This is a genomic window from Actinotalea endophytica, from assembly GCF_025717005.1.
Lineage (GTDB): Bacteria > Actinomycetota > Actinomycetes > Actinomycetales > Cellulomonadaceae > Actinotalea.
On the sequence record NZ_JAOVZU010000002.1, the window covers coordinates 115,344 to 159,469 of the forward strand.

Below are 44,126 nucleotides of genomic sequence, written 5' to 3' on the forward strand. Positions count from 1 at the left end.
GGTGATGCGCCGGGAGTCGAACTCGTGGCGGTGGCCACTGCTCGCGTTCGTCGGGATGGGCGCCGCGGCGTGGATCATGGCGTGGCTCGCCCGCACGGTCGTGGCGGCGGTGGCCGGATGACCGCCGGTCCGATCGCCGTCCACCCGGAGCGCACCACGGACGAGGCGACGCTGCTCTGGCGCTTCGGCGCCGGCGGGCCACCCCAGGGCGCCGCCTGGACCGCCGCGATCGAGCACGCCCTGGCCCCGCTGCAGGCGAGCGGCGTCGTCAGCACCACGGTGTGCCGGGCCGACGCCGTCGCCGTGACGCTCACCCCGGGGCTCCCCTGGATCGCCCACGCGGCCGCGGTTCGTGGCGCGCTGCAGGCCGCCGCCGAAGCCCTCGCCGGTGCGCCCGACGACCCCGGGCTCCGGCGAGAGCTCCTCGCCGACGCGGCACGTGACGCCGTCGACCGCGTGGTCGGCCCCTATGCGGCGGGCCACGGCGGCGCGGTCGAGATCGTGGAGGTGACGACGGAGGTCGTCCGGCTGACCCTGTCGGGCGCGTGCCACGGCTGCCCGGCCGCGGCCCTGACGGTGCACGCGCGACTCGAGCACCTGATCCGCTCACGTGCCCCGTGGCTCGACCACGTCGAGGTGGCCGGCCTTCAGCCGAGCCTCGCGCTGGCCCGCACCGCGTAGCGAGGTCCGCCACCGCGGCCCTGACCCGGCCAGGACTCCTCGACGAGCAGCTCGCCCACCCGCCACGACGGCCCCTCGTACAACGCCAACGCGTGGACCAGGTGGTCGACCGGACCGGGGAGCCGGGACCGGTCGCGCGCGCACGCCCGGCGCGCGGCCGAGCCGTCGTCGACCACCCGTCCCACGGTGAGGTGCGGACGCATCCGCTCGCGCGTGTCGCGGAACGAGCTGACCAGCTCCCCGGCCTGCCGCAGTGCGGCGGCGAGCGTCGCCATGGCCTCGGTCTGCCCCGAGGTGCCGATCCACATCGTCCGCCCGGAGAACACGCCCGCGCCGCGCAGTCGCAGCTCGAAGGGCGTCGTGCGTGCGGCGACCTCCGCGACGGCCCCGAGCAGGTCCGGTACGGCGCCCTCCGGCACCTCGCCGAAGAAGGCCACCGTGAGGTGCCAGTTCTCCTCGGCGGTCCACCGCACCGGGGCGTCGACGCCCGCCGTGGTCAGGGCGAGGGCGTCGCGCAGGTGATCGAGCACGGGCACGGGCGGGCGGACCGAGGCGAACAGGCGCACGACGCTCAGGATGCCAGGCGTCCTCGCCCCCGGTCCCCCGACGCCGATCCCCGCTCCGGAGTGCGCGGGGTCAGGCAGGGGTCAGCCAGGGGTCAGCCAGGGATCAGGCACGGATCAGGGACGGATCAGGGACGGATCAGGGGCTGCCCCCGATGCCGACGGGGTCCCGCGGGCGGGATCGTGGAGCAGCGCCGGACAGCCCGGCGCGTCGAGAGGAGCCCCACCGATCATGATCCACGACCAGATGGCCCACCAGGGCCTCGTCCGCCCCGAGCGGGACCGCGTCCTGGCCGGCGTGTGTGCCGGCCTCGGTCGGCGGTTCGGCCTGGACCCGTGGCCCGCACGCCTGCTCTTCGTGCTGGTGCTGATGCTGATCCCGGGCAGCCAGATCCTCGTGTACCCGATCCTGTGGATCCTGATGCCCTCGGAGCGGTCGCTCTACCAGCCGCAGCCCTACCCCGCTCCGCCCGCACCGGCCAACCAGGTCTGACCGACCGGCAGCGCCCGCGTCACAGCGCTCAGCGCTGGGCGCGGGCGCTCGCGTACAGGCAGACCGCTGCAGCAGTCGCGAGGTTCAGCGACTCGGCCGCGCCACGCAGCGGGATCCGCACGACCGCATCGGCCTTCGCGAGATCCTCGGCCGGCAACCCCCAGGCCTCGTTGCCGAACAGCCATGCGGTGGGCGCGCGCAGGTCGGGACGATCCTCGGCGTCGTCGGCAGCGGCGGCGTCCAGGAGGTCGTCGAGGTCGTGCTCGCCGGCACCGTCCGCGGCCAGCACCTGCAGACCGGTCCCGCGCAGCCGCATCAGCGCCTCGTCGAGGTGGCCGGCCCGTAGCACCGGCAGGTGGAAGAGCGACCCGGCGGTCGCACGCACGACCTTCGGGTTGAAGACGTCGACCGCGTGCCCGGCGAGCACCACGGCCGAGGCGCCCGCGGCGTCGGCGGCCCGGATCACCGTCCCGGCGTTGCCCGGGTCGCGCACCTCGGCGAGCACGGCGACCAGTCGCGACTGACCCAGCTGGTCCAGGGTGAGCGCCCACGTGCGCGCCACCGCGAGCACACCCTGCGCGTCACGTGACATCGCGTCGAGCACCTCGGCGGTGCCCACCTCCACCGTCAGGTCGCCGAGCCGCGCCGCGGCGACGATCTCCGGGTAGCGGTCGATCGCGGCGGCGGTCATCACCAGGTCGAGGACACGGTCCGGCATGTGCCGGACCAGCTCTCGTACCGGTTGCGGCCCCTCGACGAGGAACCGGCCCCGCCGCTCACGCACCGGACGCCCGGCCAGTGCCCGCACCGCCTTGACCCGCTCGGCGCGGGGGTTGGTCAGCTCGGGCACGACCGGGCGTCCAGGTGAGATGCGGTGCTCAGGCCGCCGACGGCGCGTTGACGTCGGCCGGCAGCGCCTGCTTGGCGACCTCGACCAGTGCGGCGAACGCCTGGTCGTCGCTCACGGCGAGCTCGGCGAGAACGCGACGGTCGACCTCCACACCCGCGAGCTTCAGGCCCTGGATGAGGCGGTTGTAGGTCAGGCCGTGCGCGCGCGAGGCCGCGTTGATGCGCTGGATCCACAGCCGGCGGAAGTCACCCTTGCGCGCCTTGCGGTCGCGGTAGGAGTAGACCAGCGAGTGGGTGACCTGCTCCTTCGCCTTGCGGTAGAGGCGCGAGCGCTGGCCGCGGTAGCCGCTGGCGCGCTCGAGGGTCGTACGACGCTTCTTCTGGGCGTTGACCGCCCGCTTCACGCGTGCCACGTGATGCTCCTTTCAGGGCTCACAGGTGAGTCCGGGGCGCACGGCCCGCGGCGGTCACTTGCCGAGCAGCTTCTTGATCTTGGGGACGTCGGCAGAGGCAACCGGCTGGTCAGAGGCCAGGCGGCGGGTCAGGCGGCTGGACTTGCGCTCGAACAGGTGGCGGGCACCGGCCTGCTCGCGCATGAGCTTGCCGCTCCCGGTCACCCGGAAACGCTTCTTCGCACCGCTGTGCGTCTTGTTCTTCGGCACGGGTGTGCCCTTTCTGGTCAGGCCGCCCGGCTGGGCGGCACGTGTGCGGGGATCAGCTCTTGGGTGCTCGCGGACGTGGCGCCGGCTTGGGGGCCGGCTTCGGCGTGGCCGGGGCCGCGGGCTTCGGTGCGGCGGAGGCCGCCGGCTTCGGGGCCGCGGAGGAAGCGGGCTTCGGCGCCGCAGGACGCGGCGACGGGGCCGGCTTCGGGGCCGCGGACGACGACGGCTTCGCGGCAGACGCAGGCTTCGCGGCAGACGCAGGCTTCGGCTCGCTCGCGGGCTTCGGCTCGCTCGCGGGCTTCGGCTCGCTCGCGGGCTTCGGCTCGCTCGCGGGCTCGGGCGCGCTCGCGACCTCCGCAGTGGCCTCGGGTGCCGGTGCGGCCGGCGCCACGGGTGCTTCGGTCTGCTCGACCACGGGCTCCACGGAAGCGGACACCTCGACCGGCGCGGCAGGCTCCTCGACGCGGGACGAGTCCTTGGCCGCCTCGGCCTCGCGGGCCTTGCGTCGCTGCTCGTTCTTGACGTCGGCCTTCTTCTTGGTCGGGCCGAGCACCATGATCATGTTGCGCCCGTCCTGGCGGGGCATGCTCTCGATGGTGCCGAGCTCGGCCACGTCGTCGGCGAGGCGCTGGAGCAGCCGGACGCCCATCTCCGGGCGGGACTGCTCACGACCGCGGAACATGATCATGACCTTGACCTTGTCGCCCGCCTTGAGGAAGCGCTCGACGTGGCCCTTCTTCGTGCCGTAGTCGTGCGGGTCGATCTTGAGCCGGAAGCGGATCTCCTTCAGGACCGTGTTGGCCTGGTTCCGCCGGGCCTCGCGGGCCTTCATGTCCGCCTCGTACTTGTACTTGCCGTAGTCCATGAGCTTGCAGACCGGCGGACGGGCGTCCGGAGCAACCTCGACCAGGTCGAGGTCGGCCTCCTGGGCCAGGCGCAGGGCGTCCTCCACGCGGACGATGCCGACCTGCTCGCCGTTGGGGCCGACCAGGCGGACCTCGGCGACGCGGATCCGATCGTTGATGCGGGGCTCGCTGATGTCTGGACTCCTCATGCTTCGTCGGGAGACCACCGACGACGAAGAAGGCCTCCGACGCCGAGCGCGAGCGGAGGCCTGAGTCCGTGCCGCGAGTACGGCACACACGACCGCGCAGGGCGCGGCCGCCGGACCATGAACCCGGTACCTGTCGATCCGAGGATCAGTCGGCGCCTGGGTGGGAAGGACTCCACTTGTGCACCGGCCCCGACGTGCAGGCACGCTGGATGGGACCGGTTGGTCGTCGACCATGGTAGCACCTGCGAGGATCGGACCATGAGCGAGCCCGAGCAGCCCGAGTCCACCGCAGCACGCGACATCGCCGAGGTCCCCGCGGTCGAGGTGATCACCACCGCGGCCGTGCACCTGATGAGCGCGGCCGCCGTCAAGTGCGGCCTCGCGCCCGACACGGCCGGGCAGAGCGGCGCCGAGCTCACCGACCTCGACGAGGCGCGCAAGCTCATCGTCGCACTCGCCGGGCTCATCACCGCGGCGGCCCCCGACCTCGGCAGCCAGCACGCACGGTCGCTGCGCGACGGGCTGCGTTCGCTCCAGCTCGCCTTCCGGGAGGCGTCGCCCTACCCCGACCCCGTCGGCGAGGGTCCCGGCGAGGACCTCACCGGCCCGGTGAGCTGAAGGGCCCCGATCCGACCGGCCCCCGACGTGACCGAGACCACCCCGGGGTCCGCGGCCTCGCCACCTATCCTGAGACCGTGACCGAGCCGAGCGACGCCACCGTCCGCGCCGCCGGCCCCACGGGGCCGGATGCGCCCACGCAGGTGCCCGCGCCGCGGCACATCTCCACCTCGCCCTTCCCCGCGGCGCCCAGGATCCCGCCGCCCGAGCCGAACCGTCAGAGCCCCGCCGCGCACGCCGCCCTGCCCCCGGCCGCGGTGGTGCCCGCTCGGCGGCGCACGCCCCGCCGCTGGCAGGTCGCGACCGGACTCCTGCTGCTGTGCACGGCGGTGCTCGCCGCGAGCACCACCTACCTGTGGCGCACGTCGGACGCGTGGGAGGAGCGCGCCGGCGACTACGAGGCCGTCTCGCGCGACCTCGGTGCGCAGCTCGCGGACACCAAGCAGGAGCTCGACAGCACCATGGGCGAGCTCGACGCGGTCAGCGCACAGCTGCAGACCGCCCAGACCCGGATCATCGAGCTCGCCGACGAGAAGGCCCAGATCGGCGACGACCGCGAGGCGCAGCGACTGCTCGCCGACTACCAGGAGCGCGTCACGGAGGCCGCCGGGCGGGTCGCGCTGGCGCTCGACCAGTGCGTCCAGGGGCAGAACCAGCTGATCGGCTACCTGGAGAACGCCGACCTCTACGACCCGGCCGACCTGGACGCCTACGCCACCGACGTCCAGGACCTGTGCCAGGCGGCCACCGACGCCAACACGGCCCTGCAGAGCGAGCTGGCCCGGTGAGTCGATGAGCCGGCCCGCGACGTCGCGACCGGCCCGGGCTCTCCTCGCCGTGCTCGCGGTGTCGGCGCTGACAGCCTGCGCCGCGATCCAGGACGTGGCCGACCAGGTGCCGACCCCGCCCGGCCCGGCGATCACCGACTGGGTGCCGTCCGTCACCGCCGACCCCACCGACTCGGGGCTCGGCAACCTCTCCCCCGACGGGTTCGCCGTCGCGCAGCGCATGGCCGTACGGATCCGGAACGTCGGCTGCGGCACGCTGTCGACCGGCTCGGGCTTCGCGATCGACGCACGCACCCTGATCACCAACCGCCACGTGGTCGCCGACTCGGCCGAGCTCCAGGTCTCCACCTACGACGGCCGGGACATCCAGGTCAGCGGCGCGGCGACCGCCTCGCTCGCCGACCTCGCGGTCGTCCGCACCGAGCAGGACCTGCCGGACCACCCCGAGCTCGCCGAGTCGGACCCGATCCTCGGCGACCCGGTCACCGTGGTCGGCTACCCCCTCGGCGGCGCGCTCACCGTCACCAGCGGACGCGTGATCGGCACCACGACCGACCCGCTCAACGAGAGCCTCGGTGAGGTGCTCGTGACGGACGCCGAGGTCGAGCCCGGCAGCTCCGGGTCGGCAGCCCTCAACTCCGACGGCCAGGTCATCGGCGTCGTGTACGCGAAGAACGCCGCCGACCAGAGCTTCATCGTCCCGGTGAGCACGCTGCGGGACCTGCTCGCCGACGACGGGGCCTTCAGCCCGATCGCGAGCTGCGACTGACCTCAGGCCACGCTGACCGGCCTGAGCTCGAGCGAGTCCACCTGGGCGACCATCGGATCGCTCGCGAGCCGCGCGTTCACCCTGCCGAGGACCACCTCCAGGCCGGCCCGGTCCAGCCCGGCCGACAGCCCGACCAGGACGGCGACCTCGGCACGCCGACCCGGCTCGACCTCGACCGACCGCACCTCCGGCAGGTCCGCGAGGACGCGCTCGACCGCCGCCCGAACGTCCGCACGGACCCGGCCGTCGCGCACCGCGGGCTGCCACGGCAGCCCCGCGGCCAAGGCCTGCACGGCAGGCCGCGGGATCACCACGGTCACGGGCCCGCCCGGGTCGAGGACCACGAGCGGCCAACCCTCGGCCAGGGCCGACGCGGCGGCACGTGCGGCCGATGCGGGCATCGGACGTGCCCGCGGGCGCCACGCGGCAAGCGCAACGACACTGCTGAAGACCGGAAGGGCGGTACGTCCGTCGGGCGCCTGGAGCGCGACCACCGCGGTCTCGACCTCACGCTCCGCACCGAAACCCGCCGGCCCGTGGGCGCCGGGGCCGGCGCCGTCGGGCACCTCGTGCGCCAGCACGGGCACGAGCACCCTGGTCGGGGCGAGCGCCGCGACCACGTCGGCGAGGTCGGCGCGCCCGGCGGCGTGGTCGGCGAGCACCGCGGCGAGCACCGCGTCCGCCGAACCGTCGTCCGCCGCGAACGCCGAGACCGGAGGCAGCTCCCGGGGTCGGGTGCCGTCCTCACCGGGAAGCCCGCACCCCACTACGGCCGCCCCGCGACGTCCAGCGCCTCGGGAAGAGTGAACGCTCCGGCGTACAACGCCTTGCCGACGATCGCTCCCTCGACCCCGAGCGGGACGAGCTCACGCAGCGCAGCGAGATCCGCCAGCGTCGACACGCCACCCGAGGCGACGACCGGCGCACCGGTCCGGGCGCAGACCTCGCGCAGCAGGTCGAGGTTCGGCCCGCGCAGGGTGCCGTCCTTGGTCACGTCGGTGACCACGTAGCGCGAGCAGCCGGCTTCGTCCAGGCGTGCGAGGACCTCCCACAGGTCGCCGCCCTCCCTGGTCCAGCCGCGGGCCGCGAGCGTGGTGCCGCGCACGTCGAGCCCCACCGCGATCCGGTCACCGTGCTCGGCGATCGCACGCGCGGTCCAGTCCGGGTTCTCGAGCGCGGCGGTGCCGAGGTTCACCCGGGTGCACCCGGTACCCAGGGCCCTGGCCAGCGACGCGTCGTCCCGGATGCCCCCCGACAGCTCGACCTTGACGTCGAGGGCACCGACCACCGCGGCGAGCAGGTCGGCGTTCGACCCGCGGCCGAACGCGGCGTCGAGGTCCACGAGGTGGATCCACTCCGCACCGTCGGTCTGCCACTGCTGCGCGGCGGCGCGCGGGTCGCCGTAGGACGTCTCCGAGCCCGCCTCACCCTGCACCAGGCGAACCGCCTGGCCGTCGGCCACGTCGACCGCCGGCAGCAGCTCCAGTCGCGACATCGTCATCCCTTCAGACCACGGACCCAGGCGGACAGCAGCTCCGCGCCGACGTCACCGGACTTCTCCGGGTGGAACTGGGTCGCGGCGAGCGGCCCGTTCTCGACCGCGGCGACGAACCGCTCGCCGTGCTCGGACCAGGTCACCTTCGGCTCGGCGAACCGGCCGCCACCCAGCGGCGAGAACGAGCGGGCCGCGTACGAGTGCACGAAGTAGAAGCGTTCGCCGGCCAGGCCGTCGAAGAGCACCGAGTCGGCCGGCGGGTCGACCGGGGACCAACCCATGTGCGGCACGACCGGTGCGTCCAGACGGTCGACGACACCGGGCCACTCCCCCAGGCCCTCGGTCCGCTCGCCGTGCTCGACGCCCGCGTCGAACATGATCTGCATCCCGACGCAGATGCCGAGCACCGGACGCCCACCGGCCAGTCGCCGGTCGACGATCTGGTCGCCCCGCACCGCACGCAGACCGGACATCACCGCGGCGAACGCGCCGACGCCGGGGACCACCAGGCCGTCGGCCGCCATGGCCGCGTCATGGTCGGCGGTGAGCTCCACGTCGGCCCCCACGCGCGCGAGCGCGCGCTGCGCGGAGCGGACGTTGCCGAAGCCGTAGTCCAGCACGACGACACGGGGAGCAGGCACCGCGCGAGTCTATCCGCGGGCCCATGGACGGGCCGGACCGTCCGCGCTCCGGGCGCCGACGGTGGTCTCAGCGCGCCTTGCGGGCCGCACGGGCCGCCGAGGCGAGCATGCGCGTCGCCTTCCAGCGCCCGAGCCCGGCCGAGCTGACCACGCCGCCCAGGTCGGCCACGGCGACCGTACCGAGCAACAGACCCTCGAGCTCGGGCGGTGCCCCGTCCAGAAGCAGGCCGGGGGCGACCTCCGTGGTCGCCGAACCGCCGGACCAGCGGGTCGCGACCAGCGCGCCGTCGCGGCGCACGACGAGCAGCACCGGCGTGTTCGACAGCAGTCTCGAGATCGCCTCGGCGGCCTGCTCGGGCTCGCCCGGCTCGGTCCGACGGCACACCGCGAGCGCCCCGACCGGCGTTGGCGCCGCGTCGACCTCGACGCCGGCGAGCGCGCACGCCGCCGCGAGCGGGGCCGGGTCGGCCACCTGCGTGACGACGACCGCGACCACCCCGGCCGTCGGGTCGGCGGGACCGTCGGTCACAGGCTGCCCTTCGTGGACGGCACGCCCTGGACGCGTGGGTCGAGCGCGACCGCCTGGCGCAGGGCTCGGGCGAGCGCCTTGAACTGCGCCTCGACGATGTGGTGCGGGTCGCGCCCGGACAGCACTCGCACGTGCAGGCAGATCGCCGCGTGGTGCGCGATCGACTCCAGCACGTGGCCGGTCAACGAGCCGGTGAAGTGCCCGCCGATGAGGTGGTACGCCTGGCCCTCCGGCTCACCGGTGTGCACGCAGTACGGCCGCCCGGACACGTCCACGACCGCCTGCGCGAGCGCCTCGTCGAGCGGCACGAGCGCGTCCCCGAACCGGGCGATGCCGGCCTTGTCGCCGAGCGCGACCCGCAGCGCCTCGCCGAGCGCGATCGCGACGTCCTCGACCGTGTGGTGGGCGTCGATGTGGGTGTCGCCGGTGGCCCGCACCACCAGGTCGATCAGCGAGTGCTTGCCCAGCGCCGTGAGCATGTGGTCGTAGAACGGCACGCTCGTGGAGATGTCGGTGCGGCCCGTGCCGTCGAGGTCCATCTCGACGTGCACGCTCGACTCCGAGGTCGAACGGTCGATCACCGCGGTGCGAGTCCCGCTCACAGTCCAGCCACCTCCACCAGCGCGGCCTTGAAGGCCGCGGTCTCCTCGGGCGTGCCCACGCTCACCCGCAACCAGCCGTGCGGGCCGGTCTCCCGGATCAGCACACCCCGGTCCAGCAGACCCTGCCAGATCGAGTGCCGGTCGTCGAACACCCCGAACAGCACGAAGTTCGCGTCCGAGTCCGCCACCTGCAGGCCACGGCCCTGGAGCCAGGTCACGAGCGCGTCGCGCTCGCGACGCAACCCCTCGACCTGGGCCATCAGCTCGGTCGCGTGGCCGAGCGCCGCCCGAGCCACGGCCTGCGTCACCGCGGACAGGTGGTACGGCAGCCGCACCACGCGCAGGGCATCGACCAGCGGCGTCCCCGCAGCGAGGTAGCCGAGCCGGGCGCCCGCCATGCCGAACGCCTTGGACATCGTCCGGCTGACCGCGAGGTGCGGGTGGTCCGCGAGCAGCGTCAGGGCCGACGGCGTGCCGACCCGGCGGAACTCGGCGTAGGCCTCGTCGACGACCACGACGCAGCCGCCCGGGACCTGGGCGGCTGCGGCCAGCACCCCGGTCACGACCTCGAGCGGCAGGGCGGTCCCGGTCGGATTGTTGGGGCTCGCCAGCAGCACGACGCTCGGCCGGACCTGGGCGATCATCGCCGTCGCGTGGTCGACGTCGAGCGAGAAGTCCGTCTCGCGCCGTCCGGTGACCCACTCGGTCGAGGTGTCCCGCGCGTACTCCGGGTACATCGAGTAGGTGGGTGCGAACGACAGTGCGGTCCGGCCCGGTCCGCCGAACGCCTGCAGCAGGTGCAGCATGACCTCGTTCGAGCCGTTCGCAGCCCAGAGCTGCGCGGGGTCGAGCCGCACCGCCGACTCGCGGTGCAGGTAGTCCGCGAGGTCCGCGCGGAGCTCGGCGAAGTCGCGGTCGGGGTACCGGTTCAGGCCGTGCGCGGCCGCCTCGACGGCGGACGCGATGTCGGCGACCACGGAGGCGGACGGCGGGTACGGGTTCTCGTTGACGTTGAGCCGCACCGGGACGTCGAGCTGCGGCGCGCCGTACGGCTCCAGACCGGCGAGCTCGGGACGCAGCGGCAGGCGGGGCTGGCTGTCGGGCACGGCCACGATCATAGGGAGGGTGCGAGGTCGAGCACGCGCCGCCCGTCGCGCTCGACGAAGCCGACCGCTCGCAGATAGCTCTCGGACGACGCCATGCCCGGCGACGCGACGACCGTGGTCGTGCCGAGTGCGGCGAACGGGCCGTCGGCCCGGAACACGAACTCGCCGGGGGTGAAGTCGCGGTACGCCGGGAGCACGTAGTCGAGGAGCACCTGCTGCTCGCCCGCGTCGTCCCCGACCGCGCTGAGCACCACCCCGACGACGTGGTCCGACGTGGAGACCACGAAGGCGTGGTCCGCACGCGCTGCGAGGTCGGCGGCCGGCACCTCGGCCAGGTCGGGGTTGAACCGTCGGATGTCGCCCTCGTGCCGCTCGAGCAGGTGGTGCAGGAAGGGCTCGTCGAGCTGCATCGTGACGGCGTCGTACACCCGGGCGTCGTGCCGTTCGCGCAGCAGCCGGGCGATCGCCCAGAGGTTGATGGCGACCAGCACGACGTTCATCGCGACCATCGGCCAGACACCGAGCACGGCGTTGTACCCGATCAGCACCACGCAGGCGACCGAGTTGAGCACGCGCAGACGCATCAGGCGGGTCTGCAGCAACGACAGCACGAGCAGGGCCGAACCGGCCCAGCCGATGATCTCCAGCCAGGGCATCGTGGCTCCTCAGAGAAGGACGGCCGCGTGTCCGCGACCGGGCAGGGTCAGCGGAAGCGGGCCTCGACGGCCTCGCCGTGCGCCGGCAGGTCCTCGGCCGCGGCGATCGCCACGATCCGCTCACGGAGTTCCGCGAGCCCGCCCTCGTCGTACTCGACCTGCTGCACGGCGCGCATGAAGCTGTGCACGCCGAGCCCGCTCGCGTAGTGCGCGCAGCCCCCGGTCGGCAGCACGTGGTTGGAGCCCGCCATGTAGTCGCCGAGCGACACCGGCGCGTACGGGCCGACGAAGATCGCGCCGGCGCTGGTGACCTGCTCGGCCACCTCCGAGGCGTCGGCGGTCTGGATCTCGAGGTGCTCGGCGCCGTAGGCGTTGACCACCGCGAGGCCGGCAGCGAGGTCGTCGACGAGCACGATCGCGGACTGCGGGCCGCCCAGGGCCGTGGTGACGCGGTCGGAGTGCTTGGTCGCGGCGACCACGTCCGGGAGCAGCGCCTCCACCCGGTCGGCCAGGCCGATGTCCGGCGTGACCAGGACGGATGCCGAGGTCGGGCCGTGCTCGGCCTGGGAGACCAGGTCGGCCGCGACGTGCTGCGGGTCCGCGGTGCCGTCCGCCAGGATCGCGATCTCGGTCGGCCCCGCCTCGGAGTCGATCCCGACCGCGCCGCGCACCAGGCGCTTGGCGGCCGTCACGTACTGGTTGCCCGGGCCGGTGATCACGTCGACCGGCTCGCAGAGCACCTCACCGTCCTGCGGCAGCTCACCGGCAGCGCCGTAGGCGAGCATCGCGATCGCCTGCGCGCCCCCGACCGCGTACACCTCCTCGACGCCGAGCAGCCGGCACGCCGCGAGGATCGTCGGGTGCGGCAGCCCGTCGGCCTGCGGCGGGCTGGTCACCACGAGCGAGGCGACCCCGGCCTCCTGCGCAGGAACGACGTTCATCACCACGGACGACGGGTACACCGCCAGCCCGCCCGGGACGTACAGGCCGACCCGCCGGACCGGCATCCAGCGCTGCCGCACGACCGCACCGGGTGCGAACTCGATCCGGAACCCGGCCGGCCGCTGCTGGGCGTGCACCGCGCGGCTGCGGCGGATCGACATCTCCAGGGCCGAGCGGACCCGCGGCGCGAGCGCCTCGAGCGCGTCGGCGAGCGCCTGCTCGGGGACCCGCAGGTTCTCCGGCCGGACGCCGTCGAAACGCTCGGACACGTCCCGCAGCGCCGCCGCACCACGCGCGCGCACGTCGGCGATCACCGGGGCGACCTGGTCGGCGACGTGGGCGACGTCCACCTCCGGACGCGGCAGCACGCCGGCGAGGGCACGGGCGGACAGGGGACGGCCACGGAGGTCGATGCGGGAGATCACCCGCCCGAGTCTAGGAGGGTCGGGGGTGCTCAGCGCACCATGTAGTCCGACCCGATCACCCGGTCCACGGTGACCGCGAGCACCACCCGACGGGGGTCGGCCTCCAGGGTGTGGTGCCGGCGCGCGTGGCGACGTTCCGCGTCGGCCACGTCGGCGGGGTCCCGCGAGACGGTGGCGACGCCCTCGAGCGTGAGCCAGCGCCCGCCCGAGACCTGGCACACCGCGGCGCGGGCCTCGATCCCCGACACGCCGGCCGACTCGACGTTGCGCACCTTGGCCGACCCGTCCCGTGTGGTGACCAGCACGCGGCCGGTCGACGGGTCCCAGGTCGGCGCGACGGGGACGACGTGCGGCGTGCCGTCCGGGCGGATCGTGGTGAGCGTCGCCAGGTGTCGTTCGGTGAGGAACACGAGCTGCTCGGGCGTGAGGCGGATCACCGTCCGAGCCTGCCATCCCGGCGCGCGCCGGGCAGCCGCACCGCGACCGTCACGCGAGGCAGTTCGGGCCGAGCAGCGCCTTGAGGTCGCCGTACAGCGCGGGGCTCCGCTCGATCCGCAGGCCGTGGTCGAGCCGCATGACGGTCGACCGACCCGGCTGGGTCAGGCGCAGGTGCACGTCGGTGACACCCGGGTGGTCGGCGAGGATCTCCCGGAGCTTCTCCACGATCGGCGGCGTGCACCGGGTGACCGGAATCGAGATGGTCACCGGGCGCTCGTCGACGGCGGTGACGTCCGGCAGCGACACCTCCATCGCCTGGAGCTGGATCGTGTCGTCCCGGCGACGCACCCGGCCGCGCACGGTGAGCACGGCGTCCTCGAGCAAGGTCGTGGTGTACGCGAGGTACGTCTCGCCGAAGAACAGCACCTCGACCGAGCCGTCCAGGTCCTCGAGGCTGAGCGACGCCCACGGGTTCCCGTTCTTGCTCATCCGTCGCTGCAGGTTGGTGACGAGCCCGCAGACGGTGACCGTGGAGTTCTCGGCGCGCGTCTCGTCCGCGTGCAGCGCGGCCAGCGAGCAGTCCGCCGCCTGCGCGAGCACGTGCTCGAGCCCGGAGAGCGGGTGGTCGGACACGTAGAGCCCGAGCATCTCCCGCTCGAACGCGAGGAGCTGCTTCTTGTCCCACTCGGGCACGTCGGGGACGCTGACCGAGAAGCCCTCGTCCGGCGTGGCGCCGAGGTCGGCGAACAGGTCGAACTGCCCCTCGGCCTCCTTGCGCTTGACCCCGATCACCGAGTCCACCGCCTGCTCGTGGACGAGCATGAGCGAGCGCCTGCGGTGGCCGAGCGAGTCGAACGCACCGGCCTTGACCAGCGACTCGATGGTGCGCTTGTTGCAGACCACGGCGGGGACCTTGTCCAGGAAGTCCTGGAACGAGGTGAACCGGCCCTTGGTCTCGCGGGCCCGGACGATCTCCTCCACGACGTTGGCGCCGACGTTGCGGACCGCGGTGAGGCCGAAGCGGATGTCCGCCCGGACGGCGGTGAAGTTCGCCGACGAGGAGTTCACGTCCGGCGGCAGCACCGTGATGCCCATCCGGCGGCACTCGGCGAGGTACAGCGCGGACTTGTCCTTGTCGTCCCGGACCGAGGTGAGCAGACCTGCCATGTACTCGGTCGGGTAGTTCGCCTTGAGGAAGGCCGTCCAGTAGGAGATCACCCCGTACGCGGCCGAGTGGGCCTTGTTGAACGCGTAGCCCGCGAACGGCACGAGCACGTCCCAGACCGCCTGGATCGCGCCGTCGGTGTAGCCGCGCTCACGCATGCCGGCCTGGAACGGCACGAACTCCTTGTCGAGGATCTCCTTCTTCTTCTTGCCCATCGCGCGACGCAGCAGGTCGGCCTGGCCGAGCGAGTAGCCCGCGAGCACCTGGGCGGCCTTCTGCACCTGCTCCTGGTAGACCACCAGGCCGTAGGTCTCGTCGAGCACGTCGGCGAGCGGCTCGACCAGCTCGGGGTGGATCGGCTCGACCTGCTGCAGACCGTTCTTGCGCAGCGCGTAGTTGGTGTGCGAGTTCATCCCCATCGGGCCCGGCCGGTACAGCGCGATGACCGCGGAGATGTCGTCGAAGTTGTCCGGCCGCATCTGCCGCAGCAGGGCACGCATCGGCCCGCCGTCGAGCTGGAACACCCCGAGGGTGTCGCCGCGGCCGAGCAGGTCGTAGGTCGGCGGGTCGTCGAGCGGGACGTCCTCGATGACGAGCTCGGGCTTGCCGTTGGCGCGGATGTTGTCCAGCGCGTCGTCGAGGATCGTCAGGTTGCGCAGCCCGAGGAAGTCCATCTTGATCAGCCCGAGCGCCTCGGCACCGGGCTGGTCGAACTGCGTGATGATCGCGCCGTCCTGCGGGCGCTTCATGATCGGGATGATGTCGATCAGCGGCTCGCTGGACATGATGACGCCCGCCGCGTGCACGCCCCACTGACGCTTGAGGCCTTCGAGGCCACGCGCCGTCTCGAGGACCTTCTGCGCGTCCGGGTCCGCGGCGACGACCTGCCGGAACTCCTCCGCCTCGGCGTACCGCTCGTGCTTCTGGTCGTACATCCCGCTGAGCGGGATGTCCTTGCCCATCACCGGGGGCGGCATCGCCTTGGTGAGCTTCTCACCCATCGCGAACGGGTAGCCGAGCACGCGCGACGCGTCCTTGAGCGCCTGCTTGGCCTTGATCGTGCCGTAGGTGACGATCTGGGCCACCCGGTCGTCGCCGTACTTCTCGGTGACGTACCGGATCACCTCACCACGGCGGCGCTCGTCGAAGTCCACGTCGACGTCGGGCCACGACACGCGCTCCGGGTTCAGGAACCGCTCGAAGATCAGGCCGTGGGCCAGCGGGTCGAGCTCGGTGATGCCCATCGCGTAGGCGACCATCGAGCCCGCGGCCGACCCACGCCCCGGACCGACCCGGATGCCCTGCGCCTTCGCCCAGTTGATGAAGTCCGCGACGACGAGGAAGTACCCCGCGAAGCCGAGCTGCGTGATGACCCCGGTCTCGTAGTCCGCCTGGGCGCGCACCGCGTCGGACACGCCGGCCGGGTACCGCCGGCGCAGCCCGGTCTCGATCTCCTTGACGAACCAGGACTGCTCGTCCTCGCCGGCCGGGACCGGGAACTTCGGCATGTAGTTCGCCGAGGTGTTGAACGCGACGTCGCACCGCTCGGCGATCAGCAGGGTGTTGTCGCACGCCTCCGGGTACTCGCTCCAGAGGTCGCGCATCTCCCGCGCGGTCCACAGGTAGAACGAGTCGCTCGAGAACGCGAACCGCGTGCCGCCCTGGTCGTAGGTCGGCTCGAGCAGCGTCGAGCCGGACTGCACCGCGAGCAGCGCCTCGTGGGCGTGCGCGTCCTCCTTGCGCGTGTAGTGCGAGTCGTTGCTCGCGACCAGCGGGGCGCCGATGTGCTTGGCGAGCCTGAGCAGGTCCGGCATCGCCCGCCGCTCGATGTCGATCCCGTGGTCCATCAGCTCGACGTAGAAGTTGTCCCTGCCGAAGATGTCCTGGAGCTCGGTGGCCGTGCGCACCGCCTCGTCCCACTGACCGAGGCGGAGGCGGGTCTGGATCTCACCCGAGGCGCAGCCGCTGAACGCGATGAGGCCCTCGCTGTAGCGCGAGAGCAGCTCGCGGTCCATCCGCGGCCACTTGCCCATCTGGCCCTCGAGCGAGGCCATCGAGCCGAGCCGGAACAGGTTGTGCATCCCGGCCGTCGTCTCCGAGACGATCGTCAGGTGCGTGTAGGCACCGCGCGCCGAGACGTCGTCGCCGGACTGCGAGTCGTCGCCGAACCGGACCCGCGTCTGGTCGAACCGGCTCGTGCCCGGCGTGAGATAGGCCTCGACCCCGATGATCGGCTTGATGCCGTGGTTCCGAGCGCGCTGCCAGAAGTCGAAGGCGCCGAACAGGTACCCGTGGTCGGTGATCGCGATGGCCTTCTGGCCGAGCTCCTCGGCGTAGGTCAACAGCTCCTCGACGCGGGCCGCGCCGTCCAGCATCGAGTAGTCGGTGTGAACGTGCAGGTGGGCGAAGTCCTCTCCGGGTCGCCACCCGGGATCGCCCAACGCCATGCGGGCCATCCTAGGTCGGACCACCGACGGGCCCGTGCGACGTCCGGGGCGCGTCGGCTCGCATCGCAGATCGCGTCACAGATCGCGGCGAGCGCTGTGAGACAGGTCACCCCGGCCGTCTCACGACACGCGTCTCACGTCTCGCGCAGCAGCCCCCACGCGTGCGCCAGATCGGCCGGGTACGGGCTCTCCAGGACCGTGCGTTCACCGGTCACGGGGTGGTCGAAGCCGAGCCGGTGCGCGTGCAGCCACTGGCGGGTCAGTCCGAGCCGCGACGCCAGCTGCGGGTCCGCGCCGTAGGTCAGGTCGCCGACGCACGGATGGCGCACCGCGGCCATGTGGACCCGGATCTGATGGGTCCGGCCGGTCTCCAGGTGCACCTCGACCAGGGAGGCCGCGGGCACCATCTCGAGCACCTCGTAGTGCGTGATCGACGGCTTGCCGGCTGCGGTGACGGCGAACTTCCAGTCCTGCGTGGGGTGTCGCCCGATCGGTGCGTCGATCGTGCCGGACGTCGGTTCGGGGTGCCCCTGGACGACCGCGTGGTAGACCTTCTCGACCGTCCGCTCCTTGAAGGCGCGCTTGAGCACGGTGTAGGCGCGCTCGCTCTTCGCCACGACCATGAGCCCCGACGTGCCGACGTCCAGCCGGTGCACCACGCCCTGACGTTCGGCGGCCCCCGACGTGGACACGCGGTGCCCGGCGGCCGCGAGCGCCCCGACGACGGTCGGCCCGGTCCAGCCCGGCGACGGGTGGGCGGCCACCCCGACCGGCTTGTCCACGACGACGACGTCGTCGTCCTCCATCACGATCCGCATCCCGGGGACCGGCTCCGGCGGTGCCACGTCCACCGGACCGTCCAGCACACCGGTGTCGACCTCGAGCCACGCCCCGGCCGGCAGCCGGTCCGACTTGCCGACCGGCCGGCCGTCCACGAGCACGGCGCCCTGGGCCACCAGGTCCGCGACCCGGGTGCGCGAGACCCCGAGCAGACGGGCGAGGGCGGCGTCGACCCGCTCGCCGGCCAGGCCGTCGGGCACCGGGAGGCTGCGGCTGCTCACGCCGACGGCACGTCCCGTCCGTCGGCCGCACCGGTGTCGTGGGGCGCCGGCTGCGTCGGGGGCTCCGACCCGCCCGACTCGGCGTGAGCACCCCGGTGCCCCTCACGCGTGCCGTCCACCGCGATGCCGAGCATCGTGAGCAGGACGATCGCGACCGCCGCGACCACGATCGCGATGTCCGCGACGTTCCCGATGAACCAGTTGCCGTAGGCGAGGAAGTCGACCACGTGCCCGCGGGCGAAGCCCGGCGGGCGGAACAGCCGGTCGATGAGGTTGCCGACCGCACCACCGAGGAGCAGCCCGAGCGAGACGGCCCAGGCTCGTGAGCCGAGCCGGTCCGCGACCCGCACGATGACGACCGACACACCCACGGCGGCGACGGTGAAGATCCAGGTCATCCCGGTCGCGAGGCTCAGCGCCGCTCCGGGGTTGTGCATGAGCTGGAGCCCGAACAGGTCGCCGAGCAGCGGGATCCGCTCGCCCTCCACCAGCCGGGCGACCGCGAGCGCCTTCGTCGCCTGGTCGAGCACGAGGACGACGACCGCGACCACGGCCAGGACCGTGACGAGGTGTCTACGTCGGGGCACGTTCAGCGACGCTCCTGGCGCGCCTTGCAGGTCACGCAGAGGCTCGCTCGCGGGAAGGCCTGCACGCGGGCCTTGCCGATCGGGCCGCCGCACGACTCGCACGTGCCGAAGCCCGGCTGGCCCACCCGGGCCAGGGCGTGCCGGTTCTGGTCGAGCAGGTCCCTGGTGTTGTTCACCATGGTCAGCTCCTGCTCACGCTCGAGCGCGGAGGCGCCGGAGTCGGCCTGGTCGTCTCCCGCCCCATCACCCGAGTACCGGAGGAGGCTGGTGAGCTCGGCGTCCGCCTCGGAGAGCTCGACCTCGAGCCGGACGATCTCCGCAGCGAGCTCGTCGGCGACCTCCTCGACCTCCGCGACCGTCCACGGGTCCTCACCGTCGCGGACCGGGAAGGTCTCGACGAGGGACACGAGGTCGGACCTCGAAGGACGCGCGCCGCCCGACGCGCTGACCGGGTCCTGGATGGTCATGTCTCTCCTTGATGACGAATCGTGCCGAGAGGGTAGATCCCCCCGGGGTAAAGCACAACGCACCACACCGGGCCGTCCCGGTGCGGTGCGTCGTGACGAGGGTCAGCCGTTCAGCTGCTCTCCACCTACCCGGGGAGAGACGGACGCGCCCCGCGCGTCGAGGTCTCCGAGCAGGTTCTCGAGGTAGCTCTTCAGGCGCGTGCGGTAGTCGCGCTCGAAGACCCGCAGCTCGTCGATCTTGCGCTCCAGGAGGCTGCGCTCCTGCTCGAGCTGGGCCAGGGTGCGGTTCGAGGTGTCCTCCGCCTCGCGCACGATCCGCGCGCCCTGGGTCTTGGCCTCGGTGATGATCCGCTCGCCCTCCTCCTGACCGGAGCGCACGTAGTCGTCGTGCAGCTTCTGGGCCAGCTGGAGCATGCCGGTCGCGGACTCGGGCTCGCTCATCGAACCCATGGCGACCGACGCTGCGACCGGGGCCGCAGCCATGACCGGTGCGGGTGCGGGCTCGGGAGCCGGCTGGGGCTCGGGCGCGGCGACCGGCTCGGGTGCCGGCGGCTCCTCGGCGGCCATCGGCGCGCCGCCGCCGCGGCTCAGCTCGGCGATCCGGCGCTCGGCCGCCGCGAGCTTCGACTTGAGGTCCTCGCTCTCCGAGTACACCTCACGGAGGGTGTTCACGACCTCGTCCAGGAAGTCGTCGACTTCGTCCTGGTCGTACCCCTCACGGAACTTCGTCGCCTGGAACTTCTTGTTCAGGACGTCGTCTGCGGTGAGCAGAGCCATCGTGTCACCTCAATATGTCGTGCGGGCAGACCCCGGCAGCACAGCGACCGCCTGTCCTCACCGTAGCGGACAACACGCCGCATGGGCCTACCGGAACGGCAGCGGTCACCGGCGTGTCTCACGCCGCGAGGAACGAGAACACCCAGAGCAGGACGGAGCAGGCGAGCATCACGATCAGGAACGCCAGGTCGAGTCTGATCTGCCCGAGGTTCAGCGGCGGAACCACCCGCCGGACCGCCTTCAGCGGCGGGTCGGTGATCGTGTAGGTGATCTCCGCGACGACGAGGGCGGCCCCGCGGGGCCGCCAGTCGCGCGCGAAGACCTGGACCCAGTCCAGCACCAGCCGGACGAACATCAGCAGGAAGAACGCGAGGACGACGAAGTACGCGACAGTCGCCAGGAGTCGGATGGCGGGCCTCAGCTCTGGTTGTAGAAGCCGACGCGGTCGCTGCCCACACTCTGCTCCTCGCCGGCGATCTCGACGTGCTCGGGCGAGAGCAGGAACACCTTGGAGGTCACCCGCTCGATCGCACCGTGCAGACCGAAGATCAGTCCGGCCGAGAAGTCGACCAGGCGCTTCGCGTCGGCGTCAGTCATCTCGGACAGGTTCATGATGACAGGTGTTCCCGAGCGGAACGCCTCGCCGATCGAACGCGCGTCGTTGTAGGAGCGCGGGTGGATCGTCGTGATCCGGCGGAGGTCGCCCGGTGCCGGCGCGGGACGCGGGGCCGGGCGGTGCAGCGGGGTGACGTCGGCACGGTGCTCGCTGCGCGCGTCGGCGACCTGGTCGCCGTGGTGGTCGATCATGTCGACGTACTCCTCGACGTACTCGTCACCGACCTCGTGGTCGTCCTCGGCGAGGCCGAGATACAGCATGGTCTTGCGGAGTGCTCCGGCCATGTCGGCCTCCCCTTCGTCCACGGGCCGCCGTCGTGCGGTTCTGGGTCCGGCACCACGCTAAGACACCGCCTGCGGCCCACCGCGCAGACACGCCCGGATGCCGACGAGTTGCCCGTCCGCTCAGGTCAGACGCACGACACCGGCGATCCGGCCGGCCGGACCCGCGCCCTGGCCCGCGCCGCGGTGCGAGTAGAAGCGCGGGTCGGTCCTGGTGCACAGCCCGACGTCGTCGACCGCCACGCCTCGGGCCGCGAGCAAGGCGACGACCGCACCGGGCAGGTCGAGCGCCGGCGTGCCCCAGGAGGTGGTCGACGAGGTCCCCGGCACCGCCGCCTCGACCTCGTCCCGCAGCTCGGCCGGCACCTCGTAGCACGCGCCGCAGATCGCCGGGCCGACCACGGCCCGGATCCGGGTCGCGCCCGCCGCGTGCATCGCACGCACCGCGGCGTCCACCACTCCGGCGACCAGGCCACGCCGCCCCGCGTGTGCCGCACCGACCACCCCGGCGGCGGCGTCCGCGAGCAGCACCGGCACGCAGTCCGCGACCTGGACGGCCAGCCCCACCGGGCCGGTCCCGACCAGCGCATCGCAGGACGCGACGTCGTCACCCCCGGCGAGGGCCAGGTGCACGGCCGTGCCGTGCACCTGGTGCGCCCAGGCCACCGGTCCACCGGCCCACTGCGCCACCAGCCGTCGGCGGCGTGCGACCGCATCCGGGTCGTCACCGACGGCGAGCCCGAGGTTGCCGAGCTCGACGGTCGAGAACCCCGCCCGCACGCCGGGCCCGAGGTCGACCTCGAGCCACGGCGCGACGGTCACCGACGGCTCACTGCGGGTGCTTGAGGAAGTCGGGCAGGTCGAGGTCGTCGGTGCCGCGCCGGGGCCGGTCCTCGAAGACCCGCGGCACGTCGACGCCGCCGTCGGCGAGGAAGCCCGGGACGTCCGGCTCCGCGCGAGCCTGCTCCGGCACGGCGTCGATCACCTCGGGCTCCGGCTCCGGCTCGATCGGGGTGGGCGCTGCGGTCGGCGGCGCCACGGCGGGGGGCGCGACCTGCCCGAGCGCCCGGGAGTCGCGGCGCACGGTGGGGGTCCCGCTGTCGAACCCGGCCGCGATCACGGTCACCCGGACCTCGTCGCCCAGGGCGTCGTCGATCACCGCACCGAAGATGATGTTCGCCTCGGGGTGGGCCGCCTCCTGGACGAGGCGGGCGGCCTCGTTGATCTCGAACAGGCCGAGGTCGGAACCGCCCTGGATGGACAGCAGCACGCCGTGCGCGCCGTCGATGCTCGCCTCGAGGAGCGGCGAGGAGATGGCGAGCTCGGCGGCCTGGACGGCGCGGTCGTCGCCCCGCGCCGAGCCGATCCCCATCAGCGCGGAGCCGGCCCCCTGCATGACCGACTTCACGTCGGCGAAGTCGAGGTTGATCAGGCCCGGCGTGGTGATGAGGTCGGTGATGCCCTGGACACCGGAGAGCAGCACCTGGTCGGCGGAACGGAACGCGTCCAGCACCGAGACCGACCGGTCGGAGATCGACAGCAGGCGGTCGTTGGGGATGACGATGAGGGTGTCGACCTCGGACCGCAGACCGTCGATGCCGGTCTCCGCCTGGACCGAGCGCCGCCGGCCCTCGAAGGTGAACGGCCGGGTCACCACGCCGATGGTCAGCGCGCCGAGCGCCCGGGCGATCCGGGCGACCACGGGCGCGCCACCGGTGCCCGTGCCACCACCCTCGCCCGCGGTGACGAAGACCATGTCCGCGCCGCGGAGCACGTCCTCGATCTCCTCGGCGTGATCCTCGGCGGCCTTGCGTCCGACCTCCGGGTCGGCGCCGGCGCCCAGTCCCCTGGTGAGCTCGCGGCCGACGTCGAGCTTGACGTCCGCGTCGGACATCAGCAGGGCCTGCGCGTCGGTGTTGATCGCGATGAACTCGACGCCCTTGAGCCCGACCTCGATCATCCGGTTGACGGCGTTGACGCCGCCGCCACCGATGCCGACCACCTTGATGACGGCCAGGTAGTTCTGCGGAGCTGCCACGGCGTTTCCTCCGAGTCTCACGTTCAGGTTGAACGTTAGAGTTATGTCAGATGCTGTTGGCACGACGGTAGGTGCCGTGCGACCGGCCTTCAATCACCCTGCGCGTGTGTCGCGGCACGGGTTCAGGACCGCGTGATCGGCAAGGTCGGTGCCGACACGTCGTAGACCCGGACGCCCGCCGACTGCGGCGACGAGCGCAGCGTGGTCAGCACGGCGACCTTCAGCGCGGACTGGTCGGCGCTCCCCCACTCGACCTCCGCGCCGTCCGCCAGCGTGAGCTGCACCGCGTCCTGGTTCTGGGCCGACGCCCCCACCACCTGGGCCGCCAGCTCGTCCGGCAAGGATTGCAGCACCAGCAGCACCGCGGTCAGGCTGAGCGCGTCGCCGACCGGAACGTCGACCACCGGGAGGCCCTCCGGCGCCGCGTCCGAGCGGCCGACCTGCACGCCGTCGGCGTCCAGCAGGGCGAACCCACCGTTCTCGGGGACCGCTGCGACGGGATCCCGGGCGACCACCGTGACGAGCAGCCCGTGCGGCCACGCGCGGGTCACCGACGCGGCGCGGACCCCCGGCACGTCGAGCACCTCCCGGCGCAGGCCGACGGTGTCCAGCCGAGGCAGCGGCGTACCCGCCTGGTCGGTGAGCAGAGCCTCGACGGCAGCGGCGTCGACGACCGCCTGGTCACCCTCGACGCGCACGGTGACCTCACCCGCGTCGAGTGCGAAGACCGGCGACCACAGCAGGAGCCACCCGAGGACCACGACGGCGAGCGCGACGCCCGACCAGACCAGCGCGCGGTCCCGCCGGATCCGGCGTCGCATCGCGATCCGCTCGGCGAACCGGGCGGCCGAACCGGTCGAGACCACGGCCGGACGACGCGGCGTCCATCGGCGCGCGCGCTCGAGACCCCGCTCGCTCTCGGCCGGCCGCGGGTCCGCGGACGGGGGCCGGCCGGGGGCGCGATCGCGCGCGTCGGGCTTAGACGGCGTCACCCGACGCGGCGGAACCGTGGGGGGGCGGGGTGTGAGGAGGTCCGCGCCGTCGGGGACGCGCGGCCTGGCCGGCGGCCTCACCGCTCCCCCAGAGCCTTCAGCACGACGGGTGCCAGCGCCGTCACGTCGCCGGCCCCCACCGTCAGGACCAGGTCCCCGGGCTCGGCGAGCGCCGCGATCACGCCCGCGGCCTCGGTGCGGTCGGCGACGAAGCGCGCCTGCGGACCCATCCGATCGGTGATCAGCGCCCCCGTGACCGCAGGGTCCGGGTCCTCGCGCGCCGCGTACACGTCCGTCACGACGACGGCGTCGGCGAGCGCGAGGGCCTCGGCGAACTGCGCGGCGAACGTCGCGGTGCGCGAGAACAGGTGCGGTTGGAAGAGCACCAGGACCCGCCCGTCGCCGGCCACGGGGCGCGCGGCACGCAGCAGCGCGGCGATCTCGGTCGGGTGATGGGCGTAGTCGTCGACCACGCGCACCCCACCCGCGGTGCCGCGGTCCTCGAACCGTCGGCCCGTCCCGACGAACGCGGCCAGCCCGTCGGCCGCTGCACCTGCGCTCACGCCGAGCAGGCGAGCGACCGACCACGCGGCCGCCGCGTTGAGTGCGTTGTGCGCACCCGGGACGGCCAGCCGCACCACCACCGGTGCCTCACCGGGCCAGGTGAGCTCGACCACGCCACCGTCGCCGACCGCGTGCCACGACTCGACCCGTACGTCCGCCGTGCCCCGACCGTAGGTCAGCGCGGCCGTGCCGGACGCGCGCGCGGCACCCGCCAGCCGCGCCGCCCCGGGGTCGTCCGCACACACGACGAGCGTGCCGGAGACGCGCGCCGCGAAGTCCACGAACGCCTGCTCGAACGCCTCGCGGCTGCCGTAGTGGTCGAGGTGGTCGGGCTCGACGTTCGTCACCACCGCGATCTCGGGACGGTAGGCGAGGAACGAGCCGTCCGACTCGTCCGCCTCGACGACCATGACGTCGCCGGTCCCGGCGTGGGCGCCGCCGACCGGGTCGACGTGCTCGCCGACCGGGTGTCGCACGGTGCCGCCGATCGCCCAGGACGGGTCGAGGCCCGCGTGCGCGAGCACCACCGCGACCATCGCCGAGGTCGTGGTCTTGCCGTGCGCGCCGGCGACCGCGACGCCGCGGCGACCCGCCATCAGCGCCGCGAGCGCGACCGAGCGGTGCAGCACCGGCACGCCGAGCTGCCCGGCCCGCGCGACCTCCGGGTTGGTCGGACGGATGGCGCTGGAGACGACGAGCGTCCCCGCCCCGTCGACCAGGGATCCGTCGTGGCCCTGGTGCGCGGTCACCCCCGCCGCCCGGACCGCGTCGAGCGCACCGGAGGCGTCCGAGCCGGACACCTCGAGACCCCGCGCCGCGAGCAGCGCGCCGACCGCCGACATGCCCGCGCCGGCGACCCCGACCAGGTGCACGCGGCCGCGAGCCGCCAGCTCGTCGAGACCCGGCGCGGCGCCGCCCGGCACGTCCTCGGCGCTCACCGCCTCTCCCCGGCCGCGTCGAGCACGAGGTCGGCGACCCGCGCGGCACCGTCGGTCGCACCGACGGTGCGCGCGGCCGCGCTCATCGCCGAGAGCCGGTCCCGGTCGGCGAGCAGCGGCACCACCGTCGCACGGAGCCAGGCGGGATCGAGGTCGGCGTCCGCGACCAGGAGACCACCACCCGCCGCGACCACCGGCGCCGCGTTCAGCCGCTGCTCCCCGTTGCCGACCGGGAGCGGGACGAACACCGACGGCACCCCGGCGGCCGCGAGCTCGACCACCGTGCCGGCCCCTGCCCGGCACACCGCGAGGTCTGCGACCGCGAGACCGTGCTGCATCGTGTCGAGGTACTCGAGCACGTGGTAGCGGTCCGCTCCGGGCACGTCGTCGACGACCGCGTGCACCGCGTCCGCCTTGCCGGCACCCGTCAGGTGGAGCACCTGCGCTCCGGCGCCCAGCAGGTCGGCCGCTGCGCCGGCGACCGCGCGGTTGAGGCTGAGCGCGCCCGACGACGCCCCCGTGACCAGCAGCGTCGGGAGGTCGGGGTCGAGCCCGAGCACCCCGGCCGCGGCCGCCCGCACCCCGCGCGGGTCCGCAGCCAGGTCCGCGACCAGCGCCGCGATCTCGGGCCGCAGTGGCAGCCCGGTGAGCCGGGCACCCCGCAGCGGTGTGCCCGGGAACGTCACCGCGACGCTGTGCGCCCACCGGGCACCGAGGCGGTTCGCCAGGCCGGGACGGGCGTTCTGCTCGTGGATGACCACCGGGACGCCCCGACGGCGCGCCGCCAGGTAGGCCGGGGTCGAGACGTAGCCCCCGAACCCGACGACCACCTGCACACCCCGCGCGTCGATCGCGTCGCCCGCGGCGCGCACGGCCGCGCGCAGCCTCCCCGGCAGCCGGAACAGGTCCGCACTCGGCCGGCGCGGCAGCGGCACCCGAGGGATCTCGGTCAACCGGTACCCGCGCTCGGGGACGAGCCGGGCCTCGAGCCCGCTCGCAGTGCCGAGCACCGTGATCCCGGTCTCGGGGTCACGACCGCGCAGCTCGTCGGCGACCGCGAGCAGCGGGTTCACGTGACCGGCGGTCCCACCGCCGGCGAGCAGCACCTCAACCATGCGAACGCCTCCGCCCCAGGACCGCGAGCGATCGGCGTACGGCGCCGGGCCTCGCGGTCAACGCCTCCGCGGCACCGGGCTCGCTCCGGGCGAACGAGACGACCACTCCCAGGGCGACGAGCGTCGTCACGAGCGCGGACCCGCCTGCGGACACCAGCGGGAGCGGCAGCCCGATGACCGGGAGCACACCGATCACCACGCCGATGTTGACCAGCGCCTGCCCGAGGATCCAGGTGGCGATGCCCGCCGTCGCGACCTGGACCATGGGGTCGGGGTGCCGCCGGATCACCCGGATCATCGCGACCGCCAGCACCGCGAACAGCAGGATGACGAGGACCGTGCCGAGCAGACCGAGCTCCTCACCGATGACCGCGAAGATGAAGTCGTTGTGCGCCTCGGGCAGGTACGACCACTTCTCACGGCCCTGACCCAGCCCGACCCCCGTCCAGCCGCCCGACGCGAGCGCGTACAGACCCCGCTGGGTCTGGTAGCACGTGCTCGCGGTGTCGCAGTCCGGGGAGAAGAACGCGGTGATCCGGGTGACGCGGTTGCTGCTGGACTGCGCGAGCTGGACGACGGCCACGGCCGCCACGGCCCCGGCCACGACGAACATCCGCATCGGCACACCGGCGACGAACAGCGCCCCGGCGACCAGCGCGATGATGACCAGGGCCGTGCCCAGGTCGTCGCCGAGCAGCACGAGCCCGATCGCACCGATCGCGACGACCACCCCCGGGACGAGCACGTGCAGCCACTGGTGCAGCAGCGCTCGCTTGGTCGCCAGCACCGTGCCCAGCCACACCGCGAGGGCCAGCTTGAGCACCTCGGAAGGCTGCGCGGTGAAGCCCCCGATCGCGATCCAGTTCCGGTTGCCGCCGTGGTCGAGCCCCAGCGGCGTGAAGACCAGGAGCTGCAGCATCACGGCCACGCCGAGCGCGGGCCAGGCGATCGCCCGGTAGAACCGCAGGGGCATCCGGCTGGCCAGCCAGGCGACCGGCAGACCGATCAGCGCGTACCGCGCCTGGTTCACGAAGATCGAGTACGGCGTCGCGCCCTGCGTCGCGGACAACGAGTCCACCGTGGAGCTCGAGAGCACCATGACCAGGCCGATGGACAGCAGCAGGCCGGCCGAGCCGACCAGCAGGTAGTAGCTGGTCACCGGGCCGTTCCACGCCGTCGCCCGGGGCGCGGCCACCGGGCGGGCGATCGCCGTCATGAGCCGAGGGGGGCCCGGGCCGCTGCCGTGAACGCCTCACCGCGGTGGGCGTAGGACGTGAACTGGTCCATCGACGCGCAAGCGGGAGCGAGCAGCACGGTGTCGCCCGGCCGGGCCAGCCGACGGGCCGCGGTCACGGCACGGGACATCACCGTCCCAGTCTCCGTGGCATCGACGACCTCGACCGGGATTGACGGCGCGTGTCGGGCAAGTGCACCCGCGAGGGGCTCCGGGTCGACCCCGATCAGCACGGCCGCGCGCAACCGGTCGGCGCGGTCACGCACCAGCTGGTCGAACTCCGCGCCCTTCGCCAGGCCGCCCGCGATCCACACCACGGTGCCCGGCGCGAAGGCGGCGAGCGACGCCGCGGCGGCATGGGCGTTGGTGGCCTTCGAGTCGTCGACGTAGGCCACGCCGTCCGTGGTGGCGACCAGCTCGACCCGGTGCGCTCCGGCACGGTAGGCGCGCAACCCGTCGCGGACCGCGGCGGCGGGCACGCCGTGCGCGCGGGCCAGGGCGGCGGCGGCGAGCGCGTTGCCGACCACGTGCGGTGCGAGCCGACCATCCGGGCCGGCGAGGTGCGCGAGGTCGGCGAGCGTGCCCAGCTCGGCGGCCTGCTGCAGGCGGGCCGGGTGGTCGAACGGCAGGTGGAAGGCCCGGTCCACGAGCACGTCGTCGACCAGTCCCAGCTGGCCGGGCCCGGGCGCACCGAGCGTGACGCCGACGGCGAGTGCACCCTCGGCGACGTCGGCCGCACGGACGAGGGGCTCGAGCCGAGGATCCCGTGTGTCGTAGACCGCGGCGACCTCGACACCGCGATAGATCCGGGCCTTGGCCCGGGCGTACTCCTCGATCGAGCCGTGCCAGTCCAGGTGGTCAGGGGCGACGTTGAGGACGGCCGCGGCCTGCGCGGCCATCGAGTGGGTGAAGTGCAGCTGGAAGCTGGACAGCTCCACGGCGAACGCGTCGTGCCGCGGGTCCGCCACGGCCTCCACGACCGGCGTGCCGACGTTGCCGACCTCGGGCATGTCCAGGCCCGCTGCGGCGCCGATCGCGGCGAGCATCCCGACCGTGGTCGTCTTGCCGTTCGTGCCGGTCACCGCGAGCCACGGGGCCGGGCCGCGCGGACCGTCGGGGCCCTCCGGCCGATCGACCCGGAGCCGCCAGGCGAGCTCGACCTCGCTCCACACCGGGACGCCACGTCGCACCGCACCCGCCAGCACCGGTGCGGTCGGCCGCCAGCCGGGCGAGGCGACGACCAGGTCGGTCGCGCCCAGGTCGGCCTCGGCCTCGTCGTGCAGGTCGGCGTCGGGTGCGGCCGAGTCGAGCGTCGTGACCAGCGCGTCGCGGGACAGCAGCGCCGCCGCGGCGGCCCGCCCGGACACGCCGAGGCCGGCCACCAGCACCCGTGCGCCGGCGAGCGGACGCGCGCCGGGCTCGCTCCTCGGGTCGGGCACTAGCCGGCCACCCACTCGCCGTAGAAGATGCCGACGCCGAGCGCCACGAACAGCCCGGCGATGATCCAGAACCGGATCACGATGGTGACCTCGCCCCAGCCGGACAGCTCGAAGTGATGGTGCAGCGGGGCCATCTTGAACACGCGTTTACCGGTCAGCTTGAAGAAGCCGATCTGGATGACGTCGCTCAGCACGATGAGCACGAACATCCCGCCGATGATCGCACCCAGGATCTCGGTGCGGCTCAGGATCGTCAGCGCGGCCAGGGCACCGCCGAGCGCGAGCGAACCGGTGTCGCCCATGAAGATCTTGGCCGGCGAGGCGTTCCACCAGAGGAAGCCGAACAGCGCGCCGGTGAGCGCTGCCGCGACGATCGCGAGGTCGAGGGCGTCCCGCGTCTCGTAGCAGCGCGGCCCGGCGGTGGCGAGCGTCTGGCACGACTGGTTGTTCTGCCAGATGCCCACCACCACGTAGGCGCCGAACACGATCAGCGAGATGCCGGTCGCCAGGCCGTCGAGCCCGTCGGTGAGGTTCACCGCGTTGGACCACGCGGTGATCAGGAAGTTCGCCCACACCACGAAGAGGATGAGCCCGAGCGTCGCCCCCCGGAACGCGAGGTCGATGTTCGTGTCCCGGATGAACGAGATCTGGGTCGAGGCGGGCGTGCGGAAGTGCTCGTTGGGGAACTGCAGGGCGAGCACCGAGAACGCGATGCCCACGACACCCTGACCGACGATCTTCCACCGCGCCTTGAGCCCGAGGCTGCGCTGCCGGGAGATCTTGATGTAGTCGTCCAGGAAGCCGACCACGCCGAGGCCGGTCATCAGGAACAGCGCGAGGACGGCCGAGGCGGTCGCACTGGTCCCGGTGATCAGCTTCGCCCCGGCGTAGCCGAGCAGGCTCGCGGCGATGATCACCACGCCGCCCATCGTGGGGGTGCCGCGCTTGGTGAAGTGCGCCGTCGGTCCGTCCTGACGGATGAACTGCCCGTACTGCTTGCGGACCAGGAACCGGATGAACAGCGGCGTGCCGAGCAGCGCCACGACCATCGCGAGACCACCGGCGATGAGGACTGCCTTCACGGGGCGACCACCCCCGCGCGCACGTCGGCCACCAGCTCGGCCAGCTCGGCGCCGGCCCCGGCGACGAGCAGCACATCACCGTCGCTGAGCTCGTCCGCGAGCCACTCACGCACGCTGGCGACGTCGGGCAGGTGCACCGACTCGGCGTCCCACGAACCCTCCTGGTACGCCCCGGTGTGCACCGCACGCGCTGCCCGGCCGACGGCCGCCAGCCGCTGCACGTCGAGCCGCACCGCGAGCCGGCCGAGTCCGTCCAGCTCGGTCACGGTCGCGGGCCCGGTCGGGACGCCGATCACCGCGATCCGGCGCCGCTGGACCGCGGTGCGGCGCAGCGCACGGATGGCGTCCTCGATGTCCCCGGCCGTGTGCGCGGACGTCGCGTCCAGCAGGGTGAGGCTGCCCACGTCGACCACCGGCGAGGCCGGCACGGCCCGCTCGCCGAGCAGCTCGGCGGGGTCGATCGGACCCCGTCGCCCGTCGGCGTGCACCGCTCGGTAGACGTCCCGGTCGTTGTAGCGGTGGAAGACCCCGGCGATCTCCTGGGTCGGCTCGTGGCCCTTCCCGGTCACGATCACCGTGTCGAGCGGGCCGGCCAGCAGTGTGCCGAACCGGAGCGCCTCGGCGCGCGGCGCGACCTCGAACACGTCGCGCAGGTCGGGGCGGGCCTCGCGGGCACCGTCGAGGATGGCGGCGCGGATCGTCTCCGGAGGTTCGGATCTCGGGTTCTCGTCGGTCACCACGACCACGTCCGCGAGCTCGGCGGCGATCCGGCCCATGATCGGTCGCTTGCCCCGGTCGCGGTCGCCGTCGGAGCCGAGCACGAGCACGAGCCGGCCCGGCGTGATCGGCCGGACGGCCTGGAGGGCGAGTACCAACGCATCCGGGGTGTGCGCGTAGTCCACCAGGCACAGCGGCCAGCCGTCGGTGCGCTCGACGACGCGCTCCATGCGTCCGGGGATCGCGGTCGCGGCGGCGACCCCGGCGACCGCGTCGTCGAGCGAGACGCCTGCCCGGTGCGCGAGCACGATCGCGACCGCGGCGTTGGACACGTTCACCAGCCCGGGCAGCGGGCTGCTCGCGGCGACGTCCTCGCCGTCCGGACCGGTCAGCCGGAACGTCGACCCCACGCCGTCCAGGCCGACGTCGGCGTCGCTGACCCGCCACCCGGCGGTGGCCCGGCCCGCCGAGTCGTCGCGGGTCGCGACCGTGTCGACCGGGATCCGGGCCTCCGCCGCGAGCCGCACGCCCCACTCGTCGTCCACGCACACCACAGCGCGCGCGGCCCGCTCGGGGGCGAACAGCCGCGCCTTGTCGCGGAAGTACCCGTCCATGTCGCCGTGGAAGTCGAGGTGGTCGCGCTGCAGGTTCGTGAAGCCGGCGACGTCGACCTTGAGGCCGGCCACCCGCTCCAGCGCGAGCGCGTGGGAGGAGACCTCCATGGCGCAGGCCGTCACGCCCCGCTCGCGCATCAGGGCGAAGAGCCCGTGCAGCACGGGCGCCTCGACCGTCGTGCGCGGGCTCTCGATCGCCTCGTCGGCGACCTTGAGCTCCACGGTGCCGATCACCGCCGTCCGCTCGTGCACGCGTCGCAGCGCAGCGTCGACGAAGTACGTCGTGGTGGTCTTGCCGTTGGTACCGGTCACGCCCACCGTGACGACGCCGTCCGCGGGCTCGCCGTACAGCCAGGCGGACAGCGCGCCGACGAGGGGCCGCATGTCCCGGTCGGTGACCAGGACCGGCACGTCGAGCCCGGTCGCGGCGATCCGTTCCGCGCCGGCGGCGTCGGTCAGCACGGCGGCCGCACCGGCCGCCACGGCCTGGCCGGCGTAGTCGGCACCGTGCGCACGCAACCCACCGACCGCTGCGAACAGGTCGCCCGGCGCCACGTCGGCCGAGCCGATGGCGATCCCGGTGATCTCGCGGTCGACGGGTGTGGTCACGCCGAGCCATGCGGCGATCTCCGACAGCCGGCGGGTCGGGCGATGAGCGGGACGCATCCGGCCCTGTGGGGACGTCACGGGCCCGAATCTACCGGCAGCGGCAGCGCTCGCCACGACCGGGCGTGCGCTCACTCCCACGTCGTCGGGTACGGATCGGCCGGGACACCGCTCGGCGGGATGCCGAGGTACTGCAGCGCGTAGGCGGTCACCTCGCTGAACACCGGACCGGCCGCCGAGCCGCCGTAGATCGTCGCGCGCGGGTGGTACAGCGTGACGTTCACCACGATCCGCGGGTCGTCGGCCGGCGCGATGCCGATGAACGACGCGACGGTCTTCTGCACCCCGTTGCCCTCAAAGGCCTGCGCGGTGCCGGTCTTGCCTGCGATCCGGTAGCCGGGCACGGCCGCCTGGGCACCCGTGCCGTCGGTGACCACGCTCTCCAGCATGCGCACCAGCGTGTCGGCGGTCTCCGTGGAGATCACCTGGGTCGGCTCGTCGAGCGTGACCGGCTGCATCGTGCCGTCGGCGTCCTCGACCGCGGCCACCAGGTGCGGCTGGACCCGCACACCGTGGTTCGCGATCGTCGCGTAGACCTGGGTGGCCTGCAGCGTCGTCACCGAGACCGACTGACCGAACAGCACGGTGTACGGCGAGCGTCCGTCGCCGTTCCACTCGTCGAGGGTGCGCAGCAGACCCGCCGACTCGCCGGGCAGGCCCGAGTTCGTCGAGGTGCCGAACCCGAACTTCGCCAGGTAGTCCAGGCGGACCTGCGCGGGCAGGTTCTGGCCGATCATCACGGTCCCGACGTTCGAGGACTCGGCGAGGATCCCGTTGAGCGTGAGGTTGAGCGTCGGGTGCTCGTGGGAGTCGTGGAAGGTCTCGCCGTTCGGCACCGTGTAGCTGTAGGGAACGCTGAACTGGGAGGTCGGGGTCGCCAGGCCGTTCTCGAGCACGGCGGCCATCGTGATGACCTTGGCGGTCGAGCCCGGCTCGTACACCGAGGCGGCCGCCCGGCTCGGGTTGGCGTTCGCCGGGTCGTTCGGGTCGATCGAGCCGGAGTCCGCGAGCGCGAGGATCTCGCCGGTCTTGATGTCGAGCACCTCGACCGTGCCCCACTCGGCGCCCATCTCGCGGACCCGCTGGTCGAGCGCCGCCTGCGTGACGTACTGCAGGTCGCGGTCGATGGTCAGCTGCACGTCGCGGCCGGGCACCGCCGGGACCAGCTCGTCGCGCCCGCTCGGGATCCGTTGGCCCTTGCGGCCCTGCTCGTAGGTCTCCGACCCCGCGGTGCCGGACAGCACGCTGTCGTAGGTCTGCTCGAGGCCGGCGAGGCCGGTGCCGTCGGTGCCGACGAACCCCAGCAGCGTGCCGGCCGTGGTGCCGGACGGGTAGACCCGCTCGGTCGTGCGTTCGCCCGAGATGCCGGCGATCCCCAGGCTCATCACCTCGCGGTACACGTCGGGCGCGACGTCCTTGGCGAGGTAGACGAAGCCGCGGTCGCCGAGCAGGCTCGCGCCGAGCTCGGTGGCCGGGATGCCGAGCAGCGGCGAGAGCAGCGCGGCCGCCTCGGCGACCGAGTCACGACCGTCCTTCCATGCGGCGACCTGAGGCTGGTTCGCGACGATGTTGTACCGCTCGACCGAGGTCGCCAGCACGACTCCGCTCGCGTCGAGGATCTCGCCCCGGTCCCCGGGGATCGCCACCGTGACGGTCCGGAAGTCGAGCGCCTCCTGCGCGAGCGAGGCAGGGTCCAGGCCCTGGACGTACACCAGGCGCCCGATGAAGCCGGCGAGCACGACGAGCACGCCGGCGAGCAGCCACGCGTGCCGACGCCGGGGCCCGGTCGCCGTGACGGCGCGGGCCGGCACCACGAGGCGTGCGTTCGCGCGGCGTCCGGCACGGGCCGCGGTGCCTGGGGTGCGTGTGGTCCGTGCGGTCGCCGCGGCACGACCCGGCTCGCCCGCGGCGGCCCGCCGGGTCGGCGAGTCGATCCGCTGGCCGGGGGCCGCGGTGCGCTGCGTCTGCGGGCGTGCCTGCGAGCGGGCCTGGGAGCGCGCAGGCGTGCGCGGGGTCGCGGGCCGCGCCGTCCGGCGCTGGCCCGCCCCCTGGTCCGTCCCCGGCGTCCGGGTGCTCATCCGCCGGCCGCCGGGGTCGGGTCGCCGAGCACGGCGCCGTCGGACAGCCGCAGGTACCCGCCGGTCGTCGAGGGGACCATCCCGAGCGCGCGCGCCCGGGCGGCGAGCTTCGCCGGTGCGGCGGCCTCGTCGAGCTCGGTCACCAGCTCCTGCTGGCGCTGCGCGGACTGGGCGAGGCGGGTCGCGAGCCCGTACCGCTCGTACTCCCCCTGGGCCATCGCCGTGTTGAGCAGCAGCACCGTCAGCAGGGCCGCGGCGAGCACCGCCATGCAGAGCGCGACGAACGGCACCCGGGTGCGGGCCCGCGCCGGCGGCGGCACGAGGTGCAGGCGCGACGTCGGAGGCGCCGCCGGGGCGCCCGGAGCCGACCGCGGAGCGGACCCTGGTGCGGACCCCGGGGCAGACCGCGGTGCACGGACCGCCGAGGACTGTGCCGCGCTCATGCCACCCACCTCGCCGTCGTCGTCCGCATGTGGTCCGGGGTCGGGCGGAGCCGCTCCGCGGCCCGCAGTCGCACGGACTGCGATCGCGGGTTGCGCGCCACCTCGTCGGCGCTCGCGGTCTGCGCACCGCGGGTCAGCAAGGACAGATAGGGGCGGTGGGTCTCCGGCTCCACCGGCAGCCCGGCCGGTGCGCTCGAGGTGGCACCTCGCGCGAACGCCCGCTTCACCAGGCGGTCCTCGAGCGAGTGGTACGCCAGGACGACGATCCGGCCGCCGACGCCCAGAGCCTCGAGCGACGCGGGCAGCGCCCGCTCGAGGACCTCGAGCTCCGCGTTGACCTGGATCCGCAGCGCCTGGAAGGTCCGCTTGGCGGGGTGACCTCCGGTCTGCCGGGCGGCCGCGGGGATGGCCGCCCGCACGATGTCGACCAGCTCACCGGTGCGCCGCACGGGTGCGCGACGTCGGGCCGCCACGATGCCCGCGGCGATCCGGGCGGCGAACCGCTCCTCGCCGTAGGTCCGGATGATCCGGGTCAGCTCAGACTCGTCGACCGTCGCCAGGAGCTCGGCCGCGCTGATCCCGGTCGTCGGGTCCATCCGCATGTCCAGCGGCGCGTCCTGGGCGTAGGCGAACCCGCGCTCGGCCTCGTCGAGCTGGAGCGAGGACACGCCGAGGTCGGCGAGCAGACCCTGGACGGGTCGGCCGACGACGTCCTCGACGACCTCGAGCACGTCGTCGTACACCGCGTGCACCGCGGTGAACCGATCGGCGAACCGGGACAGCCGCGCGGTCGCGAGCTCGAGCGCCTGAGGGTCCCGGTCCAGGCCCACGACCTGCAGGTCGGGGAGCCGCTCGAGCATCGCCTCGGTGTGACCGCCCATGCCGAGCGTGATGTCCACGAGCACAGCGCCCGGCTCGACGAGCGCGGGCGTGAGGAGCTCGACGCAGCGGTCGAGAAGCACGGGTACGTGCCGCTGCTCCATCGGTTCTCCTGGTCATGGTCGGTGCTGGTGGTGGTCGGTGCTGGCGATGGTCGGTGCTGGCGATGGTCGGTGCTGGCGATGGTCGGTGCTGGCGGTGGTCGGGTCTCAGGTGTCCGTGGCGGGTCCGGGCGGGTGTGCGGCCGGGCGGCCCTCCACCGCCCGACCAGGACTCCCTCCGCTGTCTGGCGTCGGGGAAGTACGTCAGACCTGGCGGGGAGAGACCTCGTCGTGCGGTCTCGGGCGGCGGGCTCACTCAGAAGGCACCCGGGAACACCTCCTCCTCGGTGTCGGAGTACGCGTCGACCCGATCGGCCAGGTAGGCCTCCCAGGCCGCCGCGTCCCAGATCTCGGCCCGGGCGCCCGTGCCGATCACCGCGACGTCGCGGTCCAGGCCCGCGTACCGGCGCAGCTCGGCGGGGATGTTCAGCCGGCCCTGCTTGTCGGGCACGTCGTCGTGCGCGCCGGAGAGCAGCACGCGGAGGTAGTCACGGGCCTGCTTGTTCGAGACGGGAGCGACCTGGGCGCGCTCGTGCAGGCGCTGGAACTCGGCCATCGGGAACACGTAGAGGCAGCGCTCCTGACCCCGGGTGAGCACGAGGCCGTCGGCGAGCTGCGGGCGGAACTTCGCGGGGAGGATCAGCCGGCCCTTGTCATCCAGGCGGGGGGTGTACGTGCCGAGGAACAAGCCCATCGCCCGCTCCTCCCGATCCCGAGGAGGACCACCCTCCTCCCGGTGGCCCCACGGTACTCCACTTCCCTCCACAAACAAGGATATGAACCACGTACGAACGGGTGAAAGACGGCATCTACGCAGGTCATCACGGTGGAGCGAAATGGAGGGATATCGCAGCCCTGCACCAGGGAGAGTGGCGCGATCGGGGCGATCTGCGCAGAACGGACACCGGCCGTGCACCGGGTGGCGCCGGCCCGTCCGCCGGGCCACCGCCCGACCTGCGTCCCGACCCCGCGTCCTGCCCCACCCGGGCGACCGCGCCGCTGCCGGTGGAGGGAAGTGGGGCGGCCCCGCCGCGCGCTCGGGGATGTCGCGTCGCGCAGGCTCACGTAGGCTCTGCGCACCGGGAGGAAGGACTCCGATGGCGCACGTGCCCCCGACGCCGCAAGAGGTCGCCGAGCTCGAGTCGACCGCAGACCGGATCCGGGCCGCGATGGAGACCGTCGTGACCGGACGCCCCGAGCTCGTCCGACACACCGTCGCCGTCCTGCTCGCCGAAGGCCACCTCCTCATCGAGGACGTGCCGGGGGTCGGCAAGACCACGCTCGCCAAGGCGCTGGCGCATGCCATCGACGGGACCGTCGGCCGGATCCAGTTCACCCCGGACCTGCTGCCCAGCGACCTGACCGGAGTCGCGATCTACCGGCAGGCCGAGCAGCGCTTCGAGTTCCACCCGGGACCGGTGTTCGCGAACGTCGTGATCGGCGACGAGATCAACCGCGCCTCGCCCAAGACCCAGTCGGCCCTGCTGGAGTGCATGCAGGAGGCCCAGGTCACGGTCGACGGCGTGAGCCACGCACTCCCCCGGCCGTTCCTCGTCGTCGCGACGCAGAACCCCGTCGAGATGGAGGGCACCTACGCGCTCCCCGAGGCGCAGCGGGACCGCTTCATGGCGCGCCTGCACGTCGGCTACCCCGAGGCGGACGCCGAGCTCGAGATGCTCGACCGGCAGGAGGAGGCCGACCCGCTCACCGGCCTGCACCCGGTCACCGATGTCGCCGACCTCGAGCGCCTGATCGGCGTCGCGCGTCGACTGCACGCGTCGCCGGCCGTCAAGCGCTACATCGTCGCCCTCGCCGACGCGACCCGTGCGGACTCGATGCTGCGGCTCGGCGCCTCGCCGCGCGCCTCGATCCAGCTGCTCCGCGCGGCCAAGTCGCTCGCCGCGATGCGCGGCCGCGACCACGTGCTGCCGGACGACGTCCAGGAGCTCGCCGTGCCGGTGCTCGCGCACCGGCTGGTGCCGAGCACGGACGCCCGGCTGTCCGGCCACTCCGTCGTCGAGACGCTGCGCGAGGTCCTGGCCGCGACGCCGATCCCGACCGGCGCCGCCGCCCGAGGCTGACCGTGCGCACCTGGGCGTCGGGGCCGCGGCACCTGCGGACGCGGGTGGCACGGTTCCTCGTGGCCCGCGGTTCGCGGCTCGGGCGGCTGCGACCGACGACCCGCGGCCTGGCGCTGCTCGGCGGCGGCGTGGTCACGGCCGCCTCGGGCGTCGCGCTCGGCGTCCCTGCACTCGTGCTGGCCGGGCTGGTCGCCACGCTGGCCGTGGTCGCCGGCGCAGCGGCCGTCGTGGTCGACGTCACGGGTCTCGACCGGCACGGGCTCAGCGTGCACCGCACCGTGGTGCCGCACCCGGTCACCGTCGGCGAGCGCGCGACCGTCGGGGTCGAGGTGCGCGGGCGCGCGGGGCTCGACCACGCGCGGCTGAGCGAGCGGGCCGCACGCGAGCTGTCCGGGGGACGCCCGCTGCGGGCCAAGGTCTCCCGGTCGGCGGGCCGGGTGGAGCTGCGGTACACGATCGACCCGACGCGCCGCGGACGTTGGCCGGCCGGGCCGCTCGAGGTGCACCTCGCCGACGTGCTCGGGACGGTGCGCTGGTCGGGGAAGCTCGGACCGGCCCGACGCGTCGCGGTCCGGCCGAGGGTGACTGCCCTCAGCACACCGGGCGGCGCAGCCGCGCTCGACACCAGGGCGGCGACCGGAGCGCGCTCGCCTGCGCCCGACGACCTGTCGTTGCGCGACTACCGACCCGGCGACGACCCCCGACGCGTCCACTGGCGTTCGACCGCGCGGCTCGGCGACCTCGTGGTACGCCAGGACGAGCGCGCCGGACGCCGCCCCGCGACCGTCCTGCTCGACCTGCCGACGCAGGACGAGCCGCTCGAGTGGACGATCTCGGTCGGCGTCTCCATCGCGATCGCCCTGGTGGACACCGGTCACCGAGTCCGCATGCTCGCGGGCGAGGCGCCGCCGACCCGCCACCGCACCGACGCCCTGGCCGTGGAGTCGCTGCTCGACCAGGCCGTCGACCTGGTGGCGCCGCCGGACGCGGTGACCGCACGGTCCTGGCTGCTCGGCGGCCTCGACGACCTGACCGCCCACGGCTCGGGCACCGAGCTGGTGATCGCGGTGGTCGGCGCCCTGGACACCCGGACGCGCGCGGACCTGGCACGGATCGGCGCGGTGCACGAGGCCTGGGCGATGGTGCGCACCGGACCCCGGCCGACACCGGTCGAGGCCGACACCCTGGCGTCGCTGCGCCGCGCCGGATGGCACGCCTGCCGCGTCACCACCGGCGAGCCGGCGACCTTGGCCTGGCACCGGCTGCTGGAGACCGCGGCCCCAGGCGTCGGAGCGTCGCGATGATCCACGAGTGGTTGGCCGGACGGACCGCGGTGACCGGGGTCCGGGCCTGGCTGGGCGCCCTGGTGATGCTCGTCGGCCTGCGCATCGGGCTCTCCTCCCTCGGCTCGCTGATCGCACCGGGGCCGTGGCTCGCGACGGCGACGGTCGCGGTCGCCGTGGTGCTGCTCGCGGCGGCCGTGGTCCGCTGGATCGGCCCGGCCGAGTGGGCCCCGGTCGGGGCACTCGCCGCCGGGGTCCTCGTGATCGTGATCGGCTACGGCGGCGACGACGGGCCCGGCCTGTCCGGATGGTCGACACCCGCCACGCTCACCGCGCTGGTGCGCGACGGCGCCGCGACCATCAACGACGGACACATCCCGGTCGTGGCCGGGCGCGGCCTGGAGCTTCTCGTCGTGATCGGGGCCGTGGCCGCCGCGGTGGTCGTCGACGCCCTCGCGATCGGCCTTCGGCTCGCCGGCGCGGCCGGCATCGCCATGGCCGCGATGTGGGCCCCGACACTCGTCTTCGAGCGGCCGCCCGGCACCCTGGGCCTGATCGGCGGCGCGGTGTGCTGGCTGCTGCTCGTCTGGATCACCCGCCCGCCACGGGGCCGCGAACCGGAGCCGTGGCGCGAGCTGCCCGTCGCGGCCGTCGTCGCCGCCGCCGTGGCGGTCGGTGCCGTGCTGCTCACGCCCCTGGTCACCTCGCTCCCGGGCTACGGCAGGCTCGTGCTGCCGGCGACCTGGGGCCCCGGTCTGTACGGCGCGGGATCGGTCGCGTTGTCCGACGACCTCGACATGCGCGCCGACCTCGGCGGCCGGTCCGGCTTCGAGGCGCTGCGGTACACGACCGACATCGCCGACGTCGGACCGCTGCGAACCCAGACCCTGACCGTCTTCGACGGGACCCGATGGACGCCGGGCGACCGAGGTGTCGGGGTGCCGGCGGACGGGCAGCTCTGGCCGTCCGCCGTCGCGTCACAGACCACCGGGACCATCACGGTGACGCTGAGCAGGATCGAGCAGGGCACGCTGCCGATCCCGCTCGAGCCGCGCATCCTGTCCCTCGGCGGCGGCTGGTCCTACGACCCGGTGCGTGACGAGGTGTCCGGCCCGGTCAGCGAAGGGCTCGTCTACCAGGCCGAGATCGCCCCCCGGGATCTCACGCCCGAGGCGCTTCGAGCCGACTCCGTCGGCACGGTGCCGGAGGGGTCTGCCGAGCTCACCGTGCCCGACACGGCGTACGCCGACCAGATCGGGGCGCTCGCGCACGACGTCGTCGGCGACGCCCCGACCACGTACGACGAGGCACTGGCGCTGCAGTCCTGGTTCCGCGGCACGGACTTCACCTACCAGACCCAGCTGGCCCCGGCCCAGACCTCCGATGCGGTCTGGGACTTCCTGCAGTCCAAGACCGGCTACTGCGTGCAGTACGCCACTGCCATGGCCGTGATGGCCCGCGACCTGGGCATCCCGGCGCGGGTCGGCGTCGGGTTCCTGCCCGGCGAACGCGACGCCGCTGGTGTCGTCTCGGTCAGCTGGGCCCGGGCGCACGCCTGGCCGGAGCTCTACTTCGCCGGAGCCGGCTGGGTCCGGTTCGAGCCGACCCCCGGCGTGCAGACCGGAGCGCCTCCGGCCTATGCGGACCCGGCGATCGAGAGCCTCGGTGAGGACCCGTCGCTCGTCCCGGACACCCAGCAGACCGACGCGCCGGAGTCCTCGGGGGCTCCGCAGCAGAACGAGGGCGGGACGAACGCCGGCGGCGCCACGGACGGCTCCTCGTCCTGGTGGCCCTGGCTGGCCGGCGCGGGACTGCTCGTGGTCGCCGGCGTGGGGTGGTGGGCGGTGCGACGGCGCCGGGAGCAGGTGTGGGGTCCCGAGGAGGCCTGGGCGCTGCTGCGACGGGACGCGGCCGAACGCGGCGTCGAGTGGAGCGACGCGACCACACCCCGCCAGGCCGGAGCCGTGCTGCGCGCGGCGCTGCGAGACCCGGGCTCACCCGGCGAGCAGGCGATCGACGAGATGGTCGCGATCCTCGAGGCGCACCGCTACGCGCCCGCGCCGCAGCCGGTTGACGGAGTGGACCTGCTGGCCCTGGTGGAACGGACGACCGCGGCGCTCAGCGCTGCTCGCGGCGCCGCTCCCAGCGCTCCTCGAAACGGTTGAGGAGGCTCGTCTTCTTCTTCGCCGGGCTGCTCGTGGTGCCTGCCGCCTGGCCCGCTGCCGCTCGGCGCGGGGCCGAGAACACCAGGAGCACGGCACCGAACATGGCGACGAACCCGAGCAGGCCGAGCCACCACATCCCGCTCGCGACACCGCCGATCAGGAGTCCCAGCCCGGCGAGTCCGCCGACGGCGCCGAGAACCCAACGACGCACCGGACTTCCGGTACGTCCGTGCAGCGTGGAGGCCAGCTTCGGGTCGTCCGAGCGCAGCTGGCGCTCCATCTGCTCAAGTACGCGCTGCTCGTACTCGGACAGAGGCATCGCTACCTCCGTATGCCGTGGTCGATGTTCCCTCCTCAGGATAGATCGGCGCGGCGGGGTGCGGTAGTTGAGGAGGTCACCTCACCGCCGATCGAGGTACCCGGTCCGAGCGCTCCGGGCCCGAAACGACGTCGAACCTCGTCCATCGCCTGCTCCGCGCCACGCCGCCCGGGCCCGTCGACGGCCTCGTCGAGGGTCGGCTGGCGCACCTGGGCCGAGCTCAGCTGGTCAGCGCGAACACCGATCAGCCGAACGGCGCGGCCCGCGAGATCCACGCCGGCGAGCAGCTCGCGGGCCGCGAGGAAGATCTCGTGCGCGACGTCGGTCGGCGCCCCGAGCGTGCGCGACCGGGTCAGCGTCTGCCAGTCCGCCGTTCGGACCTTCAGGCTCACGGTGCGCGCCTGGAGGCCCCTGCGGCGCAGCTGCCGGGCACACGTGTCGGCGAGCTCGAGCAGTCGCGCCTCGAGGAACGCCAGATCGGTGGTGTCCGTGTCGAACGTGGTCTCGGCTCCGACGCTCTTCTCCTGGCGGACAGGGACCACCGGTCGCGGGTCCCGGCCCCAGGCGAGGTCGTGCAGGTGGCGGCCGAGCGCCTGGCCCACGATCCGCTGGAGCTGCGCGACATCGGTCCGAGCGAGCTCCGCCACGGAGAGGATGCCCCAGCGGGCGAGCCGTTCCCTCGTCGACTCACCGACACCCCACAACGCCTCGACCGGCAGGGAGTGCAGCAGCTCGACCGTGGCGCCGCGTGGCACGAGGAGCAGCCCATCGGGCTTGGCCATGCCCGAGGCGAGCTTGGCGACCGACTTCGTCGAGGCCACTCCGACCGAGCATGCCAGGTCGAGCTCAGCCCGGACGCGCGCCCGGATGCCTGCGGCGATCCGGGTCGGCGACCCGAGCCGCCGCCGTGCACCCGACACATCGAGGAACGCCTCGTCGACACTGACCTGCTCGACGATCGCCGTGACGTCGCCGAGCACGGCCATCACCCGTGCCGACGTCTGCGTGTAGGCGCTCCGGTCAGGCGGCACGACGACCGCCTGCGGGCACAACCGTCGCGCCCTGGCCATCGGCATCGCGGCATGCACGCCGAAGGCCCGGGCCTCGTAGGTCGCCGCGAGCACCACCGAGCGGCCGTCGCCGCCGACGATCACCGGGAGCCCGCGAAGGTCCGGACGCCGGGCGACCTCCACGGACGCGAAGAAGGCGTCCATGTCCACGTGCAGGATGCCGCAGCCCTCGTCGTCCTCGCCCCAGTCACGACGCACCGAGGCGGGAACCGCGGAGCGGCTCACGAGACACGCAGCTCGGCCACGCCGCCCTGCAGGTGTGCCCGGACCGCGTCGGCGAACGCGGCCGCGTCCTCGGCCGCCCGGTCCGCCCGTGCGTGGTCGACACCGCCGCGGCCGGTCTCGATGGACGCTCGCACCGGCGCCGCGGCCGCGAAGTGCGCGCACCACCCGGCGAGCTCGGGCGCCGCCGCAGCGACGAGCTCCCAGACCGCACGGGGAGCCCGGCGCCGAGTCGGGTTCACGGTGAGCACCGCTGCCCCGGCTCGCAGGGCCGCGAGGTGCGCGTGGACGAACCGCTCGTCAGGATCGCTCGCCAGGTCGGCCGCCACGAGCTCGGCATCGCTGCGCTCGAGCAGCGCCTCCGCCGCCTTCGCGAGCCGCCCCGCGCGATCGGGCGGGCTCCCGTCGCCGCGTGCTCCTCCCGCCGGTGCAGTACGCATGACACCTCCCGGCATCAGTCTCGAACATCTGTTCGAGCCCGTCAAGCCCTACGGTGGCTCGGTGGCCAGTCGCGCGAGGAGCCGGGACGCCGACCTGCCGCACGGGCCGGTGAGCATCGCCACGGGCACCGCCGAGCTCGTCGCCGCACCGGAACGTCCCGCGCTCGTCACGCTCATGGTCAACGGCGTGCCCAGCTCGTGCCTCGACCTCGAGCACGCCGAGCACCTCGAGTTCGAGTACCACCAGCAGATGGCAGCGGTGATCGACGGCCTGCCGCCGGGACCGCTCGCGGCAGTGCACCTGGGAGCCGGTGCGTGCTCGCTGCCCCGATGGCTCGACGCAGTGCGCCCGGGCTCGCGTCAGCTCGCGGTCGACGTCGACGCGGTGCTCGTCGAGCGGGTGCGCCAGTGGTTCGACCTGCCGCGCTCGCCCCGGCTGAGGCTGCGTGCGGCCGACGCCCGCGAAGCACTGACGACGCTGCGCGACCAGAGTGCGGACGTCGTGGTGCGGGACGTGTTCGCGGGCGACACCACGCCGGCCGACCTGGTGACCAGGGAGGTCGCGAACGAGGTGCGTCGGGTGCTCCGCCCGTCCGGGCTGTACCTGGTGAACTGCGCCGACCGGCCCCCGCTGACGACCGCGCGGGCAGAGGTCGCGACCCTCGCGGCGGAGCTCGGCGCGGTGCTGGTCGTCGCCGAACCCGCCGTCCTGCGCGGACGGCGGTACGCCAACGTCGTCCTCGTCGCAGGCGGCGGTACGTCCATGATCGACCTGGCCGGGCTCGGCCGCCGGCTCCGCGCGCTCGCGGTGCCGGCGAGGCTGCTCGACCCGGACGAGGCTGCCGACTTCTCGCGCTCGGCGCGCCCCCTCACGGACGCAGGCGTGCGGCGGGGGGGGGCGCCCGGGGGGGGGGGCCCCCCCGGGGGGGGGGGG

47 protein-coding genes (1 of these 47 only partly in view) are annotated in these 44,126 nt (G+C 73.7%); 10 read left to right on the forward strand and 37 right to left on the reverse strand.

What is annotated here, in order from left to right:
* Positions 1-121, forward strand: the 3' portion of a protein-coding gene (gene feoB, locus OEB99_RS03640) for a ferrous iron transporter B (protein WP_263508400.1). 1,817 nt of this gene lie to the left of the window's left edge; 121 of the gene's 1,938 nt are visible here — the last part of the coding sequence; its start codon lies beyond the left edge, outside the window; its stop codon occupies positions 119-121.
* Positions 118-681 carry a NifU family protein gene (locus OEB99_RS03645; RefSeq protein WP_263508401.1) on the forward strand — a complete coding sequence of 188 codons (564 nt, stop codon included), beginning with the start codon at positions 118-120 and terminating at the stop codon, positions 679-681. The genes feoB and OEB99_RS03645 overlap by 4 nt, the downstream gene beginning before the upstream one ends.
* On the opposite strand, the gene thpR is transcribed toward OEB99_RS03645, so the two are convergent.
* A complete protein-coding gene (gene thpR, locus OEB99_RS03650; RefSeq protein WP_263508403.1) occupies positions 648-1,247 on the reverse strand; it encodes an RNA 2',3'-cyclic phosphodiesterase in 600 nt (199 codons plus the stop codon). The genes OEB99_RS03645 and thpR overlap by 34 nt on opposite strands.
* A gap of 229 nt (positions 1,248-1,476) precedes the next feature.
* On the opposite strand from thpR, the gene OEB99_RS03655 reads away from it, so the two are divergent.
* Complete coding sequence (locus OEB99_RS03655) at positions 1,477-1,737, forward strand: PspC domain-containing protein (protein ID WP_263508405.1); 261 nt, start codon at positions 1,477-1,479, stop codon at positions 1,735-1,737.
* Positions 1,738-1,765: 28 nt separating this feature from the next.
* On the opposite strand, the gene OEB99_RS03660 is transcribed toward OEB99_RS03655, so the two are convergent.
* Genes OEB99_RS03660 through infC form a run of 4 tightly spaced genes read right to left on the reverse strand, consistent with a single transcriptional unit; the run spans position 1,766 to position 4,302 of the window.
* Positions 1,766-2,587: a TrmH family RNA methyltransferase gene (locus tag OEB99_RS03660; protein WP_263508407.1), complete on the reverse strand. Its 822-nt coding sequence runs from the start codon at positions 2,585-2,587 to the stop codon at positions 1,766-1,768.
* A gap of 28 nt (positions 2,588-2,615) precedes the next feature.
* A complete protein-coding gene (gene rplT, locus OEB99_RS03665) occupies positions 2,616-2,999 on the reverse strand; it encodes a 50S ribosomal protein L20 (protein WP_263508408.1) in 384 nt (127 codons plus the stop codon).
* Positions 3,000-3,053: 54 nt separating this feature from the next.
* On the reverse strand, positions 3,054-3,248 hold the full coding sequence (gene rpmI, locus OEB99_RS03670) for a 50S ribosomal protein L35 (protein WP_263508409.1): 195 nt from the start codon (positions 3,246-3,248) through the stop codon (positions 3,054-3,056).
* Between the two features lie 52 nt (positions 3,249-3,300).
* Positions 3,301-4,302: a translation initiation factor IF-3 gene (gene infC, locus OEB99_RS03675; RefSeq protein WP_263508411.1), complete on the reverse strand. Its 1,002-nt coding sequence runs from the start codon at positions 4,300-4,302 to the stop codon at positions 3,301-3,303.
* Between the two features lie 258 nt (positions 4,303-4,560).
* Between infC and OEB99_RS03680 the strand changes: the two genes are divergently transcribed.
* The 3 genes from OEB99_RS03680 (at position 4,561) to OEB99_RS03690 (ending at position 6,477) form a co-directional block, all read left to right on the forward strand.
* Positions 4,561-4,920 carry a DUF1844 domain-containing protein gene (locus OEB99_RS03680; RefSeq protein WP_263508412.1) on the forward strand — a complete coding sequence of 120 codons (360 nt, stop codon included), beginning with the start codon at positions 4,561-4,563 and terminating at the stop codon, positions 4,918-4,920.
* 77 nt (positions 4,921-4,997) lie between these two features.
* Positions 4,998-5,708 carry a hypothetical protein gene (locus tag OEB99_RS03685; RefSeq protein ID WP_263508414.1) on the forward strand — a complete coding sequence of 237 codons (711 nt, stop codon included), beginning with the start codon at positions 4,998-5,000 and terminating at the stop codon, positions 5,706-5,708.
* Between the two features lie 4 nt (positions 5,709-5,712).
* Complete coding sequence (locus OEB99_RS03690) at positions 5,713-6,477, forward strand: S1C family serine protease (RefSeq protein WP_263508415.1); 765 nt, start codon at positions 5,713-5,715, stop codon at positions 6,475-6,477.
* 2 nt (positions 6,478-6,479) lie between these two features.
* Here OEB99_RS03690 and OEB99_RS03695 read toward each other — a convergent pair whose 3' ends face one another.
* The 29 genes from OEB99_RS03695 to mraZ form a co-directional block, all read right to left on the reverse strand.
* Positions 6,480-7,244, reverse strand: coding sequence for an SseB family protein (locus OEB99_RS03695; RefSeq protein ID WP_263508417.1), 765 nt, complete (start codon positions 7,242-7,244; stop codon positions 6,480-6,482).
* A complete protein-coding gene (gene priA / locus OEB99_RS03700) occupies positions 7,244-7,978 on the reverse strand; it encodes a bifunctional 1-(5-phosphoribosyl)-5-((5-phosphoribosylamino)methylideneamino)imidazole-4-carboxamide isomerase/phosphoribosylanthranilate isomerase PriA (RefSeq protein ID WP_263508418.1) in 735 nt (244 codons plus the stop codon). The genes OEB99_RS03695 and priA overlap by 1 nt, the downstream gene beginning before the upstream one ends.
* Positions 7,975-8,613, reverse strand: coding sequence for an imidazole glycerol phosphate synthase subunit HisH (gene hisH, locus OEB99_RS03705; protein WP_263508419.1), 639 nt, complete (start codon positions 8,611-8,613; stop codon positions 7,975-7,977). Before hisH ends, priA begins: the two co-directional genes overlap by 4 nt.
* Positions 8,614-8,680: 67 nt before the next feature.
* On the reverse strand, positions 8,681-9,142 hold the full coding sequence (locus OEB99_RS03710; protein ID WP_263508420.1) for a hypothetical protein: 462 nt from the start codon (positions 9,140-9,142) through the stop codon (positions 8,681-8,683).
* On the reverse strand, positions 9,139-9,681 hold the full coding sequence (gene hisB / locus OEB99_RS03715; protein ID WP_263508864.1) for an imidazoleglycerol-phosphate dehydratase HisB: 543 nt from the start codon (positions 9,679-9,681) through the stop codon (positions 9,139-9,141). Before hisB ends, OEB99_RS03710 begins: the two co-directional genes overlap by 4 nt.
* A 59-nt stretch (positions 9,682-9,740) precedes the next feature.
* On the reverse strand, positions 9,741-10,862 hold the full coding sequence (locus tag OEB99_RS03720) for a histidinol-phosphate transaminase (RefSeq protein WP_411910654.1): 1,122 nt from the start codon (positions 10,860-10,862) through the stop codon (positions 9,741-9,743).
* Positions 10,859-11,506 carry a YgjV family protein gene (locus OEB99_RS03725; RefSeq protein ID WP_263508422.1) on the reverse strand — a complete coding sequence of 216 codons (648 nt, stop codon included), beginning with the start codon at positions 11,504-11,506 and terminating at the stop codon, positions 10,859-10,861. Before OEB99_RS03725 ends, OEB99_RS03720 begins: the two co-directional genes overlap by 4 nt.
* Before the next feature lie 47 nt (positions 11,507-11,553).
* Positions 11,554-12,873, reverse strand: coding sequence for a histidinol dehydrogenase (gene hisD, locus OEB99_RS03730; RefSeq protein ID WP_263508424.1), 1,320 nt, complete (start codon positions 12,871-12,873; stop codon positions 11,554-11,556).
* Positions 12,874-12,902: 29 nt separating this feature from the next.
* The gene (locus OEB99_RS03735; protein ID WP_263508425.1) at positions 12,903-13,310 is read right to left on the reverse strand and encodes a pyridoxamine 5'-phosphate oxidase family protein; all 408 of its coding nucleotides are present in this window, start codon (positions 13,308-13,310) and stop codon (positions 12,903-12,905) included.
* 49 nt (positions 13,311-13,359) lie between these two features.
* Positions 13,360-16,923, reverse strand: coding sequence for a DNA polymerase III subunit alpha (gene dnaE / locus OEB99_RS03740; RefSeq protein WP_263508426.1), 3,564 nt, complete (start codon positions 16,921-16,923; stop codon positions 13,360-13,362).
* Between the two features lie 134 nt (positions 16,924-17,057).
* Positions 17,058-17,984, reverse strand: a complete 927-nt coding sequence (locus tag OEB99_RS03745) for an RluA family pseudouridine synthase (protein WP_263508427.1) — start codon at positions 17,982-17,984, stop codon at positions 17,058-17,060.
* Positions 17,981-18,577 carry a signal peptidase II gene (gene lspA / locus OEB99_RS03750; RefSeq protein ID WP_411910661.1) on the reverse strand — a complete coding sequence of 199 codons (597 nt, stop codon included), beginning with the start codon at positions 18,575-18,577 and terminating at the stop codon, positions 17,981-17,983. Before lspA ends, OEB99_RS03745 begins: the two co-directional genes overlap by 4 nt.
* Complete coding sequence (locus tag OEB99_RS03755; RefSeq protein ID WP_263508431.1) at positions 18,574-19,038, reverse strand: TraR/DksA family transcriptional regulator; 465 nt, start codon at positions 19,036-19,038, stop codon at positions 18,574-18,576. The genes lspA and OEB99_RS03755 overlap by 4 nt, the downstream gene beginning before the upstream one ends.
* Positions 19,039-19,140: 102 nt before the next feature.
* On the reverse strand, positions 19,141-19,815 hold the full coding sequence (locus OEB99_RS03760; RefSeq protein ID WP_263508433.1) for a DivIVA domain-containing protein: 675 nt from the start codon (positions 19,813-19,815) through the stop codon (positions 19,141-19,143).
* 118 nt (positions 19,816-19,933) lie between these two features.
* Positions 19,934-20,224, reverse strand: coding sequence for a YggT family protein (locus tag OEB99_RS03765; RefSeq protein ID WP_263508865.1), 291 nt, complete (start codon positions 20,222-20,224; stop codon positions 19,934-19,936).
* 8 nt (positions 20,225-20,232) lie between these two features.
* Positions 20,233-20,715: a cell division protein SepF gene (locus OEB99_RS03770; RefSeq protein ID WP_263508434.1), complete on the reverse strand. Its 483-nt coding sequence runs from the start codon at positions 20,713-20,715 to the stop codon at positions 20,233-20,235.
* A gap of 120 nt (positions 20,716-20,835) precedes the next feature.
* Positions 20,836-21,534, reverse strand: a complete 699-nt coding sequence (locus OEB99_RS03775; RefSeq protein WP_263508435.1) for a purine nucleoside phosphorylase YfiH/LACC1 family protein — start codon at positions 21,532-21,534, stop codon at positions 20,836-20,838.
* 7 nt (positions 21,535-21,541) lie between these two features.
* Positions 21,542-22,750, reverse strand: a complete 1,209-nt coding sequence (ftsZ, locus tag OEB99_RS03780; RefSeq protein WP_263508436.1) for a cell division protein FtsZ — start codon at positions 22,748-22,750, stop codon at positions 21,542-21,544.
* Positions 22,751-22,872: 122 nt separating this feature from the next.
* The gene (locus OEB99_RS03785; RefSeq protein WP_263508437.1) at positions 22,873-23,616 is read right to left on the reverse strand and encodes a cell division protein FtsQ/DivIB; all 744 of its coding nucleotides are present in this window, start codon (positions 23,614-23,616) and stop codon (positions 22,873-22,875) included.
* Between the two features lie 203 nt (positions 23,617-23,819).
* Complete coding sequence (gene murC, locus OEB99_RS03790) at positions 23,820-25,244, reverse strand: UDP-N-acetylmuramate--L-alanine ligase (RefSeq protein WP_263508439.1); 1,425 nt, start codon at positions 25,242-25,244, stop codon at positions 23,820-23,822.
* Positions 25,241-26,359 (reverse strand): undecaprenyldiphospho-muramoylpentapeptide beta-N-acetylglucosaminyltransferase, encoded by a 1,119-nt coding sequence (murG, locus tag OEB99_RS03795; RefSeq protein ID WP_263508441.1) that lies wholly within the window; start codon positions 26,357-26,359, stop codon positions 25,241-25,243. Before murG ends, murC begins: the two co-directional genes overlap by 4 nt.
* A complete protein-coding gene (gene ftsW / locus OEB99_RS03800; protein ID WP_263508443.1) occupies positions 26,352-27,575 on the reverse strand; it encodes a putative lipid II flippase FtsW in 1,224 nt (407 codons plus the stop codon). Before ftsW ends, murG begins: the two co-directional genes overlap by 8 nt.
* The gene (murD, locus tag OEB99_RS03805; protein ID WP_263508444.1) at positions 27,572-29,032 is read right to left on the reverse strand and encodes a UDP-N-acetylmuramoyl-L-alanine--D-glutamate ligase; all 1,461 of its coding nucleotides are present in this window, start codon (positions 29,030-29,032) and stop codon (positions 27,572-27,574) included. Before murD ends, ftsW begins: the two co-directional genes overlap by 4 nt.
* On the reverse strand, positions 29,032-30,114 hold the full coding sequence (gene mraY / locus OEB99_RS03810; RefSeq protein WP_263508445.1) for a phospho-N-acetylmuramoyl-pentapeptide-transferase: 1,083 nt from the start codon (positions 30,112-30,114) through the stop codon (positions 29,032-29,034). Before mraY ends, murD begins: the two co-directional genes overlap by 1 nt.
* The gene (locus OEB99_RS03815; protein ID WP_263508447.1) at positions 30,111-32,132 is read right to left on the reverse strand and encodes a UDP-N-acetylmuramoyl-L-alanyl-D-glutamate--2,6-diaminopimelate ligase; all 2,022 of its coding nucleotides are present in this window, start codon (positions 32,130-32,132) and stop codon (positions 30,111-30,113) included. The genes mraY and OEB99_RS03815 overlap by 4 nt, the downstream gene beginning before the upstream one ends.
* 50 nt (positions 32,133-32,182) lie before the next feature.
* Positions 32,183-34,189, reverse strand: coding sequence for a peptidoglycan D,D-transpeptidase FtsI family protein (locus OEB99_RS03820; protein ID WP_263508448.1), 2,007 nt, complete (start codon positions 34,187-34,189; stop codon positions 32,183-32,185).
* On the reverse strand, positions 34,186-34,509 hold the full coding sequence (ftsL, locus tag OEB99_RS03825; protein ID WP_263508449.1) for a cell division protein FtsL: 324 nt from the start codon (positions 34,507-34,509) through the stop codon (positions 34,186-34,188). The genes OEB99_RS03820 and ftsL overlap by 4 nt, the downstream gene beginning before the upstream one ends.
* Before the next feature lie 119 nt (positions 34,510-34,628).
* Positions 34,629-35,615 (reverse strand): 16S rRNA (cytosine(1402)-N(4))-methyltransferase RsmH, encoded by a 987-nt coding sequence (rsmH, locus tag OEB99_RS03830; RefSeq protein ID WP_263508450.1) that lies wholly within the window; start codon positions 35,613-35,615, stop codon positions 34,629-34,631.
* 253 nt (positions 35,616-35,868) lie between these two features.
* A complete protein-coding gene (gene mraZ / locus OEB99_RS03835; RefSeq protein WP_263508866.1) occupies positions 35,869-36,300 on the reverse strand; it encodes a division/cell wall cluster transcriptional repressor MraZ in 432 nt (143 codons plus the stop codon).
* 409 nt (positions 36,301-36,709) lie between these two features.
* Between mraZ and OEB99_RS03840 the strand changes: the two genes are divergently transcribed.
* Genes OEB99_RS03840 through OEB99_RS03850 form a run of 3 tightly spaced genes read left to right on the forward strand, consistent with a single transcriptional unit; the run spans position 36,710 to position 41,141 of the window.
* A complete protein-coding gene (locus tag OEB99_RS03840; protein WP_263508452.1) occupies positions 36,710-37,693 on the forward strand; it encodes an AAA family ATPase in 984 nt (327 codons plus the stop codon).
* A 44-nt stretch (positions 37,694-37,737) separates the two neighbouring features.
* On the forward strand, positions 37,738-38,997 hold the full coding sequence (locus OEB99_RS03845) for a DUF58 domain-containing protein (RefSeq protein WP_263508453.1): 1,260 nt from the start codon (positions 37,738-37,740) through the stop codon (positions 38,995-38,997).
* The gene (locus OEB99_RS03850) at positions 38,994-41,141 is read left to right on the forward strand and encodes a transglutaminase TgpA family protein (protein WP_263508455.1); all 2,148 of its coding nucleotides are present in this window, start codon (positions 38,994-38,996) and stop codon (positions 41,139-41,141) included. The genes OEB99_RS03845 and OEB99_RS03850 overlap by 4 nt, the downstream gene beginning before the upstream one ends.
* On the opposite strand, the gene OEB99_RS03855 is transcribed toward OEB99_RS03850, so the two are convergent.
* From OEB99_RS03855 to OEB99_RS03865, 3 genes are read right to left on the reverse strand one after another with little or no spacing between them, the layout of a single operon-like run.
* Positions 41,095-41,460: an SCO2097 family morphological protein gene (locus OEB99_RS03855; protein WP_263508457.1), complete on the reverse strand. Its 366-nt coding sequence runs from the start codon at positions 41,458-41,460 to the stop codon at positions 41,095-41,097. The two genes, OEB99_RS03850 and OEB99_RS03855, sit on opposite strands and share 47 nt — an antisense overlap.
* Positions 41,461-41,495: 35 nt before the next feature.
* Positions 41,496-42,755 carry a DNA polymerase IV gene (dinB, locus tag OEB99_RS03860; RefSeq protein WP_263508459.1) on the reverse strand — a complete coding sequence of 420 codons (1,260 nt, stop codon included), beginning with the start codon at positions 42,753-42,755 and terminating at the stop codon, positions 41,496-41,498.
* The gene (locus tag OEB99_RS03865; RefSeq protein ID WP_263508460.1) at positions 42,752-43,192 is read right to left on the reverse strand and encodes an SAV_6107 family HEPN domain-containing protein; all 441 of its coding nucleotides are present in this window, start codon (positions 43,190-43,192) and stop codon (positions 42,752-42,754) included. The genes dinB and OEB99_RS03865 overlap by 4 nt, the downstream gene beginning before the upstream one ends.
* Before the next feature lie 61 nt (positions 43,193-43,253).
* Here OEB99_RS03865 and OEB99_RS03870 point away from each other — a divergent pair.
* The coding region (locus OEB99_RS03870; protein ID WP_263508461.1) for a spermidine synthase at positions 43,254-44,126 on the forward strand (873 nt) is incomplete at its 3' end.

What these genes read in the sequence shown, in the direction of transcription:
- OEB99_RS03645 (WP_263508401.1), top strand. Translation starts at nt 118, where the DNA reads ATGACCGCCGGTCCGATCGCCGTCCACCCGGAGCGCACCACGGACGAG.
- OEB99_RS03655 (WP_263508405.1), top strand. Translation starts at nt 1,477, where the DNA reads ATGATCCACGACCAGATGGCCCACCAGGGCCTCGTCCGCCCCGAGCGG.
- infC (WP_263508411.1), bottom strand. Translation starts at nt 4,302, where the DNA reads ATGAGGAGTCCAGACATCAGCGAGCCCCGCATCAACGATCGGATCCGC.
- OEB99_RS03680 (WP_263508412.1), top strand. Translation starts at nt 4,561, where the DNA reads ATGAGCGAGCCCGAGCAGCCCGAGTCCACCGCAGCACGCGACATCGCC.
- OEB99_RS03690 (WP_263508415.1), top strand. Translation starts at nt 5,713, where the DNA reads ATGAGCCGGCCCGCGACGTCGCGACCGGCCCGGGCTCTCCTCGCCGTG.
- priA (WP_263508418.1), bottom strand. Translation starts at nt 7,978, where the DNA reads ATGACGATGTCGCGACTGGAGCTGCTGCCGGCGGTCGACGTGGCCGAC.
- hisB (WP_263508864.1), bottom strand. Translation starts at nt 9,681, where the DNA reads ATGGACCTCGACGGCACGGGCCGCACCGACATCTCCACGAGCGTGCCG.
- OEB99_RS03720 (WP_411910654.1), bottom strand. Translation starts at nt 10,862, where the DNA reads ATGATCGTGGCCGTGCCCGACAGCCAGCCCCGCCTGCCGCTGCGTCCC.
- OEB99_RS03725 (WP_263508422.1), bottom strand. Translation starts at nt 11,506, where the DNA reads ATGCCCTGGCTGGAGATCATCGGCTGGGCCGGTTCGGCCCTGCTCGTG.
- dnaE (WP_263508426.1), bottom strand. Translation starts at nt 16,923, where the DNA reads ATGGCGTTGGGCGATCCCGGGTGGCGACCCGGAGAGGACTTCGCCCAC.
- OEB99_RS03755 (WP_263508431.1), bottom strand. Translation starts at nt 19,038, where the DNA reads ATGACCATCCAGGACCCGGTCAGCGCGTCGGGCGGCGCGCGTCCTTCG.
- OEB99_RS03760 (WP_263508433.1), bottom strand. Translation starts at nt 19,815, where the DNA reads ATGGCTCTGCTCACCGCAGACGACGTCCTGAACAAGAAGTTCCAGGCG.
- OEB99_RS03770 (WP_263508434.1), bottom strand. Translation starts at nt 20,715, where the DNA reads ATGGCCGGAGCACTCCGCAAGACCATGCTGTATCTCGGCCTCGCCGAG.
- murG (WP_263508441.1), bottom strand. Translation starts at nt 26,359, where the DNA reads ATGGTTGAGGTGCTGCTCGCCGGCGGTGGGACCGCCGGTCACGTGAAC.
- ftsW (WP_263508443.1), bottom strand. Translation starts at nt 27,575, where the DNA reads ATGACGGCGATCGCCCGCCCGGTGGCCGCGCCCCGGGCGACGGCGTGG.
- OEB99_RS03820 (WP_263508448.1), bottom strand. Translation starts at nt 34,189, where the DNA reads ATGAGCACCCGGACGCCGGGGACGGACCAGGGGGCGGGCCAGCGCCGG.
- rsmH (WP_263508450.1), bottom strand. Translation starts at nt 35,615, where the DNA reads ATGGAGCAGCGGCACGTACCCGTGCTTCTCGACCGCTGCGTCGAGCTC.
- OEB99_RS03840 (WP_263508452.1), top strand. Translation starts at nt 36,710, where the DNA reads ATGGCGCACGTGCCCCCGACGCCGCAAGAGGTCGCCGAGCTCGAGTCG.
- OEB99_RS03850 (WP_263508455.1), top strand. Translation starts at nt 38,994, where the DNA reads ATGATCCACGAGTGGTTGGCCGGACGGACCGCGGTGACCGGGGTCCGG.
- OEB99_RS03855 (WP_263508457.1), bottom strand. Translation starts at nt 41,460, where the DNA reads ATGCCTCTGTCCGAGTACGAGCAGCGCGTACTTGAGCAGATGGAGCGC.
- OEB99_RS03865 (WP_263508460.1), bottom strand. Translation starts at nt 43,192, where the DNA reads ATGCGTACTGCACCGGCGGGAGGAGCACGCGGCGACGGGAGCCCGCCC.